The sequence below is a fragment of the Pseudonocardia nematodicida genome (genome assembly GCF_040105385.1).
In the GTDB taxonomy this organism is placed as follows: Bacteria; Actinomycetota; Actinomycetes; order Mycobacteriales; family Pseudonocardiaceae; genus Pseudonocardia; species Pseudonocardia nematodicida.
The window spans coordinates 57,672-115,342 of record NZ_JBEDNQ010000013.1; the positions used below are offsets into that span (position 1 = coordinate 57,672).

Here is a 57,671-nt window from a genome sequence, read left to right on the forward strand (position 1 = left end):
GCGGCGGCACACGAGCCCGGCGCCGACGGCCGGTGGGAGTCCACCGTGGACGATCCAGGCGGTGTGGACGCCGACGCCGGACGGTCCGGGCACCGGCCCGGCCCGGCACACCGGCCGCCCTACCCGACCCCGGGTGCGCCCGTCGTACACGGGCTTCCGCAGCCCCGTCCGACCGGCGCCGCCGCGGTGCAGCACAGTCCGACGCCGCACAGCCCGGCGCCGCACAGCGCCGGACAGCACAGCGCCGGACAGCACAGCGCCGGACAGCACAGCGCCGGACAGCACAGTCCGGTGCCGCAGCAGCACCACGCGACCGGGCCGGGCCCGGCACCGCGCGGCGCGGCACGGCACGGTCGGGCCGCGTCCGGTCCGGCGACGGATCCCACGCCCGCCGGTCCCCCGCCGCACTCCTACCCCGGCGCCATCGGCGCCCCGGCCGCGCCGTGGCTCCGCGCCACACAGCCCGGCGGCGTCCCGGAACAGGACCACGCCGGCACCAGCCCGGACGGCCCGGCGGACGGGCACGCCCCGCCGCACGCCACCGGACCCGATGCCGCCGTCGACGACGCCTCTGCCTGGCGACGGCTGCCCGCGTTGATGCTGATCGTCGGCCCGGCCACCGCACTGCTCAAGCTGGCGCCCGCACTCATCGCACTGCTGATCTTCGGCGCCGGCGGCGGCAACTCCACCCAGGTCTGGATCGCCGCCGCGATCGCGGTGATGGCCGTCGTCGCCGGGGTGGTCCGGTGGCGCACCACGCGGTACCGCATCACCCCGGAGCGGGTCGAGCTGCACACCGGGCTGCTGAACCGGCAGCGCCGCTCGGTACCACGCGACCGGATCCGCACGGTCGACCTCACCGCGCCGCTGCTGCACCGGCTGGTCGGGGTGAGCGTGGTCAAGGTCGGCTCCGGGCAGAGCGCGGGCTCGGAGTCCGGTCTGGACCTCGACGCCGTCACCACCGCGGAGGCCGAACGGCTGCGCCGCGAACTGCTCGCCCGCCCGGCCGTCCCGGAGGACTCCGGAAGCCCCGAGCCCGGTCCGGCGGCACCGGGCGAGGAGCTCGACCGGCTCGACTGGTCGTCGCTGCGCTACGCCCCGCTCACGGTCAGCTCGCTCGCCGCGATCGGTGCGCTCGCCGGGGCCGGCTGGAACCTGCTCAACGAGGCCTCGGTCGACCCGCGCACGCTGCCCGGCGCCGACGCCGTCGCCGGCGAGCTGTCCCGCGCACCGCTGTGGTGGTCGGTGCTGGTCGGGGCGTCGCTGCTGCTCACGGTCATGATCGCCGGCTCGGTGGTGCTGTTCGTCGAACGCTGGTGGGACTTCCGGCTGACCCGCGAGCCGGACGGCACGCTGCGGGTGCGGCGGGGCCTGCTGACGAAGCGCTCGCTGTCGGTGTCCGAGCAACGGCTGCGCGGTGTCACCGTCACCGAACCGCTGCTGGTCCGCGGGATCGGACGCGGGGCGCAGGCCGGCGCGCTGACCGTGGGACTGGCCGGTTCCGAGGGCGGGGGCGGGTCGCTCGGGCCACCGGTCCGGCGCCGCCACGCCCATACGGTCGCCGCGACCGCCGCGCGGGCCGGGTACCCGATCACGGCGGGCACGCTCGTCGCGCACCCGCCGGCGGCGCGCACCCGCCGGCTGGTCCGCGCCGTCGTCCCGGTGCTCGTGCTCCCGGTGGCCGCCGGCGTGCTCGCGTGGACCGGCGGGCCGGTCTGGCCGCTCGCGATCGCGCTGGTGCTGCTCGCCGCGGCCGTCCCGCTCGGGCTCGACCGGTACCGCGCGCTCGGGCACCGGCTCGACGAGCGCTACCTGGTGGCCCGGAGCGGCTCGCTGGTCCGGACGACGGCGGCGCTGCGCCGGGACGGCGTCATCGGCTGGCGGATCCGGCAGAGCCTGTTCCAGCGCCGGGCCGGCGTGGTCACCCTCGAGGCGACGACGGCGGCCGGCGACGGATCGGTCCAGGTCCTGGACCTGTCCCCGGACGACGCCGCCGCCCTGATGTCCGAGATCACCCCGGAGGCGGTCAGCGGCTTCCGCTCCTGACCGCCGGCTTCACACCCCCTGGCCTCGCTTCACACCCGTCGCAGCGGGTGTGAAGGCGGGCTGCGGGGTGTGAAGCAGCCGGCGGGGCCAGTGCGGACGCGATCGGGTGCCGCATCGGGTCGCATGGGGCGCCGGGACGGTCAGCGGCGCCGGCGGGTCCCGAACAGGCTGCGGGTGATCTCCCGGGTGACCGTGTTCGTGATCTGCTTGCCGGTCGGCGACTTCAGGAAGTCGCCGAACTTCGCGAACAGTCCGCCCTCCGCGGCCTCCCGGGCCGGCGGGGCGGCGGGTGGCGGGGCCGGAGCCGGCGTGCCGGGGGCCGGGGCGGGCGCCGCCTCGACGCCCGCCGCCTCGGCCATCCGCCGGGCCAGCTGCTCGTAGGCCGAGTCCCGGTCGACCATCTCGCCGTACTTCGCGTGCAGCGGCGACTGCCGCGCGGCCTCGGTGACCGCCTCGTCGCCGATCGCGGACATCAGCGACCGCGGCGCCCGCAGCCGGGTCCAGGCCACCGGCGTCGGCGCGCCCCGCTCGGACAGCACCGTGACGATCGCCTCGCCGGTGCCGAGCGAGGTCAGCGCGGTCTCCAGGTCGTAGACGTCGGACCGCGGGTAGGTCTTCACCGTCCGGTTGAGCGCCTTCTGGTCCTCCGGGGTGAAGGCGCGCAACGCGTGCTGCACCCGGGCCCCGAGCTGGGACAGCACCTCGTTCGGGACGTCGGTGGGCAGCTGGGTGCAGAAGAACACGCCGACGCCCTTGGACCGGATCAGCTTCACGGTCTGCTCGATGCGCTCCAGGAACGCCTTCGACGCGTCGGCGAACAGCAGGTGCGCCTCGTCGAAGAAGAACACCAGCTTCGGCTTGTCCAGGTCCCCGGCCTCGGGGAGCTCGTCGTAGAGCTCGGCGAGCAGCCACATCAGGAACGTCGAGAACAGCACCGGGCTCGACGCGCGCTCGGCGAGCTCCAGGAGCGTCACGACCCCCTTGCCGTCGATCTCGCGCATCAGGTCGGCCGGGTCGAACTCCGGCTCCCCGAAGAAGGTGTCCCCGCCCTGCGCCTCCAGGTTCACCAGCGCGCGCAGGATCACCCCGGCCGTCGACGCCGACACCCCGCCGATGCCCTTCAGCTCGGCCTTCCCCTCGTCCGAGAGGAGGTGCTGGATGACCGCGCGGAGGTCCTTCGTGTCCAGCAGCGGCAGCTGCTTCTGGTCGGCCCAGTGGAAGATCAGCCCGAGGGTGGACTCCTGGGTGGCGTTGAGCCCGAGCACCTTCGACAGCAGGATCGGCCCGAAGTCGGTGATCGTCGCCCGGACCGGGACCGCGACGCCGCCGTCGCCCAGCGACAGGAACTGCACCGGGTACGCCGTCGGGGTCCAGTCGTCGCCGGTGTCGCGCGCCCGCGCGTCGACCTTCTCGTTGCCCTCACCGGCTCTGACCATCCCGGACAGGTCGCCCTTGACGTCGGCCAGCAGTACCGGGACGCCGGCGTCGGAGAGCTGCCCGGCCATGGCCTGCAGGGTCTTGGTCTTGCCGGTGCCGGTCGCGCCGGCGACCAGGCCGTGCCGGTTCAGGGTCGCGAGCGGGATCCGGACCCGGGCCTCGGTATCACAGGCACCGTCGACGAGCACGGTGCCCAGCTCGAGCGCGGCCCCGTCGCATGTGTACCCGTCGGCGATCGCGCGGGCGGGAGTCTGTCCTGCGGTGTCGGGCGTCACGGGATCGCAGCGTAGGGCACTCATCCTCTCGTGACAGGCGAGGCGCGCGCCCCGTACCGGCTTGTCACATAGTCTGCACCGATGACCGATCGGCTGGTGTGGATCGACTGCGAGATGACCGGGCTCGACCTGGGCTCCGACGCGCTCATCGAGATCGCGGCGCTGGTCACCGACGGCGACCTCACCGTGCTGGGCGAGGGCGTCGACGTGGTGATCGCCTGCGAGGACGAGAAGCTGGACGCGATGCCCGAGGTGGTGCGGGACATGCATGCCCGCTCCGGCCTGACCGACGAGGTCCGGAAGGCGACGGTGACGGTGGCCGAGGCCGAACGGATGGTGCTGGACTACGTCCGGGCGCACGTCCCGGACGCCCGCACCGCCCCGCTGGCCGGCAACTCGATCGCGACCGACCGCGGGTTCCTGGCCCGGGACATGCCCGAGCTCGACGGCTACCTGCACTACCGGATGATCGACGTGAGCTCGGTCAAGGAGCTGGCCCGCCGCTGGTTCCCCCGGGTGTTCTACGCCAAGCCGGAGAAGGGCCTCGCGCACCGCGCGCTCGCCGACATCCAGGAGTCGATCCGCGAGCTGGCCTACTACCGGAAGGCGTTGTTCGTGGCCCCGCCCGGCCCGACCACCGAACAGGCGCAGGCCGCGGCGGCCGCGGTCGCCGATGTCGCCGGCCCGTCACCGCAGTCCGGAAAGGCCTGACTCCTACCCCCGCGCGTGGCCGCCGGGCGGCGGGAGGCTATGCTGTTCCAGCGCTTCCGGCCCCGGCCGGAGAGGTCGCATGGTGGGTGTAGCTCAGTTGGTAGAGCACCTGGTTGTGGTCCAGGGGGCCGCGGGTTCAAGTCCCGTCACTCACCCGGTTGCCACCCCTGGCGATCGATCCCGGACTGCGTCGTGTTAGCTTTCCGGGGTCGAATTCGCCTCGGGAAGGCGACGACACACCAGAACTGAATACGCGCCGTTAGCTCAATTGGCAGAGCAGCTGGCTCTTAACCAGCGGGTTCGGGGTTCGAGTCCCTGACGGCGCACGCAGCAATTCACGCGTGTCACACTGCGCCGTTAGCTCAATTGGCAGAGCAGCTGGCTCTTAACCAGCGGGTTCGGGGTTCGAGTCCCTGACGGCGCACGTACCGGCGAGGGCCGGCGGGGATCGTCCCGCCGGCCCTTTCGCCGTCTCGGACGGCGAACGGCTCAGACGGCGAACAGCTGCTCCGGGTCGGCGAACGCCTTGAACTCGAGCGCGTTGCCGGCCGGGTCGAGGAAGAACATCGTCCACTGCTCGCCCGGCTCGCCCTCGAAGCGCACGTAGGGCTCGATGACGAACTCGGTGCCGGCGTCGGTCAGCCGCGCGGCCAGCGCCCGGAACTCCGGCACGCTCAGGACGAGCCCGAAGTGCGGGACCGGAACCTCGTGGCCGTCGACCGGGTTGGTCCCGGCGACGCCGTCCCGCGTCGCCGACGACGGCTCACCGACCTGGTGGGTGACGACCTGGTGCCCGGCCATGTCCCAGTCGGTCCACCGCTCGGCGGAGCGGCCCCGGGCGAAGCCCAGCACGCTCCCGTAGAACTCGCGGGCGGCCTCGATGTCGTCGACCGGGATCGCCAGGTGGAACGGTGGCCGGACGGACGTGACGATCGGGGCCGGATCAGTACTCACGGGGTCGACACTATCCACCCGGCCCCGGAACCGGGGGTGAACCCGGTCCCACCGAGATGACCGGAACGCCCGAACCCGACACGATGGCCCCCATGCCGCGCCCCGACCACGCCGTGTTCCTCAAGCGGTCCTTCTCGAAGATGGACCAGCTGGCGACGCCGTTCCTCACCGGTCCGCGGCTGCGCAAGCAGCTCGCGGGTGTCGTCCCGTTCGGCACGGACGGCATCGTCGTCGAGCTGGGTGCCGGACCCGGTGCGCTCGCCGACGACATCCGGTCCCGGCTCGGCCCCGGCGCCCGCTACCTCGCCGTCGAGATCGACGAGGAGCTGGTCGCGCACCTGCGGACCCACAAGCCCTGGCTGGAGGTGGTCCAGGGCGACGTCAACGACCTCGAGAAGATCCTCGACGACGCCGGTATCGACCGGGTCGACGCCTTCGTCTCCACGCTGCCCTGGGCGGTGTTCCCGCAGGAGATGCGGCTGAAGGTGATGGGGGTGATCGCGCGCCGGCTGGTTCCCGGCGGCGTCATGAGCATGATCATCACCTGGATGGCGCTGCCGAACCGGGTCCGTGACCTGCGCGCGCTGCTCGACACCCACTTCGACGAGGTGGTCGAGACGGCCACCGAGTGGCGCAACCCGCCGCCGGCGCGGACGTTCCTGTGCCGGCGCCCGTTCCCGCGTTTCGACGTCCGGTGACCGCCGTCACCACCCCGCTCCCGCCTGTGCTCGCCGGTGCCGTCCCGCTGGCCCACGTCGAGCGCGAGGGCACCGTCGAGTCGGTGCACCTGGGCACACTGGCCACCTGCGACGCCGGCGGCCGCATCGCCGGCCGGGGCGACCCGCACGTCGGGTTCCTGCCGCGCTCGGCGCTCAAGCCGGTGCAGGCGGTCGCGATGCTGCGGGCCGGGCTCGACCTCGACGGCGAGCTGCTCGCGCTGGCCTGCGCGAGCCACTCCGGCGAGCCGGACCACGTCGCCGGCGTCGGCGCGATCCTGACCGGCGCCGGGCTGGGCGCCGACGCCCTGGGCAACACCCCGGACCTGCCGCTGGACGCCGACGCCGCGGCGGCCGCGCGCGCCGCGGGCACCGCACCGGCACCGCTGCTGCAGAACTGCTCGGGCAAGCACGCCGCGATGCTCGCGACCTGCGCCGCCGCGGGGTGGCCGGTCGCCGGCTACCTCGACCCGTCGCACCCGCTGCAGCAGCTGGTCCGCGAGACCGTCGCCGACCTGACCGGCGTCGTCCCGCACGTCACCACCGTGGACGGCTGCGGCGCCCCGCTGTTCGGCTCCACCCCGGCCGGTCTGGCCCGGGCGTTCTCCCGGATCGCGACCGCGCCGGCCGGCACCCCGGAGGGGCGGGTCGCGGCGGCGATGCGGACGCACCCGTGGTGGGTCGGTGGTACCGGGCGTGCGGTCACCCGGCTCGCGCTGGCCGTCCCCGGCCTGGTCGCCAAGGACGGCGCGGAGGGCGTCCTCGCCGCGGCGCTGCCGGACGGCCGGGCGTTCGCGATCACCGTGCTCGACGGGTCCCCGCGCCCGCTCCCGGTGCTCGCCGCGGACGTCCTGGAGGGTTTCGGCGCCGGGACGCCGGAACTCGCCGCCGCCGGCCGGGTCGACGTGCTCGGCCACGGACGCCCGGTCGGCTCGGTCCGTCCCATGACGGACTGAACGACCACGAACGGGTGAGCGGCCGGTACTCCTTGCGACCGGGGCTCACCCGTACGGGTAGCGTGCCCGGTATGCCCGTTCTCTCCGGTGCCGCCCGCTCCCCGCGCCGTGCCGCCGCCGGGATCGCCGCCGTGGCCGCGTTCGCACTGCTCACCGGATGCGCGGCCGAGCCCTCGCCCGCCGAACCGCCGGCCGGCGGGAACGCGGCACCCACCGGCAACCCGCAGTCCTCGGGGATTCCCGGTGAACCGCAGGTCATCGCGACCGGTCTCGAGGTGCCGTGGGCGGTGTCGTTCCTGCCGGACGGCGACGCGCTGGTCACCGAGCGGGGCACGGCCCGGATCCTGCAGGTCTCCCCGGACGGCGGGGTCACCCCGGTCGGCGTCGTCGACGGCGTCCGCGCGCGGGGCGAGGGCGGGCTGCTCGGCGTCGCCGTGTCACCGGACTTCGCGACCGACCGCACGGTCGTCGTGTACTACACCGCCGAGGACGAGAACCGGATCGTCGCCCTCACCGTGGCCGAGGACGGCACGATCGACGGCGCCGACCAGCGGGTCCTGGTCGACGGGATCCCGAGTGGACGGACCCACAACGGCGGCGGGCTGCGCTTCGGCCCGGACGGTCACCTCTGGGTGGGCACCGGCGACGCCGGCAACTCGGACAGCTCGCAGGACCCCGGCGACCTCGGCGGCAAGATCCTCCGGATCACCCTGGACGGCGAGGCCGCGCCCGACAACCCGGACGGCACCCCGGTCTACGCGCTCGGCATCCGCAACTCCCAGGGCATCGACTTCGGCCCGGACGGCACCGCGTACGCCAGCGAGTTCGGCGCGAACCTCGCCGACGAGCTCAACCGGATCGAAGCGGGGGCCAACTACGGCTGGCCCGAGCTCGAGGGCGCCGAGTCCGACCACGGCGAGCCGGTGGACGAGCGCTACACCGAGCCGCTGCTGTCCTGGGCGCCCGAGGAGGCGTCGCCGTCCGGCCTCGCGCAGGCCGGCGGGTCGCTGTGGATGAGCAGCCTGCGCGGCGAGCGGCTGTGGCGGATCCCGTTGAACGACGACGGCTCGGTCGGCGAGGCGGAGGAGCTGCTGACCGACCACGGCCGGATCCGCGGCGTCACCGCCACCCCGGACGGCTCCGCGGTCTGGGTCACCACCAGCAACCGCGAGACCGGCCGGAACCCGGACGCCGACGACGACCGGATCATCGTCCTGCCGCTGGAGTGACCGGCGGGGCGTTCCCGGACGACCCCGCGGCGCGGGCGAACCGGGCGGCCAGCACGTCGAGGTGCTCGATCAGCTCGGGCGGTTCGAGGACCTGGAAGTCGACGCCGAAGGCGCCCAGCCACACCCCCAGCGAGTCCAGCGTCCAGGCGCCGAGCACGAGCTCGCAGCGCCCGTCGCCCAGGTCGGTGACGGTGCCCGACGCCGGGGTGACCCACTCCCCGACCTGCTCGGCGGAGGCCTGCATCACCACCCGGGCCCGGTACGGGTAGGCGCCGGAGGAGATGCCGCGCTGGGCGTGCGCGGCCACCCCGCCCTCCGGCGGGTCCCGCGGCGGGAACCGCGGACCGGCCGGGAGCTTCAGGCGCATCCGGTCCACCCGGAACGTCCGCCAGTCGTCCCGGTCGGTGTCCCAGGCGACCAGGTACCAGCGGCGTCCGGTGTGGACGAGCCCGGCCGGTTCGACGATCCGGCGGGTCTCGCCGCCGTCGCCCGCCACGTAGTCGAACCGCACCCGCTCGCGGTCGCGGCACGCCGCGGCGAGCGCGGACAGGTCGTCGGCGTCCACGGTCGGGCCGCGCCCGGCGAGTGTCTCGGTGGCCGTGCCGAGCGCGGCGACCCGGCGCCGCAGCCGGTTCGGCAGCACCTGCTCCAGCTTGGCCAGCGCCCGGACCGAGGTCTCCTCGATCCCGGACACGCTGCCGCCCGCGGCGGTGCGCAGCCCGACCGCGACGGCGACGGCCTCGTCGTCGTCGAGCAGCAGTGGTGGCAGTGCCGCACCGGCGCCGAGCCGGTAGCCGCCGGCCGTACCGGGCGTGGAGTGCACCGGGTAGCCGAGGGTGCGCAGCTTGTCGACGTCCCGGCGGACCGTGCGGACGTCGACCTCGAGCCGCTCGGCGAGCGCCGGGCCGGTCCAGTCGCGCGGCACCTGCAGCAGGCCGAGCAGGCGCAGCAGCCGCGCCGAGGTCTCCATCACGTGGACAGTCTGCCCGCTGATGCGGACGACTCCGGTCCTCGATCGGTCCGGACCACCCGGTCGACTACGGTCGCGGCCGTGGAGACGAGCGAGCGGGTCGGCCGGTACGTGCGGATGGTGGCCGTCGAGGGGCAGGGTGCGGAGCTGGCGACGGCGCTGCTCCGGGTCGCCGACGGCATGGCCGTCCAGCCGGGCTGCCAGGCGTACGTGGTCAACACGGCGCCGGACGAGCAGGACACGGTCTGGGTGACCGAGGTCTGGTCGGACGCCGCCGCGTCCGAGGCCGCGCTGAGCCGCGACCTCGGCGAGGCCGGGCTCGGCGCGGTGCTCGAGCTGCTCGCCCAGCCGCCGGACTACATCGAGGTCACCCCGCTCGGCGGCCCGGGTCTGAGCTGAGAGTCACCGCCCCTGGTCGGTGTGCTCCTTGCGCGCCCGCAGCGAGCCCGGCTTGGCGGTGACCGACGGGTCGTTCCTCGTCTTGATCAGGCTCGCGACGGTGACGACCACCAGGATCACCAGGATGACGACCAGGCTGAGCATCGTCGGGATCTCGGGGATCGCCGGCGAGATGTCCACGTGGCCCCAGTGCAGCACGAGTTTCACCCCGATCCAGGCGAGGATGATCGCGAGCCCGGTGGAGAGGTAGACCAGCCGGTCCAGCAGACCCTTGACCAGGAAGAACAGCGCCCGCAGGCCGAGCAGGGCGAACGCGTTGGCGCAGAAGACGATGTAGGCCTCCTGCGTCACGCCGAACACCGCGGGGATCGAGTCGAGCGCGAACAGCAGGTCGATGCCGCCGATCGCGACCAGCACGATGAACAGCGGGGTCGCGACGCGCCGGCCGTTCTCCCGGGTGAACAGCTTGCCGCCGTCGTACTCCTCGGTGACCGGGAACAACCGCCGCGCGCTCTTGACGATGAGGTTGTCCTCGATGTCGGGTTCCTCGTCCTTGTGCCGGTAGAGCTGCACCGCCGTCCACAACAACAGCAGGCCGAACACCAGGAACATGAACGAGAAGTAGTTCAGCAACGTCGCGCCGACCACGATGAAGATGGCGCGCATGATCAGCGCGAGCACGATGCCGAAGGTCAGCACCTTGTGCTGGTGCTCCTCGGGGACCGCGAACGTCGTCATGATGATCACGAAGACGAACAGGTTGTCGACCGAGAGGCTCTTCTCGACGATGTAGCCGGTGAAGTACTGGGTACCGAAGTCCCAGCCGTGCACCATCGCGAAGACCACGCCGAACAGCAGCGCGATGACGATGTAGAAGACCGACCAGGCGGTCGCCTCGCCGAACCCGACCCGGTGCGGTCGCCACCATGCCAGCACGAGGTCGACCGCGAGCAAGGCGATGATCACGCCGATCGTGATGACCCATTCGAGGCCGCTGATCTCGAGCACCGCTGTTCCCCCTCTGTGCACGAACTCGCGCGTTGCGCAGTGCACCATAACGGGCCGCACGGGCGTTCCGCCCGGTCTGCGATCACCGGTCGCGCCGCGGCGGGCCCGGTCGCGCGGCCCGGCCGGCCGGCGCGGCCCGCGCTCAGGGCTCCGCCCGGGCCCAGCCGGTGCTGCGCTCCACCGCCCGTCGCCAGTTGTCGTGCTCGCGGGCGCGCCGCTTCGGGTCCATCGCCGGCTCCCAGGCCGCGGCCCGGTGCCAGTTGCGCCGCAGCACCTCCGGGTCCGGCCAGTACCCGACGGCCAGCCCCGCGGCGTAGGCCGCGCCCAGCGACACCGCCTCCGAGCCCAGCGGCCGCTCCACGGTCAGGTCGAGCACGTCGGCCACGCACTGCATGAGCAGGTGGTTCGCGGTCATCCCGCCGTCCACCCGCAGCCCGGTGACCGGCAGGCCCGAGTCGGCGTTCATCGCGTCCAGCACCTCGCGGGTCTGCCAGGCGGTCGCCTCCAGCACCGCACGCGCCAGGTGTCCACGGTGGATGTAGGAGGTCAGCCCGACGATCACCCCGCGGGCGTCCGGGTACCAGTGCGGGGCGTAGAGCCCGGAGAACGCCGGCACCACGTAGCAGCCGCCGTTGTCCGGGACGCTCATCGCGAGGGTCTCGATCCGGGCCGCGGTGGAGATCATCCCCAGCGCGTCGCGGAACCAGCGGACCAGCGACCCGGTGACCGCGATCGACCCCTCCAGGGCGTACACCGGGCGGTCGCCGAACAGGTAGCCGACGGTCGGGATCAGCCCGTGCTCCGACCCGGCGATCCGGGACCCGGTGTTCTTCAGCAGGAAGGCGCCGGTGCCGTAGGTGCACTTGGCCTCGCCCGGCGCGAAGCAGGTCTGGCCGACCAGCGCGGCCTGCTGGTCGCCGAGCGCCCCCGCCACCGGGACCCCCGGCAGCAGGCCGGTGCAGGTGCCGTAGACCTGCGCGTTCGGCACGATCCGGGGCAGCATCGCCTCCGGCACCCGCAGCGCCGCGCAGAGCCGCGGCGACCATTCGAGCGTGCGCAGGTCCATGAGCATGGTGCGGCTGGCGTTGGTGACGTCGGAGACGTGCACGCCGCCGTCCGGGCCCCCGGTGAGCTTCCAGATCAGCCAGGACTCCATCGTCCCGAACAGGACGTCGCCGCGTTCGGCGCCGGCCCGCGCCCCGGGGACGTGGTCGAGCAGCCACTGCAGCCGCGGGCCGGCGAAGTAGGTGGCCGGCCCGAGCCCGGAGACCCGGGAGTAGAGGCCGGCGTCGCCGGCCAGGTCGGCGACGATCGCGTCGGTGCGGGTGTCCTGCCAGGTGATGGCCCGGGCCAGCGGGATCCCGGTGTGCCGGTTCCAGATCACCGTGGTCTCGCGCTGGTTGGCGATGCCCAGCGCGGCGACGTTCTCCGGACCGAGCCCGGCCCGGCGCAGCGCGGCCGGCACCACCCGGGTCACCGCCCGCCAGATCTCGTCCGCGTCGTGCTCGGCCCGGCCCGGGCTCGGGAAGAACTGCCGGTGCTCGCGCTGGGCGACGGCCACCATCCGGCCGGAACGGGTGAACAGCAGGCAGCGGGTCGAGGTCGTCCCCTGGTCGATGGCGGCGACGACCCGCTCCGAGACCGGGATCGAGGCGGTCACGCCAGTCCCTCCACCCCGGCCGCGATCTCGGCGGCCGCCGCGGCCAGCTCGACCAGCGGATCGGGCCGGGCCCGGCCGTCGCCGGAGAACAGCTGCTCGACCGGCGCGCCGACGCCGAGCGCCGCCACGGTCAGCCCGCCGCCGCTGCGCACCGGCACCGCCAGCCCGCCGGCGCCGGGCTCCCACCAGCCGGGGTCGGCCGCCCAGCCGCGGCGGCGCGTCGCGGTCAGCTCCCGGGCCAGGTCACCCGGGTCGGTGACCGTCCTGCGGGTGTATCTCTCGAGGCGCTCCGGGGCCCGCACCGAGGCCGGCGCGAACGCCAGCAGGCACGCCCCCCACGCGGTGGCGTGCAGCGGCTGGACGGTGTTGGTGCGCAACCGCTGCGGGCTGCCGTCGGGCCGGAACACGTGGTGCACCAGGTCCACCCCGCGGCCGTCGTCGGCGGGGACGCCGAGGTAGACCGCGCAGCCGGTGCCCGCCGCCAGGGCGTCGGCCCAGTTCATCGCCCGGGCGCGCAGGTCGTGCCGGTCCCAGGGGGTGCCGAGCTGGTCGAGGGCGTCACCGAGCAGGTACCGGCCGCCGGTGGGTTCCTGCGCGACGAGGCCCTCCTCGCGCAGGGTCCGCAGGATCCCGTGCGCGGTGGGGCGGGGCAGGTCGAGCGCGGCGGCCAGCTCGGCCAGCGCGAGCGGACGACCGGCGCCGCCCAGCAGCCGGAGCAGGGCGGCCGCCCGCTCCACCGACTGGATCTGACGGGCCACGACACTGATCGTACGGCCGCCTGGGAGCGGATCTTGAAAACCGACCGACCACCGCCGTTCGACATCGCCGAACGGCTCGCGTTGCCGGGTCGACGGCCCCTCTCTAGCGTGCGCGGACACGGCGAGGCCGCCCGGCTCCGCCGAAGGGGGACAAGAAAAGGACGTTCGATGACGAGCTCCGAGAAAGCGGACGCGGCCGCGGCGACCGCCGCGACCGACAAGCCACCTTCATTGATGGGCGAGCTGAGCGCCGAGTTCGCCGGCACCATGATCCTGATCCTGTTCGGCGTCGGCGTGGTGGCCCAGGTGGTCACGAGTTCCGACGGGAGTCTGGGGGACCACGACTCGATCGCCTGGGCCTGGGGTCTGGGCGTCGCGATGGGCGTGTACGTCGCCGGGCGCATCTCCGGCGCGCACATCAATCCGGCGGTGACCATCGCGTTCGCCGTCTACCAGGGCTTCCCCTGGCGGAAGGTCGCGCCGTTCATCCTGGCCCAGACCCTCGGCGCGTTCGTCGCCGCGCTGATCATCCGGGTCACCTACTCCGACCTGATCCGGGCGGCCGACCCGAACCTCACCCAGACGCAGACGATCTTCTCCACGCTGCCCGGCAACGGCACCGCGCCGGTGAGCATCCCGGTCGCGTTCCTGGACCAGGTCGTCGGCACCGCGATCCTGGTCTTCGTGATCTTCGCGCTGGTCCACCCGCGGAACAAGGGCCCGCTGTCCAACCTCGCGCCGTTCATGATCGGCCTGCTGGTGGTCGGCATCGGCATGGCGTGGGGTGCGAACGCCGGCTACGCGATCAACCCGGCCCGTGACTTCGGCCCGCGCCTGGCGTCGTTCATCACCGGCTACGACACCGCGTGGGTGACCGGGGACGGCACGCAGTACTGGTGGCTGCCGATCGTGGCCCCGATCATCGGCGGCATCGTCGGTGGCGGGTTGTTCAAGCTGCTGATCGAGCGGTTCATCCCGGCCCTCGACGCCCCGCAGGAAGTCGGCCGCGAGGCCGTCCGAGACAGCTGAGGAGACCCCATGGCCGAGTTCGTCGGTGCCATCGACCAGGGCACGACCAGCACCCGTTTCATGATCTTCGACCACGGCGGCAGCGAGGTCGGCCGCCACCAGCTCGAGCACGAGCAGATCCTGCCCCGTGCCGGCTGGGTCGAGCACAACCCCGTCGAGATCGTCGAGCGCACCAACGCGGTGTGCCAGTCGGCGCTCAACTCGACCGGCCTGTCCGCGAGCGACCTGGCCGCCCTGGGGATCACCAACCAGCGCGAGACCACCGTCGTCTGGAACAAGCGCAACGGGCGTCCGTACTACAACGCGATCGTCTGGCAGGACACCCGCACCGACCGGATCGCCTCCGCCCTGGAGCGGGACGGGCGCGGCGACGTCATCCGCCGCAAGGCCGGCCTGCCACCCGCCACGTACTTCTCCGGCGGGAAGATCCAGTGGATCCTGGAGAACGTCGACGGGGTCCGGGAGGCCGCCGAGAACGGCGACGCGATCTTCGGCAACACCGACAGCTGGGTCATCTGGAACCTCACCGGCGGGCCGAACGGCGGAGTGCACGTCACCGACGTGACCAACGCCAGCCGGACCATGCTGATGAACCTGGAGACCCTGGACTGGGACGACGAGCTGCTGGGGTTCTTCGGCATCCCGCGCCAGATGCTGCCGGAGATCAAGCCCAGCTCGCTGGCCGAGGGCTACGGCACGACCCTCGCCAACGGTGCTTTCGGCGGCGAGGTCCGGATCACCGGGGACCTCGGTGACCAGCAGGCCGCGACCGTCGGGCAGGTGTGCTTCTCGCCCGGCGAGGCGAAGAACACCTACGGCACCGGCAACTTCATGCTGCTCAACACCGGTCACGAGCTCGTCCGCTCGGAGTCGGGGCTGCTGTCGACGGTCTGCTACAAGTTCGGCGACGAGCCGGTGGTCTACGCCCTGGAGGGCTCGATCGCGGTCACCGGCTCGGCGGTGCAGTGGCTGCGCGACCAGCTGGGGATCATCTCCGGCGCCGCGCAGTCCGAGGCGCTGGCCAAGCAGGTCGACGACAACGGCGGCGTCTACTTCGTCCCGGCGTTCTCCGGGCTGTTCGCGCCGTACTGGCGGTCCGACGCCCGGGGCGCGATCGTCGGGCTGTCCCGGTTCAACACCAACGCGCACCTGGCCCGGGCCACGCTGGAGGCGATCTGCTACCAGTCCCGGGACGTGTCCGAGGCGATGACCAAGGACTCCGGGGTCACCCTGGACGTGCTCAAGGTCGACGGCGGCGTCACCGCCAACGAGCTGTGCATGCAGATCCAGGCCGACGTGCTCGGAGTGCCGGTGTCCCGTCCGGTCGTCGCGGAGACGACCGCGCTGGGGGCCGCGTACGCGGCCGGGCTGGCCGTCGGGTTCTGGAAGAGCACCGACGAGCTGCGCGAGAACTGGAACGAGGACCGGCGCTGGACCCCGCAGTGGGACCCGGAGCACCGGGACGCGGGCTACGCGCAGTGGAAGAAGGCCGTGCAGCGGACCCTGGACTGGGTCGACGTCGGCTAGCAGGCCGCCGTGTCCGGCGTCGTCCGCACCCGGTGCGGGCGACGTCGGGCACACCGGCGCTGCTCCGGCCACTGAGCGGGTACTCCCTCTGCGGGACACCACGACACGAAGGAACACATCATGAAATCGGTGGCGCTCTCCCCGGAGGCCCGTACCGCTGCGCTGCGCGCGATGGGCGACGCGGAACTGGACGTGCTCGTCGTCGGCGGTGGTGTCGTCGGCGCCGGCGCCGCGCTGGACGCCGCGACCCGGGGCCTGTCGGTCGGGCTCGTCGACGCCCGCGACTTCGCCTCCGGCACCTCGAGCCGGTCGTCCAAACTGATCCACGGCGGCCTGCGCTACCTGGAGATGCTCGACTTCCGGCTGGTCGCCGAGGCGCTCGCCGAGCGCGGACTGCTCATCCAGCACCTGGCGCCGCACCTGGTCCGGCCGGTGCCGTTCCTCTACCCGCTGCAGCACCACGTGTGGGAGCGGCTCTACGCCGGTGCCGGCGTCGCGCTCTACGACACGCTCGGGTTCCTGTCCGGGCGCAGCCGGGGCGTACCGCACCACCGGCACCTGACCCGGCGCGGGGCGCGCAAGGTCGTACCGTCGCTGCGCAAGGACGCCCTCGTCGGCGCCCTGGAGTACTACGACGCGCAGGTCGACGACGCCCGGCACACCATGTTCATCGCGCGCACCGCGGCCGCCTACGGGGCGCACGTCGCGACCCGCGCCCGCGTCGTCGGGCTGATCAAGGATGCCGGCCGGGTGGTCGGGGCGACCGTGCAGGACCTCGAGTCCGGCGAGCGGATCGACGTGAAGGCCAAGCAGGTCATCAACGCCACCGGTGTCTGGACCGACGAGACCCAGGGGCTGGCCGGCGAGCGCGGCCTGTTCAAGGTCCGGGCCTCGAAGGGCATCCACCTGGTCGTGCCGCGGGACCGGATCCGCGGCGAGTCCGGGCTGATCCTGCGCACCGAGAAGTCGGTGCTGTTCGTCATCCCGTGGGGCCGGCACTGGATCATCGGCACCACCGACACCGACTGGGACCTGGACAAGGCGCACCCGGCGGCCAGCGCGGCCGACATCGACTACCTGCTCGCGCACGTCAACGCGGTACTGGAACAGCCACTGACCCACGACGACGTCGAGGGCGTCTACGCGGGCCTGCGCCCGCTGCTGTCCGGCGAGTCGGAGTCGACCTCGAAGCTGTCCCGGGAGCACGCGGTGGCGACGCCGGTGCCCGGCCTGGTCGTGGTGGCCGGCGGGAAGTACACGACGTACCGGGTGATGGCCAAGGACGCCGTCGACGCCGCGGCGCACGGGATGGACGCGAAGGTCCCGGCGTCGTGCACGGAGGACGTGCCGCTGCTCGGCGCCGAGGGCTACCAGGCGCTGTCGAACGCCGCCGGCCGGCTCGCCGCGTCCTCCGGGTTGCACAAGGCCCGGATCGAGCACCTGCTCGGCCGGTACGGCTCGTTGATCCAGGAGGTCCTCGACCTGGCCGCGGCCGACCCCACGCTGATCGAGCCGCTCGCCGGCGCGCCGGACTACCTGCGTGCCGAGGTCGTCTACGCCGCCTCGCACGAGGGCGCCCGGCACCTGGAGGACATCCTGGCCCGGCGGACCCGGATCTCGATCGAGACCTTCGATCGCGGGATCGGCGCCGCGAAGGAGGCCGCGACGCTGGTCGCGCCGGTGCTGGGCTGGAACGACGAGCAGGTCGAGCGCGAGGTGGACCACTACCGCAAGCGGGTGGAGGCCGAGCGGGAGAGCCAGAAGATGCCCGACGACGCCACCGCCGACGCCGCCCGGCTGGGCGCGCCGGACGTGGTGCCGGTCAGCGGCTGAGAGCGGGTGGGGGAACCCGAGCGGACCCCGGACGGCCGCTACATCGTCGTCCGGGGCCGCCGCTGGCGTGCGGCCGACCCGTCGCTGCCCGATGACGTGCGGGCGCAGCTGCAGCAGCACCTCGGGAAGGCCCGCGCCGAGGTCGGCGCCGGGCGCCGCACCGGCGACGACGACCGCGTCGCCGCCGCCCGGACCCGGGTGGACGCCGCGAAGCACGGTCTCGGGGAGCGCGGCACGCCGTGGTGGGAGCTGGAGATCGCCGACCGGGAGGCTCGCTGGGAGCGGGCGCTGCGCGAGCTCGCGGGCCCGGGCTGAGTCCACCGGGTTGAGTTCGCCGGGGCCGGTCGCCGGGTACGGCGGCTCCGCGGGTGCGTCCGATCGCCCGGCGCTTGCGGACCGGACCTGTCCGCATCGGATCCTAGCGTCGCTCTCATCGGATCGGGAGCAACCCGATCCACGAGGAGTCTCAGGAGCGCCCGCGCATGAACGCCACCACCGACCCCGCCACCACCGGCTCCCCGGCCGTGACCGGTGAGCGCGCCGAGCTGATCTCCGCGCTGGACAAGCACCGCGCCCTCCTGCTGCAGACCGCGGAGAGCCTCACCGAGTCCCAGGCCCGCACCGCGAGCACGGTCAGCGCGCTGACGATCGCGTCGCTGCTCAAGCACGTCGCCGACACCGAGGAGCAGTGGTTCCGGTTCGCGGTCGAGGGCGCGGTCGCGTTCGAGGGCGGGCACGGCTCGGAGGTCGACTGGAACGCGATCGCCGCCGAGGACGCCTGGGCCGACGTGGACTGGGAGGACACCCGGTTCGTGCTCGCCGAGCACGAGACGCTGCCGCACCTGCGGGCGCGGGTCGACCAGGTCGCCGCCCGCACCGAGGAGGTCCTGCGCACCGCCGACCTCGACAGCGCGCACGAGCTGCCGGCCGCACCGTGGTTCGAGCCCGGCGCGAGCTGGTCGGTACGGCGGGTCGCGATCCACATGCTCGCCGAGATCAGCCAGCACGCGGGCCACGCGGACATCGTCCGCGAGGCCATCGACGGCGCGAAGACGATGGGATGAGTGCGATGAGCACCGAGCACACGGCGAACACCGCGGACTCGATGAACCAGCTGCTGAGCTCGGCGGGCGCCGGGCTCGACGGCGAGCGGGCCGCCCTGCTGGAGACCCTGGCCAAGCACCGGATGCTGCTGCGGCACACGGTGTCGAACCTGTCCGATGAGGACGCCCGCCGGCGCCCCACGGCGAGCGCGCTGACGCTCGCCGGGATCCTCAAGCACGTCGAGGGCGTCGAGCGGGGCTGGACGGACTTCATCCGGACCGGCGTCGTGGAAGGCGCCGAGCACTGGACGGACCAGGCCGCGGCCGGCGACGAGCGCGACGACTTCGCCCTCGACGACGCCGACACCGTCGTGGCCCTGCTCGCCCGCTACACCGAGACCGCGGCCGCCACCGACGAGCTCGTGCGCACCGTCGATCTCGACGTGTCCCACGAGCTGCCGCCCGCGCCGTGGTTCCCCGCGAACGCCCGGTGGAGCGCACGGCAGGCGCTCGCGCACATCGTCGGCGAGACCGCCCAGCACAGCGGGCACGCCGACATCATCCGGGAGACGGTCGACGGCCAGAAGTCGATGGGCTGACCGACCTGGTTGATCCTCCGCACGCCGACGTCCGGCGCCGGGCTCGCGCCGGGGCGCCCGGCTCGGCGGGGGCCGTGACCGGTTCCGCCGGCTGCGGTGGACCGGCGCGGTACTACCGTCGCGGGCGTGGCTGACCTGGTGACCCTGCACGACATCGAGATCGCGGCGGAGCGGATCGCGGGCGGGGTGGTGCGTACCCCGACCGTGCCGTCGGCCGGGCTGTCCGCCCGGCTCGGCGCGCCGGTGCTGCTGAAGCTGGAGCAGCTGCAGCGGGCCGGGTCGTTCAAGCCGCGGGGTGTGCTGGCCAAGCTCGCGACGCTGTCCGCGGCGGAGCGCGACGCGGGCCTGGTCGCCGTCTCCGGCGGGAACCACGGGCTCGCGGTGGCCGACGTCGCCGGGGCGGCGGGCGTCGCCGCCGTCGTCGTGATGCCGGAGAACGCGCCCACCCGATCGGTCGCCGCCGCGCGGGCAGCGGGTGCCGACGTCCGTCTCACCCCGGACATCCCGGCCGCGTTCGCGCTGGCCTCCGAGCTGCAGGCGGCCGGGGCGACGCTGGTACACCCGTTCGACGACCCCGTCGTGCTGGCCGCGCAGGGCACCGTCGGCCTGGAGCTGGCCCGGGACGCGATCGGGCTGGGCACCCCGCCCACCGACGTGCTGGTCTCGATCGGCGGCGGTGCCCTCGTGTCCGGGGTCGCCGCCGCGGTGCGGGCGCTGCTCCCGGCCACCCGGGTCTGGGGTGTGGAGACCGTCGGCGCGGAGGCGATGTCGGCCGCGCTGCGCGCCGGTGGCCCGGCCCCGGTGACGATCACGTCCGCGATCACCACGCTGTCCGCGCCGTCGACGTCGCAGCTCACCTACGACCACGTCCGCGAGTTGGTGCACGAGGTGCTGCTCGTGCCGGACGCCGACGCCGTGCGTGGCTCGGTCACCCTCGCCGAGCACGCCGGGGTCTGGGCCGAGCCGGCCGCCGGATGCCTGGTCGCGGCCGCCCACACGGTCGTCGAGCGGCACCCGGACGCGCGCATCGCCCTGGTGATCTGCGGGTCGAACGCCGACGTCGCCGACGTGGCCGCCCGCGCCTGACGGACGCCGGGAGGTCGTCGCCGCAATCGCCCGCAGGTCACGGCCGCCGGCCGGTCCCGCTCGCAGCCCGGAGCCCGGAGCCGACCGTCCTCGGGGTCTGCGCCGTGTCGATGCGGGAGCCGGCGACCGCCCCCGGACCCGCGCCGCGGCGGGTGTCGGCCCGGCACCGTCCGATCCCGGTGCGGAACCGTCCCCTTCGCGCAGATGATCGGCCGTTGTGGAGCGCAGCGTGCACTCACTCGGCGGACGTTCCGCTCCGGAACGGGTGATCACCGGTGCGGGATGGGCCGGGGTGGTTCGCGCGTTGTGCCCGGTGTGCAGCGGACCGGGGTCGTGGTGATCGGCGCGGGACAGGCGGGGCTGTCCGCGGCGGCCGGGCTGCGCCGTGGCGGGCTCGAGCCGGGGCCCGGGTTCGTGGTGCTCGACGGCGAGAACGGTCCCGGCGGCGCCTGGCGGCACCGCTGGCCGACCCTGCGGATGCGCACGGTCAACGGCATCCACGACGTGGCCGGCGTCGACTCCGGCTTCGAGTCCTCCGACGCCGATCGGGACCGGCCCGCCCGCGAGGCCGTCCCGGACTACTTCGCCCGGATCGAGGACCGGTGGGACCTGCGGGTCGTACGCCCCGTCCGGGTCCGCACCGTCCGAACCACCGGAGCCCCCGGCGGGACCGGTCCCGGCAGCACGGGTCCCGGCGGCGGCGATCCCCGCCGGGCCGATCCCGGCCGGGCCGATCCCGGCGGGACCGAACCGGCCGGCGGCCTCGTCGTCGAGACCGGCCGGGGCGACTGGCACACCGACCAGCTGATCAACGCCACCGGCACCTGGACCCGCCCGTTCGTCCCCACCTACCCGGGCACGGCGTCGTTCCGGGGCTGGAGCCTGCACGCCGCCGACTACCCGGGCCCGGAGGCGATGGCCGGGCGGCGGGTGGTCATCGTCGGGGGTGGGATCACCGCGGTGCAGCTGCTGCTGGAGATCGCCCCGCACGCCGCTGCGACGACCTGGGTGACGCGGCGCGAGCCGGTCTGGCGGGAGGGTCCGTTCGACGCAGAGGCGGGGCGGGCGGCCGTCGCGCTGGTGGAGGAACGGGTGCGGGCCGGGCTGCCGCCGCGCTCGGTCGTCGGGGTGACGGGTCTGCCGCTGACCCCGGAGGTCCGCGCGGGCATCGAGACCGGGGTACTGCACCGGCAGCCGATGTTCTCCCGGCTCACCCCGGACGGTGTGGCCTGGGACGCCGGCGGCACCGAGCCCGCGGACGTCGTGGTGTGGGCGACCGGCTGGCGTCCGGCGGTCGGGCACCTCGCGCCGCTACGGCTGCGGGGGCCCGGTGGCGGGATCCGGCTCGGACCGCCGATGGACACCACCGCCGTCGCGGATCCGCGGGTGCACCTGGTCGGGTACGGGCCGTCGGCGAGCACCATTGGCGCCGACCGGGCCGGGCGGGCCGCAGCCCGCGCCGTCCTCGACGCGCTGCCCGGCGAGAGCGCCGCCTGAGCCACCGGCGCCGCCCGACGGTCGCCGCCCGACCGAGCGCCGCGGCCCGCCGGGGCCGGCCCGGTCCCGCCCCCGGGCGCCCGACCGGAGGCCGCGCCCCGACGGGCCGCCTCGGTCCTGCCCGCCGCCCGACGGGGACCGCTGCCCGACAGGGCCGCCCGCCGCCCCCGGCCCTGCCGGCGCCGCCGATCCGCGGCTCCCCGGCAGGCGGCGCCGCTACCTCGCCCCCTCACATGCTGTCGCCCCCCCCGCAGGCCGGCGCGACCTCCGCGACGGGTGGGGCAGCCCGCCACGGGTCGCGGCGGCCGGTGACGGGTCGCGGCGGTGACCGGCTATCCGGCCTGCTCCCGGCCCAGCAACCGGTACTCGCGGACCACCAGAACGATGATCGCGATGTCCAGCAGCGCCAGGACCGGCAGCACCACCGAGCGCGTGTGCCAGGCGTGCACCAGTTCGTAGACCACGAACAGGCCCAGGATCAGCACCGCCGGCGGGTACGCGGGCCGCCACTTCCGTAGCAGCGCCCACACCAGCCCGATCTTGATCAGGCCGTGCAGCCCCAGGTAGACCACCGCGAAGGTGCGGTCGCCGGCCGCGAACCGGTCCGCGCTCGCGACCAGGTGCCGGGCGAACGTCCCGTCCGGCGGCCCGACCAGGTCCCGCGCCAGGACCTGCGCGACCAGGTGGTGCAGCCACGGCCCGGACACCAGCATCAGCGCGATCGCCCCGAGCAGCTCGGCGGCACCGTCGACACCCTTCACCAGCATCGCGATCCGGAACAGCCGCTCGGTCCAGCGGCTGCCCTCCCGGGTGCGCGGCACCGCCGACCGGCTCATGTCCGCGGACACTAGCGGCCGCGCGCTGCGATGGCAGGGCGCAACGATCCGGGCGTAACCTTGTTAGCGATGCTCACCGAATCGCCGGCGGTCCGGGCCGAGCGCCCCGACCGCTACAAGTGGGTCGCGCTGTCGAACACGACCATGGGCGTGCTGATCGTGACGATCAACATGTCGATCCTGCTGATCGCGTTGCCGGACATCTTCCGCGGCATCGGGATCAACCCCCTCGCACCGCAGAACATCGACTACCTGCTCTGGCTGATCATGGGGTATCTCGTGGTCACCGCGGTGCTGGTGGTCAGCTTCGGCCGGCTCGGTGACATGTTCGGCCGCACCCGGATGTACAACCTGGGCTTCGCCGTGTTCACGGTGTTCTCGGTGCTGCTCGCGGCGACCTGGATGCAGGGCGACGCCGGCGCGCTGTGGCTGATCGGGATGCGGGTGCTCCAGGGCGTCGGCGGCGCGCTGCTGCTCGCCAACTCCACCGCGATCCTCACCGACGCCTTCCCGGTGGACCAGCGCGGCCTCGCCCTGGGCATCAACTCGGTCGCGGCGATCGCGGGCTCGTTCCTGGGCCTGGTGATCGGTGGCGTGCTGGCCCCGGTGAACTGGCACCTGGTGTTCCTGGTCTCGGTGCCGGTCGGGGTGCTGGGCACCGGGTGGGCGTACGCCAAGCTGCGCGACACCGGCGTCCGGCGCGCGGCCCGGATCGACTGGTGGGGCAACACGACGTTCGCGGTCGGGCTGATCGCCGTCCTGATGGGCATCACCTACGGCATCCAGCCCTACGGCGGCGACGTCATGGGCTGGACCAGCCCGCTGGTGCTCGGCCTGATCGGCGGCGGGATCGTGGTCCTCGGGCTGTTCACCTGGATCGAGCGACGGGTGCCCGAGCCGATGTTCCACGTCTCGCTGTTCACGATCCGGGCCTTCACCGCCGGCAACATCGCCAGCCTGCTGGCGGCGCTGGGCCGCGGCGGACTGCAGTTCATCCTGATCATCTGGCTGCAGGGCATCTGGCTGCCCGAGCACGGCTACCCGTTCGAGCAGACGCCGCTGTGGGCCGGGATCTACATGGTGCCGCTGACGATCGGTTTCCTGGTCGCCGGCCCGATCTCGGGAATCCTGTCCGACCGGTACGGGGCACGCGCGTTCGCGACGATCGGGATGGTCGTCGCGGCGGCGACGTTCCTGTCCCTGCTGCTGCTCCCGGTCGACTTCGACTACCGGGCCTTCGCCGCGGTGCTCGCCGTGAACGGTCTGGCCATGGGTCTGTTCGCCTCGCCGAACCGGGCCGCGATCATGAACTCGCTGCCGGCCCACCAGCGTGGTGCGGGCTCGGGGATGACCTCGACGTTCCAGAACGCCGCGACGGTGCTGTCGATCGGGGTGTTCTTCTCGCTGCTGATCACCGGCCTGGCCGCGACTCTGCCGGCGACGATGCACGACGGGCTGGTGACCCAGGGCGTCCCGGAGCTCGCCGCCGACCGGGTCGCGGCGCTCCCGCCGGTGGGGATCCTGTTCGCCGCGCTGCTGGGCTACAACCCGATCGCGACGCTGCTCGGCCCGCAGGTACTGGCCCAGCTGGGCCCGGCGCAGGCCGCCTACCTCACCGGGCGGCAGTTCTTCCCGCAGCTGATCTCCGGCCCGTTCGCCGGCGGGCTGACCTTCGCGCTGGGCTTCGCGGCCGCCGCCTGCCTGGTCGCCGCTGTCGCCAGCGCGCTGCGCGGCGGGAAGTACCACCACGTCGACGTACCCGAGCCGGCGACCGTCGTCGCGGCACCGACGGTGGCCGCCCCCGCCGCGCCGGCCCCGACGGCGGCCCTGCCCGGCCCCACACCGCCGACGGCGCCGTCCACGATCGCGCCGCCCGGCCGCGCCGCCGAGGGCTGAACCCGCAGGCCCACGGCCCGACTCATGACGCTTTGGTTCGGTCATACCGAACCAAAGCGCCATGAGTACGGCGCGGGAGGGGGCGTCGCCGCACACCGGCCGGGCCGGGTCGCGGCGGGCGGGGTGCGGGTCAGTCGGTGCGGACCTCGGTGCCGTCCTGGGACCAGCGGGTGTGGAAGGCGCCGTCGGCGTCGATCCGGCGGTAGGTGTGCGCGCCGAAGTAGTCGCGCAGCCCCTGGATCAGGTTGGCCGGTCCGCGCTCGCGCCGGTAGCCGTCGTAGTAGGACAGGCTCGACGAGAACGCCGGGATCGCCACCCCCTGCGCGGTGGCGGTGGCCACCACCCGGCGCCACGCGTCCTGCGCGTCGGCGACGGCGTCGGTGAAGTACGGGACCATCAGCAGGTTGTCCAGGTCCGGGTGCTGCTCGTAGGCCTCGGTGATCCGGTTCAGGAACTGGGCCCGGATGATGCAGCCGCCGCGCCAGATCCGGGCCATCGCACCCAGGTCGAGGTCCCACCCGTGCGCGATCGAGGCCGCGCGCATCTGAGCGAAGCCCTGCGCGTAGGCGACCACCTTGGACGCGTAGAGCGCCTGGCGGATGTCCTCGACCAGGTCACCCCGGTCCTCCCCCGCCCCGGGGGTCGGGCCGGCCAGGGTGCCCGAGGCGGCCGACCGCTCGTCGCGCAGCGCGGACAGCGTGCGTGCGAACACCGCCTCGGTGATCCCGGTCAGCGGGACGCCGAGGTCGAGCGCGTCGATCGCCGTCCAGCGGCCGGTGCCCTTCTGCTCGGCCTGGTCGACGATCACGTCGACCAGCGGCTTGCCGGTGGCCTCGTCGGTCTTGCCCAGCACGATGCCGGTGATCTCGATGAGGAACGACTCGAGGTCCCCGGCGTTCCACTGCTCGAAGATCTTCCCGATCTCCGGCGCGGACAGCCCGGCGACGTGCGTGAGCAGGTCGTAGGCCTCGGCGATCAGCTGGATGTCGGCGTACTCGATGCCGTTGTGCACCATCTTCACGTAGTGCCCGGAACCCCCCGGGCCGACGTGCGTGCAGCACGGGGTGCCGTCGACGTCGGCGGCGATGGCGGTGAGGACGTCGGAGATCTCCCGGTAGGCCTCGATCTCGCCGCCGGGCATGATGCTCGGCCCGTTGAGCGCGCCCTCCTCGCCGCCGGAGACGCCGATCCCCATGAACCGCAGGCCGCGCTCGGCGCAGTAGGCGGTGCGCCGGTCGGTGTCCGGGAAGTGCGAGTTGCCGGCGTCGATGATGATGTCGTTCTCGTCGAGCAGCGGGGCGAGCTCGTCGATGACCGCGTCCACCGGCTTGCCGGCCTTCACCATCACGACGATCTTGCGCGGCGTCTCCAGGGCGTCCACGAACTCCTGCAGCGACTCGGCGCCGGTGAAGGTGCCCTCGTGGCCGTAGTCGGACATGAACTCGGTGGTCTTCGCCGTGGTGCGGTTGTGCACGGCGACCGGGAATCCGCGACGCGCCATGTTGCGCGCGAGGTTCGCTCCCATCACCGCCAGCCCGGTGACCCCGATCCGGCTCTTCTCCGCCATCGTGTTCCTCCGTCTCGCCGTCGTCCGGTGCGCGGCCCCCATCCTGGCCCCTCGGGCGCCCGCGTGCGCGAACCGGCCGGTGTCCGGTCGATCACGAGCGGGCCGGTGACCCGGGTACGACCCCACGCAACGACAATCGGGGGATGCCCCGCGACGACGCATCCCCCGCCGGACGGTCCCGCGGCGGGCTGGTCGGCGGCATCGGGTTCACCGGCGGTGTGATCGGCGGGCTGATCGGCGGCGGCAGCGGGGTGCTGTTCGTGCCCGCCCTCGACCGGTTCACCACGATGTCGCGGGCCCGGATCCACGGCTCGTCGACGATCGCGAACATCGGGGTCTGCGTCGCCGGCGCGGCCGCCTACGGCTTCGGCGGCGGCACCCTCGACCTGCGGATCGCGGCCGGGCTGACCCTCGGCGGGATCGCCGGTGGGGTGATCGGGCCCCGGCTGCTCGCCCGCGCCAGCGAGTCGGTGCTGCGGGTACTGCTGATCGCGATCCTGCTGCTCACCGCGGCGAAGCTGGCCCTCGACGCGTTCGGCCCACCGCTGTTCTCCCAGGCCCTGGTACCGGCCGACCTCGTCGCGAACCCGTGGTTCCTGCACCCGACGACGACGGTGGTCGGCCTGGTCATCGGGGCCTGGGCCGGCGCGATGGGGCTCGGCGGCGGCCTGCTCGCGGTCCCGGCGATGGTGCTGCTGTTCGGAGTGGACCTGCAGGTCGCGGCGGGCACGTCGCTGCTGATGTTCATCCCGAACTCGATCGTCGGCACGGTCGTGCACCTGCGCCAGGGCACCGCGTCGGCGTGGTGGGGGTGGTTGCTGGCCGCGTCGTCCGCACCCGGCACGGTCGCCGGGGCGTTCCTGGCCCTGGCGCTGGACGCGCAGGTCCTCGGCCTGGTGTTCGGCGTCTTCGCGACGGCGATGGCGGTCCGCGAGATCGTCGGGCTGGTCCGGCTGCGGCGCCGGTCCCGGACCGGAACGGATCAGGACGGCGCCGACGGACCGGGCGGTGCGGGTGGGCCGGGCAGGCTCAGAACGCGGGCCAGGGGATCGCGGGGCCGAAGCCGTCCGGGCCGGGGAACCGCGGCTCCGCCAGCAGCCGGTCGACCCGGGAGCGCAGGGCGGCGACCTCGCGGCGGGTGACGTGCGCGCCGAGGACGTCGGCGAACTCCCCGGTCAGCCGGGCGCGCAGCTCCTTGAGCGCGGCCGTGAGCTCCTCCCCGAGCTCGTCGCCGACCCAGCCCCACAGCACGGTGCGCAGCTTCGGTTCGGTGTGCAGGGTCAGCCCGTGGTCCACGCCGAAGACCTGCTCGCCGTCTCCGGTACTGCGGCTGACGATCACGTGCCCGCCCTTGCGGTCGGCATTGTTGACCACGACGTCGAACAGCGCCATCGCCCGCAGCTGCGGGTGGTCGGCGTGCACGAGCACGATCGGGTCGCCGCCGCCGTCGCGGGCGCGCAGTACCGGCAGCCAGCCGTCCGGGATCTCTCCCGGCTCGCAGAGGTCGACGAGCGACTCGGCGGCGAGCTGGAGGGTCTCCTCGTCGAGCTCGCCGTCCAGCTTGTCGTGGGTGGGGTCGGTCAGCGCGCTCTCGTCGCCCGAGGACACCCAGGCCTGCACCATCCCCGGCCCGAACGGGCCGTTCTCGCGCAGCACCGTCGGCGGGACGACGCGCAGGCCGGACTGCTCGGAGATCAGGTAGGCGCCGACCTCGCGACCGGCCAGGGTGCCGTCCGGGAAGTCCCACAGCGGCCGCTCGCCGCGGACCGGCTTGTAGACGCACCGCAGCTCGACACCGTCGAGCTCGGCGGTGCCGAACAGCGTTGCGTTCGAGGCGTCCACCAGCCGCCCGGTGATCTCGATCCGGCCGTGGTCGAGGATCTCGGGGACGGCCGGGTCACGCAGGTCGGGGACCCCGCTCACTCGGCTTCGGCCACGGGGTTGCGGTCGTGGTAGCCGTTCAGCCGGACGCACACGTGCCCCTCCGGGTCCAGCGGCTCGGCACACAGCGGGCACGGCGCGCGGCCGGCGGAGACGACCTTCTCTGCCCGGTCGGCGAACGCCCGCGCCGCGTTCGGCGACAGGAACACCCGCAGCGCGTCCGGGCCCTCCTCGGTGTCGTCGAGCACGACCGACTCGTCGACCTCCTCCTCGGTCACCGCCAGGAGCTCGACGACGATCGAGCTGGAGTCCGCGTCCCACCCCAGACCCATGGTGCCGACCCGGAACTCCTCCTCCAGCGGGACCGCCAGGGGGTCGGTGTCCGTGGCGCCGGCGCCGTCGGACGCCGGGGTCCCCGGGATCTCGAACGGGGTCTCGGACGCGGGGGCCTCGGTCAGGTTCTCCTCGCCGAAGCGCTTGGCGACCTCGCCGAGCAGCGCGGTGATCCGCTCCGCCAGCACCGAGACCTGCTGTTTCTCCAGCAGCACGCTGATCGTCCGGGAACTCTCGATCGCCTGGAGGTAGAAGGCGCGATCGCCGGGCTCGCCGACGGTCCCGGCCACGAAGCGGTCCGGGCGGCGGAAGACGTGGATGACGCGTGCCATGACCTCTCACAGGGTAGGCGACGCCGGGTCGGCGGGCATCTGCAGCTCCGGGCACACTCCGAACCCGACCAGGGGCGATGCGCGCACCGTGCGAGCTTGATCACCCTACCTCACGCGTTCGTGGCGCCCCCGACGACGGCGTCCGATCCGGACATCGCGGGTGCGGCGTCCGGTGCGCCCTCGCCGGAGCCGTTCTCGGCCGGTGGCGGCGGGATCAGGTTCGCCACGTCCCCGGCCTGCTCGTTCATCCGGGCCACGAACGGCCGCAGCGCGGTGTAGGCGATCACGCTGACCGAGCAGGTGTCGACGACGATCCGCTGGAAGTTGTCCAGGTGGCAGGCCAGCGCGTCGGCCAGCACCGCCTTGATCACGTCACCGTGGCTGCAGGCGACCAGGATCGACCGGTCGCCGTGCTCGGCGGTCACCCGCTCGACGTGCCGGCGCACCGCGGCGACCGCCCGCGCCTGCATCGCGGCCAGCGACTCGCCGTCCGGGAAGGTCGCCGCCGAGGGGTGCGCCTGCACCACCTTCCAGAGGTCCTCCGAACCCAGCTCGGAGATCTTCCGGCCGGTCCAGGCGCCGTAGTCGACCTCGGCCAGGTCGTCCTCGACGACCGGCTCCAGCCCGCGGGCGGCGGCCAGCGGGGCGACGGTCTGCCGGCAGCGGTCCATCGGGGAGCTGACGATCCCCGCGAGCGGCAGCTCGGCCAGCCGGGACACGAGCTGCTCGGCCTGCTCGCGCCCGCGGTCGTCGAGCTCGACGCCCGGGGTGCGCCCGGCCAGCACGCCCGCCGTGTTCGCGGTCGAGCGCCCGTGCCGGAGCAGGATCAACGTCGTCACGCCCGCCGAGGCTACGTGACCTGCGGCGGGTGGGGGACGACGGACGCTCAGGTCGCCGAGATCGCCCCGATCGACAGCGCCGCCAGCAGCGCGACGCCCAACGCGATCCGGTAGGCCACGAACACGTAGACCGTGTTGTTCTGCACGAACCTCAGCAGCCAGGCGATGGCCGCGTAGCCGACCACGAAGGACACGACCACGGTGGTCAGCATCTGGATCCCGCTCGGACCGTCGCCGGAGAAGACGTCGGGCAGGGTGAACAGCCCGGCCCCGAACACCGCCGGGATGGCCAGCAGGAACGAGTACCGCACGATCGCCGGGCGGGTCAGGCCCAGCGCGAGCCCCGCGGTGATCGTGCCGCCGGACCGGGAGACCCCCGGGATCAGCGCCATCGCCTGGGCGAAGCCGAGCAGGATGCCGTCCTTGACGGTGATCCGCTCGATCGGCTTCACCTGCCTGCCGAAGCGCTCGGCCAGGCCGAGCAGGATCCCGAAGACGATCAGCATCGTGGCGACCAGCCACAGGTTCCGGGCGACCGTCTCGATCTGGGTCTTGAACAGGATGCCGAGCACCGCGATCGGGATGGATCCGATGATCACCAGCCAGGCCAGCCGGTAGTCGTCGGTGGCCCGGACCTCGGCGTCGCGGAACCCGCGCAGCCAGGTGGTGAACAGGTGCCAGATGTCCTTCGCGAAGTACACGATCACCGCGACCTCGGTCCCGATCTGGGAGACCGCGGTGAAGGCGGCCCCGGGGTCCCGGCCGAAGAACACCTCGGAGGCGATCCGCATGTGCCCCGAGGAGGAGACGGGCAGGAACTCGGTGAGCCCCTGGACGATCCCGAGGACGATGACCTCGATCCAGCTCATCGGGGACCCCGGACAGGGAGCGCCGGCGGCAGGGATGACGATTCGGTCACGGGCCGTCACCGTACTCGCGGCGACCCGGGTCACATCGCGCGCCCTCGACCGTGGAACCGACCCCGGATCTAGGCTCGCGGGCGTGCAACACAGACCGGTGGGCGCCAGCGGCCTGGAGGTGTCCCGGGTCGGCCTGGGCACGATGACCTGGGGAGAGGACACCTCCCCGGCCGACGCGGCGGAGCAGCTCGCGGCCTTCCTCGACGCCGGCGGGACGCTCGTCGAGACGGCCGACGACTACGGCGGCGGCACGGCCCAGCAGGTGCTCGGCGGGCTGCTGCGCCGAGCGGTCGGCCGGGACGCCATCGTGCTCGCCGGGCGGGGTGCCTCCCCGGCAGGCGGCGAGCACGCGTCGCGCGCGGCGCTGCTGCGGTCGCTGGACACCACCCTGGGCCGGCTCGGCGTCAGCCACCTCGACCTGTGGCAGGTCCCCGGCTGGGACCCGCGGGTCCCGCTGGACGAGACGCTGTCGGCGGTGCAGGTCGCGGTCTACTCGGGCCGGGTCCGCTACGCCGGCCTGGTCGCCCCGCGCGGCTGGCAGCTCGCGACGGTGGCCGGACGCGCGGCCGCCGGGCCCGATCCGGCGGTCTGCCGGCCGGTCTCGGCGCAGGTCGAGTACTCGCTGCTGGCCCGCGGGCCGGAGGCCGAGCTGCTCCCCGCGGCCGCGCACCACGGGCTCGGGGTGCTGGCCTGGGCACCGCTCGGCCGAGGGGTGCTGACCGGCAAGTACACCGACGGCACCCCGGCCGACTCCCGTGGCGCGAGCGCGCTGCTGGCGTCCTACGTCGAGGCCCGCCGCACCGAGCACTCGGCGCGGATCGTGCAGTCGGTGCTGACCGCCGCCGACGGGCTCGGCACCTCACCGCTCGCCGTCGCGCTGACCTGGGTGCGGGACCGGCCCGGTGTGGCGAGCGCCGTCGTCGGGGCCCGGGACGCGGCCCAGCTGCGCGCCTCACTGGGCGCCGAGGACCTCACCCTGCCGGCGGAGATCCGGACCGCCCTCGACGACGTCAGCGACCCGGTCTGATCCCGGCCGTCACGCCCTGGCATCCCCCCGTTCACCGACCTATCGTGGTGGCCACCGTGAGGGTCGGCGAGCGGGAGGCACGATGACGGCGACGGCAGCGGGCGGGCCGGAGGACGGCGAGGGGAATCCCAGGGGCGGGCACCGGTTCGCCGGTACCCGCGACGGCGAGGGATGGGCCGACGAGCGCTACGAGTACCGCCCGGTCCGGATCGACTCCGACGTGTCCCGGCTGACGGCGTCCGTCCGGCTCGCCATCCAGGCCGAGTTCTCCGGCTGGGAGCTCTCCCGGATGCGGCTCTACCCCGGCGGCGTCCGCAAGGTGGTGCTGCGGCGCCGGCTGACCCACGGTGGCATGCTGCCCGAGCCGACGTTCTGAGCCGACGTCCTGACGTTGACGTCCTGAGGCGGCTCCGGTGACCGTCGCCGCACGCAACGATCACCCATCGCAGTGAACCCCCCTGTCGTTAACAGCACGCAGCGTGAGGTTCACCGTATTGAGTGAACCCGGGTTCACTCGACAGGATGACGCAGGCGCATCCGTCGCTCCCCCTCGTGGATGCCGCTCCCCCCATGCATCACGCAGCGGGCCAGGCCGAGGACGTCCCGGGCGCTCGTTCCCCACCCCGGAGTCGTCTGCACATGTCCGTCCGCCGTCCGCGGCCCGCCACCGGCGGTGTCGCAGCTGCCGGTTCCGCCCGCGGCGCCGCCGCCGGCTCCAGGGGCGGTTCGACGCCTGCCGACCAGCGGCGCACGCGCAGCCAGGTCGTCGCCGACTCGCCGTCGCTGATGACGATCGTGCTGGTCGCCGCCATCGGCGTGCTCGCGTACACGATCTTCCTGTTCGACTTCTCGAACCGCGGTGACTGGCCGGCCTACCTCCTGGTGCTCGTCGCCGAGTCCTTCATCGTGCTGCAGGCACTGCTGTCGCTGTGGACGATCCTGTCCAGCGGCCACGACCCGCGCGACTACACGTTCAACGAGGCCCAGCGCAGGCTCTACGGCGGCGACGCCGAGTCCACCCGGGCGATCGGCGTCGGCCGTCGCACCGAGCCGATGCAGCTGCACGGCGCACCGATCGGGGTGGACGTCTTCGTCACCACCTACGGCGAGGCGCTCGACGACATCCGCAAGACCGTCACCGCCGCCGTCGCGATGGACGGCGAGCACACCGTCTACGTGCTCGACGACGGCAAGTCCGCCGCCGTCCGCGACCTGGCGGCCGAGCTCGGCGCGGAGTACGTCGCCCGGGAGGGCAACGCGCACGCCAAGGCCGGCAACATCAACCACGCGCTGTCGGTGACCAGCGGGGAGCTGTTCGTCATCCTCGACGCCGACTTCGTCGCCCGGCCGGACTTCCTCTACGAGACGGTCCCGTTCTTCGCCGACGCGGCCGTCGCGTTCGTCCAGACCCCGCAGGCCTACGGCAACCTCAAGGGCCTGATCTCGCGCGGCGCGGGCTACATGCAGACGGTCTTCTACAAGTTCACCCAGCCCGGCAAGAACCGGTTCAACGCCGCGTTCTGCGTCGGGACCAACGTGGTGTTCCGGCGCACCGCGATCGCCGAGATCGGCGGGATCTGGCAGGAGTCGAAGTCCGAGGACGTCTGGACCTCGATGAAGCTGCACGAGCGCGGCTGGCGCTCGGTCTACATCGGTCTGGAACTGGCCGTCGGGCACACCCCGGAGACGATCGAGACCTACACCAAACAGCAGCTGCGCTGGGCCACCGGCGGTTTCGAGATCCTGCTGCGCGCCAACCCGATGGGCCGCGGCCGCAACCTCACCCTGGACCAGCGGCTGCAGTACTTCGGGACGGCGACGTTCTACCTGGTCGGGATCGCGCCCGGGCTGCTGCTCCTGGTGCCGCCGATGCAGATCTACTTCGGGATCACCCCGATCTCGCCGGACGTCCCGGTGCTCACCTGGGTGCTGTACTACGCCGGCTTCTACTTCATGCAGATCGCGGTCGCGCTGTTCACCATCGGCTCGTTCCGGTGGGAGACGCTGCTGCTGGCGTCGGCGTCGTTCCCGATCTACGTCAAGGCGCTGGTGAACGCGCTGCTGAACAAGGACCAGGCGTGGAGCGTCACCGGGCAGAAGGGCGTCCGGAACTCGCCGTTCGCCTTCATCGCGCCGCAGGTGCTGGCGCTGGTGTTCCTCGCCGCGACGTCGGTGGTCGGGCTGTGGCAGGCCTACCAGACGCGGTCGTTCAACCTGGCCCTGTTCTGGAACATGCTCAACACCGCGGTGCTGGGTGCGTTCGTCGCCACCGCGTTCCGCGAGTCGGCCGACAACCGGGTCGAGGCGCGGGAGGTGGCGCGGCTGCGCCGCACCGGGCGCGAGCCGGTCGGCGAACACGACCGCAAGGTGACGACGCCGGTGCTGCCGCAGGCCCGGACCCGCATCCGCAGCGCGGTCCCGGTCGCGCCACTGCGGGCGACGCAGCCGGAGGAGGCATCGCAGCCGGCCACGGCACGGGACAAGGCGGCGACGCCGGCCGGAGCCCGGACCCGGGTCGTGCCCGGGGACGCCGCGGCCGACGTCGCCGGGCCGGAGGCCGGGGCCCGGGAGAACCGGGCCGCGACCCGCGTGGTGCCCGTGCCGGTGTCCCGCGACGGTCACGCCGGCCCCCCGTCCGGGCCGATCGCCGGGCGACGCCCCGGACCCTCCACCGGGCCCCGAGCCGGACTCCCCGACGGGCGACGCCCCGGTCCGGCCACCGGGCTCCCCGGCGGGCGCCGGTCCGGTCCGGCCACGGGTCCGCGGTCGTCGGCGGTCGCCGCGCGCGGAGCGTCCCCGGAGGGGGGATCCGCCGGGCCGGCCGGAGCGTCCCCGGAGTGGGGGTCCGCCGTGCCGGCCGGATCGCACCCCGGCCCGGCCACCGGACCCAGGACCGCCCGCGGCTCCCGCGGCGGCGCCGACGGCGGCCGGGGCGCCGGACCGCACTCCGGACCGCAGGACACCGGCGCGGCTCCCCCGCACGCCGGGTACGGGAACGGGTCCCGGAACGGCGACGGGGTCCACTCCGGACCGCAGAACGGCCGGGGCCGGGGATCGCACCCGGGGCTCCGGGACGACCCCCGCCCCGCACAGCGGAACGCTCGCACCGACGACTCGCCCGTCCCCCGCTCCGGCGCGAGCGCGGGGCGTCGCCCCGCCGCCGACCCCGGCCGGCCCCCGTCCCGTGTCCCCCGTCCCCGGGAGGACACGCCGTCCGGCGGCTCCCGGCAGACCACCGGACCGGCCCGCGAGCGCGCCCGCCGCCGGCCGCGCGGATCCGGCGTCCACACCGGACAGGAGGGCCTGGACGGGCCCGGCGCCGCCGCGTCCCACCGCCGCGGCTCCCCCGACACGTCCGGGTCGGGCGCGCCGGAGCGTCCCGCCGACAGCCGGATCGCCCGCGCCGACGCCATCGTCGGCGGACTCGTCCCGCAGCCGAGGGAGAACGGGAGCGATCCGCTGCCCGTCGTGCACCGGCCCGCCCGCCACGACCGGAGTCACCGATGAGCCCCGCGCGACGGCTGCGGCTGGGACTGGGCATCGCCGCCGTCCTCCTGCTGGTGGCCTACCTGACGATCACGCTGAACGCCCGCAACGGGCAGGTCGAGAGCCGCTCGGCCGCACTCGGGGCGGAGAACTACCCCGTCGGGACCGACTACTCGGGCACCGTCACCGAGCAGCTGGTCCAGGTCGGGGACGAGGTCTCGGCCGGCCAGCCGATGTTCGAGGTGCAGAGCGCGACGCTGGCCCGGGACCTCGAGCAGGGCCTGCTCGACCCGGCCCGGGTGCCGTACCCGATCAAGGACGGCAGCATCCTGGTCATCACCGCCACCGACGACGGCCGGGTCGACTCGGTGGGGTACGCGGTCGGGTCGTTCGCCGCCGCCAACTCGGAGCTGGCGACGGTGCAGCGGGCCGGGTCGCTGTTCGTGGAGTCCGAGTTCGTCCTGACCGCGCCGGACTACGCCCGGCTGCCTCCGAACGCGACCGTCGGCGTGGTCCTGCCGAACAACGAGACGATCACCGCCCAGGCCGGGCGGGTGCAGGTGAGCACCGAGAACGGCGAGGCGCGGACCGTCGTGCAGGCCTTCAGCCCGGAGCTCGCCGACGCCACCGTGGACGGGCTGTTCGCCGTCGGCACACCGGTGCAGGCGACGCTGTACCTGCGCAACGACGGCGTCGTCACCAGCGCGACCGAGTGGCTCACCTCAATCACCGGGTTCGCGCCGTGAGCGGCCGGCACTCCTCGGGCGGTCCCCCCGCACACGACGGCGGAGCCCGCGGCCACGCCGCCCCCGGCCCCCGGCCCCGGCACGGCGAGGTGCCGGGGCCCGACGGACCCGGCCGGCACCCGTCGGACGGCGACCGGCCGCCGTCGGCCGCCGACGCCACCCCCGGCGGCCCGGCCCCGATCCCCGGCCCGCGGGCCGCGGCGGCCGGTCACCCCGGGCCGGTTCCCCGGCCGCCGGCGCCCCGGCCGCCCTACGGCGACGATCTCCCACCGGCCCGCCGGACACCCCCGGACGACGGTCGGCCGTCGTCCCGGCGGGGAGATCCGGGCGACCCGGCTCCGCACCGTCCCCGGACGCGGCCGGCGGAGGGTCTCGCGCCCGGCTCCGGGGCACGGCCCGGCCACCGTCCCGCTCCGGGCTCCGCCACCGGCCGGGTCCCGGTTCCGCGGTCGCGGGCCGGCCGGGGTACCCGCCCCGCCGTCGCCCCACCGGGCCGTCCGGCGTCGTCCGCCGCACGTCGCGGCACGCCCCGGGCGGTGCCACCGCGCCGAGGGTCACTGCTGCGCCGGCTCGTCGCGTTGCTCGCGGTCCCCGTCGTCGCCGGCTGCACGATGGTCGTCCACGCCGTTCCCGGGCCGGGTCCCGACGACCCGGCCGGACCCGCCGCCACCGCGGCGAGCGACCCGGCGATCGCGGCGAGCGTCGCGGGCCTGCCGCACCGCTCCATCGGGACCGCGCCGGCGATGCGGCTCGCCGAGGACCAGGTCCCGCCGACCAACCGCTGGTTCTCCGGGCTGGTGTTCCCCGAGGAGCCGCAGCCGGTGTTCCCGCTGCCGTTGTCGGTCGCGGTCCGGCCGGACGGGTTCTCGCTGGGAGTCCCCGAGGTCCGCGCCGAGGGTGCGACGATCTTCGGGGCGCACACGCCGGGACCGGACGTCGCGCTCGGCACCTCCGACCTCGCCGTCGTCGCCTACGACGATCTCACCGTCACCGTCGCGCTGCTCGGCCCCGAGGGCGCCGAGCAGGGCCGCCTGCTGATCACCCGCGGCTCGCCGTTCGTCCGGTGGACGGCGACGACCGAGCAGCGCGTCACCGTCGGGCCGCAGCCGCTCGACGCCGACGGCCTGGTGGAGATCCGCGGCGACCGCTACGGCGTCGTCACCGACGGCACCCTCGACGGGTCGGAGTTGACACTCCCGGCCGGCGCGTCGGCGACCTTCTACGCCGTCCCGCCGGACGGCGACGCCGCCGAGTTCGCCGATGCCGCCCGCGTCGGGGTCGGCGGGGGTGCGGTCACCGAGCAGGTCGACGGCGACACGGTCCGGACGACACTGACCTACCGCACCGAGGGCGGCGACACGATCGCCGGGGGGATGCCGTTCACCGGCGACCCCGGCTGCGCCCCGGTCGGCGAGTTCGCGACCGTGTACGGGCCGATGCCGGTCTGCCGTACGTCCACAGTGGCCACGACGACGGCGGCGCTCACCCCGTCCGGAGCCCTCGATCTGTCCGGTGTGGACGCCGACGGCCGGGCGGAGCTGTCCGCGCTCGTCGAACGCGACGTCGCCGAGCTGCGCCTGGACGCCGCGGACACCTACTTCGGCGGCAAGCAGCTGGTACGGGCGGCGACGCTGATGCGGCTGGCGTCCGATCTGGACATGGAGCCGACCGCGCAGCGGGTGCGCGACCAGCTCGTCCCGCTGCTGGAGCGGTGGGCCGACCCGGCCGGCTGCGAGGGACGCGTCACGCACTGCTTCGTCTACGACCCCGCGATCCGCGGGATGGTCGGCCTGGAGAACTCGTTCGGGTCCGAGGAGTTCAACGACCACCAGTTCCACTACGGCTACTTCCTGTACGCGGCGGCCATGCTGGGCCGCGACGACCCGGAGCTGGTCGAGCGGATCGGGCCGGTGATCGACCTGCTGGCCGCCGACGTCGGCAGCCCGGAGCGGACCCCCGAGTTCCCCGAGCACCGGGCGTTCGACGCCTACGCCGGGCACTCGTGGGCGTCCGGGTTCAGCCCGTTCGGCGACGGCAACAACCAGGAGTCCAGTTCGGAGTCGGTGTCCGCCTACAACGGACTCGCCATGTGGGCGGACCTGCGCGGGAACGTCGCCCAGCGGGACATGGCGGTGGCGATGCTGTCGCGGGAGGCCGCGTCGGCGATGCGGTACTGGGTGGAGCCGGATCTGGCGCCGTTCCCCGGGTTCTCCCACCAGGTGCTGGGGATCAACTGGGGCGGCAAGCGGGACTGGTCGACCTGGTTCTCGGCGGAGCCGTCGGCGATCCTCGCGATCCAGCTGATCCCCATGTCGCCGGTCGCGGAGTACCTGCGCGGGGACCCCGGGCGGATCCGGGCGAACGTCGCCGAGGCGACGCCGGGCGGGTTCGACGTGCCCTACGCCGACTCGATCATCATGTACCTGGCGCTGGCCGACCGGGAGGCCGCGCTCGCCGAGGCGCGGGCGTTGCCGGAGGGACGGATCGACGACGGGAACACCAGGTCGTACATGATGGCCTGGATCCTGTCGCGGTCCTGAGCGGGCCGTGATGGTGCGCCGGGCCGTGGACGGCGCGTGGGATAGGGGTTCGATCACCGACCACTGCTGCCGGTTCCGTCCCGGCGTCGTGGTGGGCGTCTGCGCCGTTCTCCCCGTCGCCGTGCTGCTGTAGGTGGGGCGGGTGTGGGTCGGCGGCGGTTGCCTCGACTCCGTCGATGCCGAGCTCGTCGGCTTGACGGGTGAGCCCGAGCGGGTCGAAGTCGTCGCGTTCCGCGGGACCTGGACCTTTCACCACACGGTCTCCGGGCATTGCTCTTTCCGGGTGACCTTTCCGTCATGGGCTCGCTGACCAGCCGAAACTGTCAGAGGGCTTCGCGATACTCGGACACATGTTCGACGTCATGCCCTCGGCTGATCCGACCGACACTGGTCCGGCCGACACCTCCTCGCCCGGTACCGCCTCGCCCGGTACCGCCTCGCTCGGCGCGGGATCCGCCGCGTCCCCCTCGACCACGGAAGGCCTCGGCCGGGACTCGGTGCCCCCACCCGATCCCGACCCTCCACGGTGGTCGGAGCATCCGCCCGATGCCGCACTGCTCGCGATCCTGGAGTGCCCGCCGGATGCGGGGACGTCGTCGTTCGAGCGGGTGGAGCGGATCAAGGCCTTCGAGATGGTGATCGCGCGGTTGCAGGTGATGCAGTCCGAGGAGATCGACGGGTTCGCCGGTGAGGCCGAGCGGGAGGTGGCCGAGTTCCTGGCGAACTACGACCCGGCCCGCGACGGTGGGTTGGGGCCGATGGACACCCTGGAGGGTGCGGTGGACTCGGCCACCGCGGAGATCCGGTTCGCGTTGCACCTGACCCGTACCGGTGCCGGTATCCGGGTGTTCCATGCGCGGCGGCTGTTCGACCCGCGGATGGCGCCGACCGCGAAGCTGGCCCGGGCCGGGCGGTTGACCTGGCCGAAGATCATGAAGGTGCTCGACGGCGCCGACAATCTCACCGAGAAGCAGACCGCCCGGTTACAGGCCGCGGTGTTGCCCAAGGCTCCGACGCAGACGACGGGGCAGTTGGGTGCGGCGATCGCCCGGTTCCTGCTGCGTCTGGGTGATGAGGTGCCGCGCACGCGCCGGGAGCGCAAGGCCCGGACCCGGGCGGTGGTCGTGCAGCCCGAGCCGGATGGGATGGCGGTGATGCGGGTGTTCCTGCCCGCCGCGGCCGCCACCGGGATCTATGCGGTGCTCGACCAGCACGCCCGCGGCTGCGGGGCCTCGGACCCGCGCACCATGGATGAGCGGCGCACCGATGCGCTGGTGGATCTGGTGCTGCACGGCACCGGCTATGCCAGCGAAGGCACCGCCGCCCTCGCGACGGCGGTCGCCGCTGCGGCGGCCGAGGCGCGGGCCACGGCCGGCGAGGCTGCGATGCCTGCCGCGCCCGCCGGACCGGCTGGCGAGACGGGTCCGGTGGGGGTGAACCCGTTCGGCATCCCCCAGCCCCGCACCGCCTCCGGCAGCACCGCCTCTCGCAGCGCCGCCTCCGGCAGCACCGCCTCTCGCAGCGCCGCCTCCGGCACCGGCGACTCCGGCAGCGTCGACTCCGGTCGCGGCGGGTCCGGCGGCCGTGCCTCGGCGCGTAGCGCCTCCGGGTCTGGCGCGAGCGGCGGCGGTCCGGCCGCGGCCCCATCCGGACCCGACGACGCTCGGACCGCGCCGGTGCCGATCCCCGGGATCGCACCCGCCCCACCCGGCGGCACCCCCGCCGCCCGCAACTCCATCCAGATCCGCATTAACGTCACGATCTCGGCCGACACCCTGATCGGCGCCGACGACGAACCCGCCGAACTCGCCGGCTACGGCCCCATCCCCGCCTCCGACGCCCGCGCACTGGCCTTCGACCCGGCCGGCATCTGGACCCGCCTGTTCACCAACCCGATCACCGGCCAGGTCCAGCACCGCGACCCCACCAAATATCGGCCCGACGCCAAGACCGACGCGTTCGTCCGCGCCCGGTTCCCCACCTGCGCCACGCCGGGCTGCCGGGTGCCCTCACACCGCTGCGACCTCGACCACGTCGTCCCGCACCGCGCCGACGGCACCGGCGGGCTGACCGTGGCGGAGAACCTGTGCCCGCACTGCCGCGGTGATCACCTGCTCAAGCACTGCCGCGGCTGGAGCACCGCCCTGCACACCGACGGCACGGTGGAGTGGACCACCCCGTCGGGGCACGTCTACCGGACCGACCCGTCCCCGGTGGGTCCGGTGCGGGCCACCAACAAGGTCGCCAAGCACGGGCCCTCGACCCTCGCCCTGATGCGCGACCCCGACCTCGCCGCCCGGGTGCTGGCCGAGAAGACCGCGGAGCCGCCGTTCTAGAGAGGATCACCGGCGGAAGCCGAGCTCGGGAGAAGGTCACCGGCGCATGCCGGGCCTCGACAACGCACCAATCCGAGGGTGCGGGCCGTGTCGCGCCCGGCAATCACGGGGATCACCCGCCGTAGGGCACGGTGAGGATCTCCATGTTGTGGCCCGACGGGTCGTCGAAGTAGACGCCCCGACCGCCGTCGTTCCTGTTGATCTCTCCCGCACGGGACCGCCCCGGATCGGCCCAGAACTCCTGGCCGCGCTCGGTGATGCGGCCGAACGCGGCGTCGAACTCGGCGTCCGACACCAGGAACGCGTAGTGCTGCGCGTGGATGTCCACGCTCCGGTCGGCGTCCATGTAGTCGAGGCTGACGCCGTTGCCGACCTCGACGACCTGGAACGGTCCGAACGGCGTCGGATCCGGCAGCCCGAGGATCTCGGCCAGGTAGGCGGCCCCGGCCCGCTTGTCCCGGGAGAAGACGATGGTGTGATTCAGATCGGCCATGGCTTCAGGATGCGACCTGAACCGGGGTCGAGCTCAAGAGCGGCGGACGATCCCGGCCGAGCGCCGGGCGCCGGGACGGCGTCGGCTCAGCCGGTCACCGGTCGTCGTGCCACTGGATCTCCGGCGGACGGCCGGCGTCCTGCGGGCTCGGGACGCCGCGGAAGCCGTACGGGGCCGGGTCCCGTCCTGGCTGCACGAACCAGCACTCCCCCGGTTCCCCCCGTTCGAGGACCGTCCCGATCGCGGCGGCGACGTCGTCCGCGGTGAGCAGCGGGAAGTCCCCGAACCGGTCCCGCACGCCGGCGATCAACGCGGTGTCGACGAAACCGGGGCAGACCGCGGTGACGGTGATCCCGTCGGCGGCCAGGGTCGGTGCCGCGGCCCGGACGTACCCGACGACGGCGTGCTTCGTCGCGGTGTACAGCGCGTCTCCCGGCATCGGGACCAGACCCGCCAGCGACGCCGTCGCGACGACCCGCCCGCCACCCGTACGGCGCAGCGCCGGCACCGCCGCCGACAGGCCGAACACCACGTGGTCGAGGTTCACCCCGACGATCCGGCGGTAGCCGTCCACGTCGAGGCCCTCGATCCCGGACTGGCCGGCGGTCGTCCCGGCGTTGAGCAGCACCACGTCCAGCCGCCCGAACCGTTCCTCGGCCGCCGCGACGGCTGCCGGGAGCGCCTCCGGGTCGGTGACGTCCGCGGGGAACGCCGCCCCACCGGTGCGGGCGGCGACGGCCGTGGCACCGGCCTCGTCCCGGTCCACCACCAGGACCGACGCACCCGCCGCCGCCAGCCGGCCCACCGCCGCCGCACCGATGCCCGACGAGCCGCCGGTGACGAGGGCGACCCTGCCCGAGAGATCCATACCGGTCACCCTGCCAGCAGAGCCGGTACCGGTCACGGCGCACACCGCGGCCGGCGTGCGAGGGCCACTCAGACCGTGCGCAGGAAGCGGTCCAGGACGCGTGTCCCGAAGGTCAGAGCGTCGACCGGGACCCGCTCGTCGATCCCGTGGAACAGCGAGGCGAAGTCCAGCTCCGGCGGCAGCCGCAGCGGCGCGAACCCGTAGCACTTCATCCCCAGCGTGGAGAACGCCTTCGCGTCCGTCCCGCCGGACAGCATGTACGGCACGATCTCCGCGGTCGGGTCCTCGGTCCGCAGCGCCGCCTGCATCGCCTCGGTCAGCGCCCCCTCGAACGGCGTCTCCACCGGCGGCAGCTCGGTGACCCACTCCCGCTCGACGTCCGGACCGAGCAGCTCGTCGACCTCGCGCAGGAACTGCTCCTCACGGCCCGGCAGGATCCGGCAGTCGACGACCGCCTCGGCCGTCGACGGGATGACGTTGGCCTTGTACCCGGCGTTCAGCATCGTCGGGTTGGCCGTGTCGCGGACCGTCGCGCCGATGATCCGGGAGAGCGGCCCGAGCTTCGCCAGCGCGCCCTCGAGATCGTCCTCCGGGTACTCGACGCCGGTCAGCTCGGTCATCCGGTCCAGGAACGCCCGGACCGTGTCGGTCACGATCAGCGGGAACGTGTGGTTGCCCAGCCGGGTGACGGCCTCGGCGAGGGTGGTGACCGCGTTGTCGTCGTGCAGGAACGAGCCGTGCCCGGGCTTGCCCTTGGCCCGCAGCCGCATCCAGGCGATGCCCTTCTCCGCCGACTCGATCAGGTACGCGCGCTGGTCGTCGCCGAGGGTCAGCGAGAACCCGCCGACCTCACCGACGGCCTCGGTGCAGCCGGAGAAGAGGTCCGGCCGGTGCTCCACCAGCCACTGCGCACCCCACTTCCCGCCGGCCTCCTCGTCGGCGACGAACGCCCACACGATGTCCCGCGGCGGGACGACGCCCTCACGCTTGAAGCGGCGGGCGACCGCCAGCATCATCGCGTCCATGTCCTTCATGTCCACGGCGCCGCGGCCCCAGACGTAGCCGTCCTGCACGGCCCCGGAGAACGGGTGCACCGACCACTCGCTCGCGTCCGCCGGGACGACGTCGAGGTGACCGTGCATCAGCAGCGCACCGCGGGACGGGTCGGCGCCGGTCAGCCGGGCGATCACGTTCATCCGCTTCGGCATGCCGGACTCGACGATCTCGACCTCGTAGCCGACCTCGCGCAGCTTGTCCGCGACGTAGTCGGCGGCCTCGGCCTCACCGGCGAGGGTCTCGGGGTCGGCGGTGTTGGTCGTGTCGATCCGGATCAGCTCGGAGCACAGCTGGACGACCTCGGCCTCCGCGCTCGTCGGGTCATCGCTCAGGGAAGCGGTCATGGGCGTGTTCCTACCACCGCGCGGTGACGCCCACCCCGCTGCGGCGCACCCGTCGACCTGGGCTATGCTTCCTCCCGTTGCGATCGAGAGATCGCGGCGTCCGAGTGGCGGAATGGCAGACGCGCTAGCTTGAGGTGCTAGTCCCCGTATTAGGGGGTGGGGGTTCAAGTCCCCCCTCGGACACACACCACGATCCCCCGAGGCCGGCGGCCCCGGGGGATCACTCGTACCGGGGGTCTTCAGTACCCCGGTGCCCGCTCACCGTCGGTCTTCTCCTCGTCACCGATCCGCACGTGCACCCGGGTGACGCCGGGGTCGAGCACGGTGACCCGCAGCTCCCCGTCCCCGGCCGACGCCGGCACGAAGTCCGCTGTGAACGTGTCCCACTCGCACGGGCCGGTGAGACCCTCACACCGCACGTCGAGAGTCCGCTCCTCGTCGACCGCGACGAGCCCGTCCGGAGTGGACAGCCGAACCCGTACCCGCACCGGATCGTCCACCGAGATCGACGACTCCGGCGCCACGAGCAGGTCGTGGCGGGCGCCGGGATGCTGCACCCCGAATCGGTGGACACCGGTGACGGGCGGGTCGTCGGACACCGCGGCGGTGTCCTCCACGGTCTCGTACAGCGTCGTCTCCGCGACGCCCGAGTCGATCAGGAACGCGAGCCCGCCGAACGCGAGGCAGAAGGCCAGGATCCCGACGGGCAGGAACGCCTCCCGCGGCCGGTAGGGACCGCTGCGGGTGCCGTCGACGAGCTGCGCCCACAGCCCGCATCCGGCGAACAGCAGCCCGCAGCCCGCCGCGGAGAGGAACAGGATCCAGCTCGTCGACACGAAACGATGTGATCACCGCACAGGGGTGCCCGTCATACCCAGACCTGGGGATCGCGGCCGGCTGCCCACCGCCAGCAGCGCACCGGCCGCGGCGGCCCCGGCGAGCAGCACGAACACCGCCGGGTACCCACCGAGCGGCCCGGCCAGCGCGCTGCCCGCCCACGGCGACACCGCCACCGCCACCATCGCGGGCGCGGCCAGCAACCCGTTCAACCGGCCGTAGTAGCGCGACGGCCACCGGTCCGAGACCGCGGTGGCCTGCAGCAACGTCATGATCCCGCGCGCCGCGCCGGTCAGCATCGCGGCCGCGACCAGGGCCCAGACCGGTCCGGGCAGGAGCCCGAGGAGCAGGGTCGTCGACGCCAGCCCGCCCAGCACGGCGACCGTGCGGGTCCGCGGCGCGAGGCGCCCGACGGCCCGGGTGTAGAGCGCCCGGCCCAGGACCTGGCCGATGCCGCCGAGCGCCAGTGCCCAGGCCGCCACCTGGACGTCGAGACCCCGCTCGATCAGCAACGGCACCTGGTTCACCGCGACGGCGAACGCGCAGAACGTCCCGAGGAACACCGCGGCCACGGTGAGCACGAACGCCGGGCTCCGGGCGATCGCGCCCGGATCGCTGCGCGGCGGCGGTGGGGGCGCTTCCGGCCACGGGCCGCGCAGGCCGAACAGGTGTGCCGGCACCGTCACCACCGCCAGGACGCCGGCCAGCACCAGGTACGTGCCGCGCCACCCGTACGGCTCCAGCAGGGCGGCCGTCAGCGGCGCGAAGACCGTGCTGGCCAGGCCGCCGACCAGCGTGAGGCCGGTCAGCGCTCGCACCCGGTCGTCGCCCCACCAGCGGGTCAGCGCCGCGAACGCCGGCGGGTAGAGCGTCGCGGACTGGGCCAGGCCGGCGACCAGCCACGCCGCCAGGAACCACGGCCAGGTGCCGGCCACGGCGATCCCGGCCACGGCCGGGACGGCCAGCAGCGACCCGGCCGTCATCACCCAGCGCGGCCCGTGCCGGTCCAGCACCCGGCCGATCCCGATCCCGGCGAGCGCGGAGACACCCAGGCCGGCGGAGAACGCCGCGGTGACCGCGCTGATCGACCAGCCGGTGTCGGCGGCGATCGACGGCGCGAGCACCGGGAAGGCGTAGTACAGGACACCCCAGCTGGTGATCTCGGTCAGGCACAGCACCACCAGCACCCGGCGGCGGAAGGACGGACCACCGGCCCCGGGTGCGGCGCTCCGCGCACCACCGCCGGACGTCATCGGCCCAGTCTCATCCCGGCCCGCACCGATCCGGCGCACCGGGTGCGCCGCAGCCGGCCCCGGGCACGCACGGCGCGCGGCGGGCGCCCTCCGCGACGACGCCGGCCCCGACGGTCCCGCCACTAGACTGCCCCGGTCCCGTCCGGTGATCCCCCCGGGCGCACCCGACCGCGACGGAAGGACGGCACGACAGCGGTGCGACTCAACCCCACGACCGCGAGCGGCGTCGACTCCCCGATCGGCGAGGCGCTGGCACTGCTGGACCTGCGTACCGACGACCGTCCGCTGCTGGATCTCTCGCAGGCCGCCCCGCCGTTCCCGCCGGCCCCGGAGGTCGTCGAACGCGTCGTGGACACCGCCCGCGACCCGGCCCGCGGCGGCTACACCCCCGTGCCGGGCATCCCGCCGCTGCGCCGCGCGATCGCCGAGGACCTGCGCCGCGACCACGGCGGGGACGTCGACGCGTCCGACGTCCTCGTCACCGCAGGCTGCAACCAGGCGTTCAGCCTGGTCGCCTCCGCGCTCGCCGGGCCGGGCGACGAGGTGATCACCCCGCTGCCCTACTACTTCAACCATGTGATGTGGCTGGAGATGCACGGCATCGCGCCGGTGCACCTCGAGCCGGACGCGCAACTGGTCCCCCGCGCCGCCGACGCCGAACGGCTGATCACCGAACGGACCCGCGCCATCGTGCTGATCACCCCCGGCAACCCGGGCGGCCTGGCGATCCCGCCCGCGGAGATCACCGCGTTCGCCGAGCTGGCCCGGCGGCACGACGTCGCCCTGATCGTCGACGAGACCTACCGCTCGTTCCGCGACGACCCCGCGACGCCGCCGCACGCGCTGTTCACCGACCCCGCGTGGCGGGACACGGTGGTCAGCCTGCACTCGTTCTCCAAGGATCTCGCGATCCCCGGCTACCGGGTCGGCGCGGTCGTCGCCTCGCCGGCGCTGGGCCGCGAGGTGCTGAAGCTGATGGACTGCGTCGCCATCTGCGCGCCCCGGGTCGGGCAGGAGGCGGCGCTCGCCGGGCTGACCCTGACCGGTGCGTGGCGGGCCGAGCGGGTCACCGAGATCGCGCAGCGCCGGGCCGCGGTCGGCGCGGCGCTCGCGGACTCGCCGGGCGGGTTCGAGCTCGTCTCGCTCGGCGGCTTCTTCGCCTGGGTGCGGCACCCGCACACCGACCGGCCCACCACCGACGTCGTCCGGGACCTGCTGCTGCAGCACGACACGCTGGTCATCCCGGGCACCGCGTTCCTGCCCGACGACCGCCGGATGCTGCGAATCAGCGTCGGGCCGGTCGACGAGGCCGCCGCCGCCACGCTCGCCGCCCGGCTCACCGCCGCCGGGCGCTGACCCGGCCGGCGAACACCGACGGGCGGCGGGCACGCCGGCGGGTGCGCCCCGGTCGAGCGCCACGTCCCGGCGGCGGCAGTGTGACGCCCGGTCCGCCCCGGGCCCGTGCTCCGCACCGCCGGCCCCGGGGCCGAGGTCGCCATGATCACCGCGACCGGACCGCTCACCGCCGGACGGCTACTGTCCGCCGTCCTCCCCCGACGCCGGCATGCGACATGAATCACCCCCGGGTCACGTAATGCGATCACGTTCTGCATGATCGGTAGCAACAGGCGCGGTAAGCGTTGCTCTATACGAGTGAGGGATCTGGGTGCTCGGTCCGTCCGCGGACACCGTCACAGCAGCCCCCAACGCCGGCCCACCCTCACGCACCGTGACCAAGCCGTTGCTCGTCGCACTGTCGCACGCGGTCGAGGACTTCGCGCTGGCCCCGTCCCGGGAGCGCCCGATCGCCGTGCTGGGCCTGTTCCAGCGTGCCGGGTACGTCGTTCCGCAGCTGCCGGTCTGGGCGCGGATCGCCGACACCGCCGGGGCCGGCTGCGTCGTCGCCCTCGCCGGCCCGACGCCGGCCGGCCTCCCGCCGGGCATGGAGGTCGTCCCGCTCGCGGACGGCGAACCGGCGGCCCGCGAGTGGAGCGTCACCGTGCTCACCCCGCGGTCCGGGGCCACCCTCGTGGCGCACGACCTGGAGGTCGTCGACGGCTCCGCACGGTCCCTGGAGCGCGGGCGGCTGTTCACGGCGCGCTGGTCGTTCCGGCAGGCCGACGCGCGAGCCGAGCTGCTGCGGCTGCGCCGCGAGCTGGGCGCCCGGCTCCGCCCGGGCCCGGCCGGCGCGATCGACGACGTGCTGTCCCGGGCCGTGCCGCTGCAGGAGAACGGCACCGGGGCCGACCTCCGCTTCGCCGCCGCCGCGGACCGCCTGGTCCGCCGGCTGTCCCAGGAGCGCCGGCGGGCGGACGCCGCGGAGAACCGGCTCGCCGAGCTCGAGCCGGGGCCCGAGCGGGACCCGCACAGCGGGCTGCCGACCCGGGCGTTCCTGGACCGCTGGCTGCACGGCTCGGTCACCGGGACGTTGCCGCTGGGCCTGGTCCTGCTCCGCGTGCACGACGTCAGCGCGGTGCACCGGCAGCACGGCTACCGGACCGAGACCTCGGTGCTGCGTGCGGTCGCCCGCCGGATCGCCGCGCACACCGGTGCCGCGGGGCGCGCGGTCCGGGTCGGGCGCGAGGAGTTCCTGCTCGTCCTGCCCGGGCACGACGTCAAGGCCCTGGCCACCGTGGCCCGCCGGCTCTGCGAGTCGGTCTCCGGGCTCTCGTCGGTGTTCCCGTACGTGCCGACGCCGTGCCATGCGGTGATCACCCGCACCCGGCGCCGGCCGCTGCCGCTCGACGACCTGTGGGCGGTCCTCGACGGCGCGTCCGGCACCGGGGTGACGCTGCTCCGGAGCTGAGGCGGCCGCGGAGCCGGGTCCCGCTCAGGAGTCCGTGGCGATGACCTCGGCGGTCCGGCAGGCCAGCGCGACCAGCGCGAGCGTCGGGCCGACCGCACCCGCGGACGGGAACACCGCGCTGGAGGCGATGTGCACGTTCGGCGTGCCGTGCACGCGACAGTCGGCGTCCACGACGCCGGTGTGCGGCGAGGCCGACATCCGCAGCAGGCCCATCTGGTGCGTGCCGTCGGTCATGTCCATGTCGTAGATCCGCTCGACGTCGGACAGGTCGACGTGCGCCAGCCCGGTCCGCTCGAGCTCCTTGCCGATCAGCGTCAGCGAGGTCGCGATCGACTCCCGGTCGCTCGGGGACACCCGGTAGTCCACCCGCAGCCGGTGCTGACCGAGCGCGTCGCGCTCCCGGTCCAGGGTGACCCGGTTCTCCGGGTCCGGGGCCTGCTCGGCGTCGAACCGCAGCCGGCAGTGCTCGCTGTCGAGCGGCATGAACGACGGCAGCCGCCGCTCACCGGTGACCCGGGGACGGGCCCAGCCGCCGGCGAAGCGGGCCACCCGCAGCGGGTCGCCCGCCACGTTGCGCACGTGCCGGCCGATCCCGGTGGTCCGGGAGTACTGGGCGTGCGTACCCGCGGCCTTGAACCCGGTGCGGAGCTTGCCCATCCCCCAGTAGGTCAGCGCGAACGTCGACAGCAGGGCGTCGCCGTGCGCAGGGTCCTTCGGGTCGGCGAACCACAGCGCGGCCTTGAGGTTGCCCAGGCGGTGGTCGGCCTGCGCCCGGGCCGAGAGCGACAGCATGCGGCGGGCGTAGACGCCGTCGTCGGTCGGGAGGTAGCCCAGCCCCAGCTCACGGCCGGCGCGGGTCAGCCGCAGCCGGCCGACCTCGCCGACCGGGTGGGTCATGTAGTGCCGGCCGACCTGGCCGTGCTCGTCGCCGATGCCGGCGCCGAGCCCGGTGCCGCCGTAGCCGTCGGAGGCCAGCAGGATCCGGGTGGACTCCAGCCCACCCGCGGCGACGACGAAGTGCTTCGCCCGGACCCGCACCTCCAGGCCCGGCCGGGGGACGACCACGGCCTCGGTCGCGGCCCCGGACACCGGGTCGCGCTCCAGGCGGGTCACCGTGGCGTGCAGGAACAGCCGGATCCGTCCGGCGTGTGCCATGGTGCGCACGGCCGGCGCGAACGACGTCGGCGGGCTCCACCGCCACAGGTCGTCCCAGCGGAGCACGTCGCTGCTCACGCCGGACGGGGTGATCGGGAGCCCGGACCCGCCGGCGGAGTACTCGCACGCACCGGCGTCGAGATGCCGCTGCGCGACCGGGTACCAGCGCCGCAGCTCGTCGTGGGTGATCGGCCAGCCGGTCTCGGGCAGCCAGTCGCGCTCGGCGAAGTCGATGTCGTCCAGCGGCGCGCAGCGCCCGCCCCAGACGATGGAGGTGCCGCCGAGCCGCTTCTGCCGGACGGCGTCGACCGGGTCGTGCGCCCCCTGCCCGGCGACGCCGCGGTAGGTGTCGCGGGCGGTGCGGTCGACGCCCGGGCCGCCCCCCTCCAGCACGACGACGCGCAGGCCGCGGTCGGCCAGCTCGGCGGCGGCCGCCGCGCCCGCGGGCCCGCTACCGATCACGCAGACCTCGGCCTCGAACCACGAACCGGGGAGTGCCCGACGGGTGTCGATGAGCATGGCGGCGCGGATCCTCTCGATCGTCTGCCGGGGGGTGAGGCCCTCGGGCCGTCCCGGCGGTCGGTTACCGTCGTGTCCGGTTCATTGCCTATGTGACCGGCTGTCCGGAGCATCGGACACGGTGATCGTGCCGGACCCGTCCGGCCCCGTGATCACCGACCCGAAAGGATGATTATGGGACTCGCCGCGATGACGACGACCGCGCGGGGTATGGCTGCGACGGTCAAGGTGCTCGGACGGGGTGAACTCGGCCGGTTCACCGGCGGTGACCGTTCCGAGGTGGGGCGCTTCGAGAACGAGCTGGCCACCGCCATCGGTTCCCGGCACGCGCTCGCGGTGAACAGCGGCACCAGCGCGCTGGTCGCGGCCCTGGTCGGCGCCGGTGTGGGCCCGGGCGACGAGGTGCTGGTGCCCGCCTACACCTGGGTGTCGACGGCGGCCGCCGCGCTGGCGGTCGGCGCGGTCCCCGTGCTGGTCGAGATCGACGAGTCGCTGACCATGGACCCGGCCGACCTCAAGGACCGGATCAGCCCGCGCAGCAAGGCCGTGCTGCCGGTGCACATGGGCAACCACGTCGCCGACATGGACGCGATCATGGAGGTGGCGGCCGCGCACGACCTCGTCGTGGTCGAGGACGCCTGCCAGGCGATCGGCGTCACCTACCGCGGCCGCCGGGTCGGGTCGATCGGCCACGCCGCCGCCTTCAGCTTCAACCAGCACAAGAACATCCGCTCCGGTGAGGGCGGCGCGCTGATGACCAACGACACCGCGCTGTTCGAGCGGGCGTCGATGTACCACGACGTGGGCAGCTACGAGCGGCCCGGATTCGCGGGCTCGGACGCCGACCTGATCGTCGGGGTGAACCTGCGGATGCCCGAGCTGTCCGCGGCCGTCCTGCGCCCGCAGCTGGCCGCGCTCGACGCGCAGATCGCCCGCCGGAACAAGCACCGCGGGATCGTCCTGGAGGCGCTCGCCGGGCGGCTCGGCCGCGGCGTCGCGCCGGTGCTGCACCACGATCCGGCGCACGCCGCCGGGCTGGCGCTGACCTTCGAGTCCGAGGCCGACGCGGTCGCGTTCGGCGAGCACCGCGGGGTGCACCGGCTGATCGACACCGGCCGGCACGTCTACACCAACTGGCGCTCGCTGCGGGCCCGCAACCCGATCCACCCGGCGCTGGACCCGTACGCCGCGGTGGACGCCGAGATCGACCACGGCCCGACGGCCTGCCCGCGGACGCTGGAGATCCTGGCCCGGACCTGCGCGGTCGACCTGGCGCCGGAGCTGCCGTCGCCGGCGTTCCGGCTGCTGGCGAAGAAGATGGCGGGCTGACCGGCCGGGTGACCGACGTCCTCGATCCCGGGCCGCTCGACGCCTCGGACCCGCTCGCCGGGTTCCGGGACCGGTTCGCGCCGGCCCCGGGCGTCGTCGCCTACCTGGACGGGAACTCGCTCGGCCGCCCGCCCGCGGAGACGGCCGAGCGGCTCGCCGCCTTCGTCCGCGACGAGTGGGCGGGCCGGCTCATCCGCGGGTGGGACGAGGGCTGGTGGACCTCGCCCACCGACGTCGGCGACCGGCTCGGCGCGCTCGCGCTGGGCGCGGCGCCGGGGCAGACGGTCGTCGCCGACTCGACGACGGTGCTGCTCCACAAGCTGGCCCACGCGGCGGTGCGGCTGCTCCCCGGGCGCGACGAGATCGTCACCGACGCCGGGAACTTCCCCACCGACCGCGACGTCCTCGACGCGGTCGCCGCCGAGCGCGGGCTGACCGTGCGGCGGGTGACCACCGACCCGGCCGGCGGGATCACGCCCGAGCACGTCGCCGGGGCCGTCTCGGAGCGGACCGCGCTGGTGAGCTTCAGCCACGTCGGCTACCGGTCGGGCTGGGTCGCCGACGCGGCCGCGATCACCCGGGTCGTCCACGACGCCGGCGCGCTCGTGCTGTGGGACCTCTCGCACTCGGCGGGGTCGGTCCCGCTCGAGCTGGACGCCTGGGGCGTCGACCTGGCGGCGGGCTGCAGCTACAAGTACCTGAACGGCGGGCCGGGCGCGCCGGCGTTCGGCTACGTCCGCGAGGGGCTGCTGGCGGAGTTCGCGCAGCCGGTCCGTGGCTGGGTGGGCCGGGCCGAGCCGTTCGACATGGCCGCGGACTTCGTCCCCGCCGCCGGGATCCGGCGGCTGCTGTCCGGGACGCCGCCGGTGCTGGCGACGGTGCCGCTGCAGGTGTCGCTGGAGATGCTGGCCGAGGCGGGCATCGACGCGGTCCGGCGCAAGTCGCTGCGGCTCACCGGCTACGCCCTGGACCTGGCCGACGCCTGGCTGGTCCCCCGCGGTGTCACCGTGGCCTCGCCGCGCGACCCGGCCCGCCGCGGTGGGCACGTCACGCTGACCCGGCCGGGGTTCGCCGGGCTGCTGGCGCCGCTGCACGCGGCCGGGGTGATCCCCGACTACCGGGCCCCGGACGGGCTGCGGATCGGTCTCGCGCCGCTGTCGACGTCGTTCGCCGAGGTGCACGCGGGGCTGTCGGTGCTGCGGGAGCTCGTCGAACTCTGAGCGTGCGCGACCGGAGCGGCCCGGGCCGTGCGCGACCGGCGCTGCCGGGTCGCAAAGTGCGGACCGCCGTCGTTCAGCCCACCGTCGCTCAGCCCGCCGGGGCCCGGCCCGCCGGGGCCGGCACCACCTGGACGTGGCCGTCGCGCTCGCGGGTGCCGCCGACCGTCACCGGGACCTCGTGGGCGAACCCGGGGCCGCGGGTGACGAAGGTGTGGAACTCACCGTTCTCGCCGCACGGGTCCACCCCCTCCGGCAGGGCGGCCAGGAGGTCGTGGTCGAACGGGCGACCGGCCAGCTCGGCCGGGACCCGGGCCGGGTCGACGGCGACGACGACCGCCCGCAGCCCACCGTCGATCATCTCCCGGGCGAGCTCCGCGGTGCCGGCCGTGCCGTCGGACCGCCACAGCGGGAACTCCCCGGCGACGCCGGTCCCGTCGAGCACCGACTCCCGGAACGCCCGGACGTCGGCCAGCGCCAGGTCCCCGCAGACCAGGCGGGTCACCCCGGCGTCCCGGGCGCCGGCCAGCGCCGTGCGGACCGCCTCCCGGTAACGGACGTCCGGGCAGCGCGGCGGCAGGACGACGCGGTGCAGCGGCAGGCCGAGCGCGGCCGCCTGCGCGGCGAGCAGGACCTCGGGAACCCCGTGGATCGGCACCTCGGCGGCGCCGTCCACCGCGCCCTCCGGGACCGAGACCGTGCACAGCAGGCCGGTCACCCGCAGGCCCGACGCCCGCGCCGCGGCCAGCGCCGTCGCCGCGTCCTTGCCCCCGGACCAGCTCACCCAGACATCGGTCACCGCCCGACCGTATCCATCCCGATGCTGCCGATCCGGAAGGGTCGGCCCGCTCGTCCCCCGCCGCGGCCCGGTGGGCGGACGGCGGCCCCGGCGCCGTCACCGCCCGCGCCGCACCGCGGCTACCGTTGCCGACGTGTCCGCACGCCCCGACGACTCCACGGTGACGGCCTGGGCGCTGTCCGCCGGAAGTGGCGACCGGGCCGCGCTGGCGTCGTTCGTGCGGGCCACCCAGCCCGACGTGCACCGCTTCCTCGTGCACCTGAACGGCCCGGCCGACGCCGAGGACCTCGCCCAGGAGACCTACCTGCGGGCGCTGCGCTCGCTGCCGTCGTTCGCCGGGCGGTCCAGCGGGCGGACCTGGCTGCTGTCGATCGCGCGGCGGGTCGCCGCCGACGCCGTCCGCACCGCGGTGCGCCGCCCGCGGGTGCGTGACCTGGGCGAGGCCACCCAGGACGTGCTGGAACGCGCGCTGCCGCGGACCGGCGTGCACGAGGCGGTGCTGCTCCGCGCGCTGATCGAGGACCTGGCGCCGGACCGCCGGGAGGCGTTCGTGCTGACCCAGGTCCTGGACCTCGGCTACGCCGAGGCCGCCCAGGTCTGCGGGTGCCCGGTCGGCACCATCCGGTCGCGCGTCGCCCGTGCCCGCGAGGACCTCGTGACGGCCCTCGGCCCCGGAACGGCAGCCGGCCCCGCCGCGCACATCGCGCCGGGCTGACCCGCTCCGCGCGCGGCGCCCGGGCCGCGGATCGTGACCGACCTCGCAGCCGGGAACGGCCGGGAACCGCGGCGCCCCCGCCGACGACCACTCCTGCGCACCACACCGCCGTCGCTCCCCGCTCGGCTGCTCCACCAGGAGGACCCGTGATCTCGTCCCTGCCCCTGGCGATCGCGCTGACCGCGCTGTTCGCCGCCACCGGTGTCTACGCGCTGCTGCGCTGGTCCGAGGCGGTCGCGGCGGCACACCCGCCGCTGCGACGCACCTCCGAGCTCGCCCACCTGCTGATGAGCGCGGCCATGGTCGTCATGACCTGGACCTGGTTCGGGACGACGGCCGAGTGGGTGCAGATCCTGCTCTTCGGCGGGTTCGCGGTGTGGTTCGCGGTGATCGCCGTGCAGCGGCGACGCCGGCCCGCGACCGGGTGCCCGGGCGCGCCGGCCCACGCGCTGATGGCCGCGGCGATGGCGTGGATGGTCGCCGCGATGCCGCTGATCATGCCGATGCCGATGGAGGCGTCGGCGTCCGCGGGTGGTCACTCCGGGCACGCCGGTCACGGCGCCGGCCACGAGGGGATGACGCACGCCGCCGGGCAGGCCGGCTGGGCCGTGGCGGTGACGGTCCTGCTCTGCGTCGCACTGCTCGGGGCCGCCGGGTTCTGGGCGGCGCGGGCGCTGGCCTCCGGGGCCCGGACCGGCGACGACGCGACCGCCGCCGTCCCCGCCGCACGCTCCGCCCTCGACGACACCGGCGAGACCCCGTCCGCGGGCGCCGGCGACACCCCGGCCGCGTGCGCCGGAGCCGGCCCGGACTCCGCGTCCGGAGCCGCCGGAGCCGAGCGGGCGTCGGCCGGGACGGGCGCCGTGGCCGTCGCCGAGCGGGACCGGAGCGCGACCGGCACGGCCGCCGTCGCACCGTCGGGGTTCGGGCCCCGTACCGACGCCGGCTGTCACGCGCTGATGTCGGCCGGCATGGTGCTGATGCTCGTCGCGATGGTGGCGGGCTGGTGAGCGCCGACCTGCAGCTGCGGCCCGGCGCCCCCGTCCCGCCGCCGTCCGGTGCCGGCCGGTGGCGCGGCCTGCGCCCGCTGGTGCTGCGCCTGCACTTCTACGCCGGCCTGCTCGTCGGACCGTTCCTGCTGGTCGCGGCGATCACCGGGCTGCTCTACACGGCCACCCCGCAGCTCGAGCGGTGGGTGCACGCCGACGCGCTGACGGTCCCGGTCTCCGGGCCCGAGCGGCCGCTCGGCGAGCAGGTCGCCGCCGCGGTGGCGACCCAGCCCGGGCTGGAGGTCACCGAGGTCCGGCCGTCCCCGGAACCGGGCGCGACGACCCGGGTGTCGTTCGACGCCGACCTGCCGCCGAGCTACGCGCGCACCGTGTTCGTGGACCCGTACACCGCAGGGGTCGCGGCCACCGAGGACACCTACGCCGAGTGGCTCCCGGTCCGCGGCCTGATCGACAACCTGCACCGGTCGCTGCTGCTCGGCCCGCCGGGCCAGGTCTACGCCGAGCTGGCCGCGTCCTGGCTGGCGGTGCTGGCGCTGTCCGGGCTGGTCGTCCAGGTCACCCGGAGGGTCCGTTCCCGCCGGGAGCGGGTGCTGCCGCGCGCCACGGGCTCGCCCCGGGCCCGGCTGCGGTCCTGGCACGGCGCGGTCGGGCTGTGGGCCTCGGCGGGGTTCCTGTTCCTGGCCGCGACCGGGCTGACCTGGTCGCAGTTCGCCGGGTCGAACGTGAGCGCGATGCGCCAGGCGTTCGACTGGACGACGCCGTCGGTGAGCAGCACCCTGCCCGCCGCGGCCCAGGCGACCGCGGTGCCGGTCGCCGAGGTGCCGCCCGCGGAGCTGCCGGACACCGCGCAGCGGGTGCTGGAGACGGCCCGCGCCGACGGTCTCGGGGGTCCGGTCGAGATCGTGCCCGGCGGGGCCGGGGAGGCGTGGACCGTCGGGCAGGTGGTGCGGTCGTGGCCGTCGCAGCAGGACTCGGTGGCGGTCGCCCCGGCGACCGGGGAGATCACCGATCGGCTCGCGTTCGCGGACTGGCCGGTCGCGGCCAAGCTCGCACGGTGGGGCATCGACGCGCACATGGGCCTGCTGTTCGGGGTGGCCAACCAGATAGCGCTGGCCGCGCTGGCGGTCGCGCTCGTCGTCCTGGTGGTGTGGGGCTACCGGATGTGGTGGCTGCGCCGGCCGACCCTGCCCGGCAGCAGGCTCCCCGGGCCGCCGGGATCGCGGGAGCGCCCGTCGACGGCGTCGGTCGCGCTGGTCGGCGGCGTCGCGGTGCTCAGCGGGCTGTTCCTGCCGGTGCTGGGGGCCTCTCTCGTGCTGTTCCTGCTGCTCGACGCCGCGCTGGGCGCCTGGCGCAGCTCACGACACGACGACTCACGACACGACGACGTCGAGGCGCTCCAGTCCCCGTAGCCCGTTGTTGACCATCGGCCGGGACTCCACGACCTCGAAGCGGGCGACCCGGTCGGCGAGCCGCTCCAGCAGCGCGGTCATCTCCAGCCGCGCCAGGTGCATGCCCACGCAGACGTGCTCACCGCGGCCGAACGCGAGGTGGTCCGACGGGCGGCGGGTGATGTCGAAACGCGTCGGGTCCGGGTACTGGCGGTGGTCGCGGTTGGCCGAGCCGTAGAGCAGCGCCACCCGCGACCCCGCCGGGAGCACGACCCCGCCGATCTCGTGCTCCTCGGTCAGCACCCGGGAGAACTGCGGGACCGGCGACTCGATCCGCAGCGACTCGTTGATCGCGTGCGGGATCCAGGATCGGTCGGCCCGCAGCAGGTCCCACTGGTCGGGGTGCTCGGCGAAGAGCCGGATGGTGTTCGAGATGGCCAGGATCGTGGTGTCCAGGCTCGGGGTGACGTAGTCGAGCATCATCACCGGGCACTTCTCCGGCGGGATCTCACCCCGCTCGGCGGCCTCGTAGAGGTGCGCCGCCCAGCCCTGCGGCCGCAGGTTGCCCGGCACCGCCTCGTCGGTGGCGAAGGCGGTGAACTCCTGCACGGCGGGCATCGCGGCGGTGAACCGCTCGTTCGCGGGTCCCTGGACGTTCCAGATCGCGGCCGCCCACTCCAGCATCTTGTCCCGGCCCCGGTCGGGGAGCCCGACCAGCTCGGACACCACCGCCATCGGCAGGTGCTCGGCGAGCTCGGTCGCGGCGTCGAACCGGCCCCGGCCGACCAGCTCGGTGACGATCCGGTCCGCCTCCGCCTCGATCCGCGGGGCGATCTCGCGCATCCGGTCCTGGCGCAGCGGGCGCGCGAGGACCGAGCGCATCATCGTGTGGTCCGGCGGATCACTGCACAGCGTGATGCCCTCGAGCTGGGCGTTGACCTCCGGGTCGACGAACACCCCGCGGGCCGAGGAGAAGACCCGCCAGTTCATCAGCGCGGTCCGGACCTCGTCGTACCGGGGCAGCGCGTAGAGGTCCTGGCGCGCGAGCCGGACGACCGGGCCGAGCTCGCGGAGCTCGTCGTAGATCGGGTACGGGTCGATCCGCGCCTGCTCGGAGAACAGGTCGGCGTCGCTGACCGGGACGGCTGGGGCTGCGGGCAACGTCACTGTCCTCCGGCGCCGGGGGGGTGTCTGCCCGCCGATGTCTACCAGTCCCGCCACCCGCTCGCCCGGGTTCGCGGTGGGCTCTCAGGTCTGCCGGGGGGCGTCGACCGCGTCCCGCAGCCCCGCCAGCCAGGCGAGGTGGCTCACCAGCGCGGCCCGGCCGGTACCGGACAGCCGCAGCCAGGTCCGCGGCCGCCGCCCGACCGAGCCCTTGCGGATCTCCAGGTAGCCGGCGTCCTCGAGGGT

At 74.3% G+C, this 57,671-nt stretch carries 50 protein-coding genes and 4 tRNA genes (2 of these 54 cut by a window edge); 33 read left to right on the forward strand and 21 right to left on the reverse strand.

Features of this window, described 5'->3' with window-relative positions:
- Nucleotides 1–2,046, forward strand: partial view of a PH domain-containing protein gene (locus tag WIS52_RS26835; protein WP_349301175.1) — the 3' portion only. 24 nt of this gene lie to the left of the window's left edge; 2,046 of the gene's 2,070 nt are visible here — the last part of the coding sequence; the start codon falls outside the window, past its left edge; it ends in the stop codon at nt 2,044–2,046.
- 140 nt (nt 2,047–2,186) lie between these two features.
- On the opposite strand, the gene WIS52_RS26840 is transcribed toward WIS52_RS26835, so the two are convergent.
- Nucleotides 2,187–3,758, reverse strand: coding sequence for a helicase HerA-like domain-containing protein (locus WIS52_RS26840; protein ID WP_349301176.1), 1,572 nt, complete (start codon nt 3,756–3,758; stop codon nt 2,187–2,189).
- Nucleotides 3,759–3,839: 81 nt separating this feature from the next.
- Here WIS52_RS26840 and orn point away from each other — a divergent pair, with 81 nt between their 5' ends.
- From orn to WIS52_RS26860, 4 genes are all read left to right on the forward strand, one after another.
- The gene (gene orn / locus WIS52_RS26845; RefSeq protein WP_349301177.1) at nt 3,840–4,469 is read left to right on the forward strand and encodes an oligoribonuclease; all 630 of its coding nucleotides are present in this window, start codon (nt 3,840–3,842) and stop codon (nt 4,467–4,469) included.
- A gap of 82 nt (nt 4,470–4,551) precedes the next feature.
- Nucleotides 4,552–4,624: transfer RNA gene (locus WIS52_RS26850), tRNA-His, on the forward strand.
- Between the two features lie 98 nt (nt 4,625–4,722).
- Nucleotides 4,723–4,795, forward strand: a tRNA-Lys gene (locus WIS52_RS26855).
- Between the two features lie 25 nt (nt 4,796–4,820).
- Nucleotides 4,821–4,893, forward strand: a tRNA-Lys gene (locus WIS52_RS26860).
- 65 nt (nt 4,894–4,958) lie between these two features.
- Here the strand turns inward: WIS52_RS26860 and WIS52_RS26865 are convergent.
- A complete protein-coding gene (locus tag WIS52_RS26865; protein WP_349301178.1) occupies nt 4,959–5,423 on the reverse strand; it encodes a VOC family protein in 465 nt (154 codons plus the stop codon).
- A gap of 92 nt (nt 5,424–5,515) precedes the next feature.
- On the opposite strand from WIS52_RS26865, the gene WIS52_RS26870 reads away from it, so the two are divergent.
- The 3 genes from WIS52_RS26870 to WIS52_RS26880 all read left to right on the forward strand — a co-directional run bounded on the left by WIS52_RS26870 (nt 5,516) and on the right by WIS52_RS26880 (nt 8,324).
- Nucleotides 5,516–6,121, forward strand: coding sequence for a class I SAM-dependent methyltransferase (locus WIS52_RS26870; RefSeq protein WP_349301179.1), 606 nt, complete (start codon nt 5,516–5,518; stop codon nt 6,119–6,121).
- On the forward strand, nt 6,118–7,095 hold the full coding sequence (locus WIS52_RS26875; protein WP_349301180.1) for an asparaginase: 978 nt from the start codon (nt 6,118–6,120) through the stop codon (nt 7,093–7,095). The genes WIS52_RS26870 and WIS52_RS26875 overlap by 4 nt, the downstream gene beginning before the upstream one ends.
- A 71-nt stretch (nt 7,096–7,166) precedes the next feature.
- Nucleotides 7,167–8,324: a PQQ-dependent sugar dehydrogenase gene (locus WIS52_RS26880; protein WP_349301181.1), complete on the forward strand. Its 1,158-nt coding sequence runs from the start codon at nt 7,167–7,169 to the stop codon at nt 8,322–8,324.
- Here the strand turns inward: WIS52_RS26880 and WIS52_RS26885 are convergent.
- Nucleotides 8,302–9,297 carry a helix-turn-helix transcriptional regulator gene (locus WIS52_RS26885; RefSeq protein WP_349301182.1) on the reverse strand — a complete coding sequence of 332 codons (996 nt, stop codon included), beginning with the start codon at nt 9,295–9,297 and terminating at the stop codon, nt 8,302–8,304. The genes WIS52_RS26880 and WIS52_RS26885 overlap by 23 nt on opposite strands.
- A gap of 78 nt (nt 9,298–9,375) precedes the next feature.
- On the opposite strand from WIS52_RS26885, the gene WIS52_RS26890 reads away from it, so the two are divergent.
- Nucleotides 9,376–9,693: a putative quinol monooxygenase gene (locus WIS52_RS26890; protein WP_349301183.1), complete on the forward strand. Its 318-nt coding sequence runs from the start codon at nt 9,376–9,378 to the stop codon at nt 9,691–9,693.
- A 3-nt stretch (nt 9,694–9,696) separates the two neighbouring features.
- Here the strand turns inward: WIS52_RS26890 and WIS52_RS26895 are convergent, their stop codons facing one another.
- From WIS52_RS26895 to WIS52_RS26905, 3 genes are all read right to left on the reverse strand, one after another.
- On the reverse strand, nt 9,697–10,701 hold the full coding sequence (locus WIS52_RS26895; RefSeq protein ID WP_349301184.1) for a TerC family protein: 1,005 nt from the start codon (nt 10,699–10,701) through the stop codon (nt 9,697–9,699).
- A gap of 142 nt (nt 10,702–10,843) precedes the next feature.
- Nucleotides 10,844–12,361: a glycerol kinase GlpK gene (glpK, locus tag WIS52_RS26900; RefSeq protein WP_349301185.1), complete on the reverse strand. Its 1,518-nt coding sequence runs from the start codon at nt 12,359–12,361 to the stop codon at nt 10,844–10,846.
- On the reverse strand, nt 12,358–13,119 hold the full coding sequence (locus WIS52_RS26905) for an IclR family transcriptional regulator (RefSeq protein WP_349301186.1): 762 nt from the start codon (nt 13,117–13,119) through the stop codon (nt 12,358–12,360). The genes glpK (WIS52_RS26900) and WIS52_RS26905 overlap by 4 nt, the downstream gene beginning before the upstream one ends.
- A 168-nt stretch (nt 13,120–13,287) precedes the next feature.
- On the opposite strand from WIS52_RS26905, the gene WIS52_RS26910 reads away from it, so the two are divergent.
- The 8 genes from WIS52_RS26910 (at nt 13,288) to WIS52_RS26945 (ending at nt 21,733) form a co-directional block, all read left to right on the forward strand.
- On the forward strand, nt 13,288–14,148 hold the full coding sequence (locus WIS52_RS26910) for an MIP/aquaporin family protein (RefSeq protein ID WP_379612109.1): 861 nt from the start codon (nt 13,288–13,290) through the stop codon (nt 14,146–14,148).
- A 9-nt stretch (nt 14,149–14,157) separates the two neighbouring features.
- Nucleotides 14,158–15,675 (forward strand): glycerol kinase GlpK, encoded by a 1,518-nt coding sequence (gene glpK, locus WIS52_RS26915; protein WP_349301187.1) that lies wholly within the window; start codon nt 14,158–14,160, stop codon nt 15,673–15,675.
- Nucleotides 15,676–15,795: 120 nt separating this feature from the next.
- Nucleotides 15,796–17,508, forward strand: a complete 1,713-nt coding sequence (locus WIS52_RS26920) for a glycerol-3-phosphate dehydrogenase/oxidase (protein ID WP_379612112.1) — start codon at nt 15,796–15,798, stop codon at nt 17,506–17,508.
- Between the two features lie 6 nt (nt 17,509–17,514).
- A complete protein-coding gene (locus tag WIS52_RS26925; RefSeq protein WP_349301188.1) occupies nt 17,515–17,823 on the forward strand; it encodes a hypothetical protein in 309 nt (102 codons plus the stop codon).
- A gap of 167 nt (nt 17,824–17,990) precedes the next feature.
- Complete coding sequence (locus WIS52_RS26930) at nt 17,991–18,572, forward strand: DinB family protein (protein WP_349301189.1); 582 nt, start codon at nt 17,991–17,993, stop codon at nt 18,570–18,572.
- Between the two features lie 5 nt (nt 18,573–18,577).
- Complete coding sequence (locus WIS52_RS26935) at nt 18,578–19,150, forward strand: DinB family protein (protein WP_349301190.1); 573 nt, start codon at nt 18,578–18,580, stop codon at nt 19,148–19,150.
- Nucleotides 19,151–19,276: 126 nt separating this feature from the next.
- Nucleotides 19,277–20,236: a pyridoxal-phosphate dependent enzyme gene (locus WIS52_RS26940; protein ID WP_349301191.1), complete on the forward strand. Its 960-nt coding sequence runs from the start codon at nt 19,277–19,279 to the stop codon at nt 20,234–20,236.
- Nucleotides 20,237–20,518: 282 nt separating this feature from the next.
- Nucleotides 20,519–21,733, forward strand: coding sequence for a flavin-containing monooxygenase (locus WIS52_RS26945; RefSeq protein ID WP_379612116.1), 1,215 nt, complete (start codon nt 20,519–20,521; stop codon nt 21,731–21,733).
- Nucleotides 21,734–22,065: 332 nt separating this feature from the next.
- Here the strand turns inward: WIS52_RS26945 and WIS52_RS26950 are convergent, their stop codons facing one another.
- Complete coding sequence (locus tag WIS52_RS26950) at nt 22,066–22,569, reverse strand: DUF2127 domain-containing protein (RefSeq protein WP_349301193.1); 504 nt, start codon at nt 22,567–22,569, stop codon at nt 22,066–22,068.
- A gap of 69 nt (nt 22,570–22,638) precedes the next feature.
- Here WIS52_RS26950 and WIS52_RS26955 point away from each other — a divergent pair, with 69 nt between their 5' ends.
- Complete coding sequence (locus tag WIS52_RS26955) at nt 22,639–24,465, forward strand: MFS transporter (RefSeq protein WP_349301194.1); 1,827 nt, start codon at nt 22,639–22,641, stop codon at nt 24,463–24,465.
- Nucleotides 24,466–24,595: 130 nt separating this feature from the next.
- On the opposite strand, the gene gndA is transcribed toward WIS52_RS26955, so the two are convergent.
- A complete protein-coding gene (gene gndA / locus WIS52_RS26960) occupies nt 24,596–26,032 on the reverse strand; it encodes an NADP-dependent phosphogluconate dehydrogenase (protein WP_349301195.1) in 1,437 nt (478 codons plus the stop codon).
- Between the two features lie 143 nt (nt 26,033–26,175).
- On the opposite strand from gndA, the gene WIS52_RS26965 reads away from it, so the two are divergent.
- On the forward strand, nt 26,176–27,174 hold the full coding sequence (locus WIS52_RS26965) for a sulfite exporter TauE/SafE family protein (protein WP_349301196.1): 999 nt from the start codon (nt 26,176–26,178) through the stop codon (nt 27,172–27,174).
- Here the strand turns inward: WIS52_RS26965 and WIS52_RS26970 are convergent.
- The 4 genes from WIS52_RS26970 to WIS52_RS26985 form a co-directional block, all read right to left on the reverse strand.
- Nucleotides 27,062–27,955 (reverse strand): SCO1664 family protein, encoded by an 894-nt coding sequence (locus WIS52_RS26970; protein WP_349301197.1) that lies wholly within the window; start codon nt 27,953–27,955, stop codon nt 27,062–27,064. The two genes, WIS52_RS26965 and WIS52_RS26970, sit on opposite strands and share 113 nt — an antisense overlap.
- Nucleotides 27,952–28,578, reverse strand: coding sequence for a DUF3090 domain-containing protein (locus WIS52_RS26975; protein ID WP_349301198.1), 627 nt, complete (start codon nt 28,576–28,578; stop codon nt 27,952–27,954). The genes WIS52_RS26970 and WIS52_RS26975 overlap by 4 nt, the downstream gene beginning before the upstream one ends.
- A gap of 110 nt (nt 28,579–28,688) precedes the next feature.
- Entirely contained in the window at nt 28,689–29,417 is a 729-nt protein-coding gene (locus WIS52_RS26980; RefSeq protein WP_349301199.1) for a histidine phosphatase family protein, read from the reverse strand.
- Between the two features lie 47 nt (nt 29,418–29,464).
- Nucleotides 29,465–30,286: an undecaprenyl-diphosphate phosphatase gene (locus tag WIS52_RS26985; protein ID WP_349301200.1), complete on the reverse strand. Its 822-nt coding sequence runs from the start codon at nt 30,284–30,286 to the stop codon at nt 29,465–29,467.
- Nucleotides 30,287–30,419: 133 nt separating this feature from the next.
- On the opposite strand from WIS52_RS26985, the gene WIS52_RS26990 reads away from it, so the two are divergent.
- The 6 genes from WIS52_RS26990 (at nt 30,420) to WIS52_RS27015 (ending at nt 40,472) form a co-directional block, all read left to right on the forward strand.
- On the forward strand, nt 30,420–31,364 hold the full coding sequence (locus WIS52_RS26990) for an aldo/keto reductase (protein ID WP_349301201.1): 945 nt from the start codon (nt 30,420–30,422) through the stop codon (nt 31,362–31,364).
- An 82-nt stretch (nt 31,365–31,446) separates the two neighbouring features.
- Nucleotides 31,447–31,740, forward strand: coding sequence for a DUF5703 family protein (locus WIS52_RS26995; protein WP_349301202.1), 294 nt, complete (start codon nt 31,447–31,449; stop codon nt 31,738–31,740).
- 263 nt (nt 31,741–32,003) lie between these two features.
- Entirely contained in the window at nt 32,004–34,871 is a 2,868-nt protein-coding gene (locus WIS52_RS27000) for a glycosyltransferase family 2 protein (protein ID WP_349301203.1), read from the forward strand.
- A complete protein-coding gene (locus tag WIS52_RS27005; RefSeq protein ID WP_349301204.1) occupies nt 34,868–35,596 on the forward strand; it encodes a hypothetical protein in 729 nt (242 codons plus the stop codon). Before WIS52_RS27000 ends, WIS52_RS27005 begins: the two co-directional genes overlap by 4 nt.
- 536 nt (nt 35,597–36,132) lie before the next feature.
- Nucleotides 36,133–38,136 (forward strand): glycosyl hydrolase, encoded by a 2,004-nt coding sequence (locus WIS52_RS27010; protein ID WP_349301205.1) that lies wholly within the window; start codon nt 36,133–36,135, stop codon nt 38,134–38,136.
- 362 nt (nt 38,137–38,498) lie between these two features.
- Complete coding sequence (locus WIS52_RS27015; protein WP_349301206.1) at nt 38,499–40,472, forward strand: HNH endonuclease signature motif containing protein; 1,974 nt, start codon at nt 38,499–38,501, stop codon at nt 40,470–40,472.
- 112 nt (nt 40,473–40,584) lie between these two features.
- On the opposite strand, the gene WIS52_RS27020 is transcribed toward WIS52_RS27015, so the two are convergent.
- The 3 genes from WIS52_RS27020 to WIS52_RS27030 all read right to left on the reverse strand — a co-directional run bounded on the left by WIS52_RS27020 (nt 40,585) and on the right by WIS52_RS27030 (nt 43,233).
- Complete coding sequence (locus WIS52_RS27020; protein ID WP_349301207.1) at nt 40,585–40,965, reverse strand: VOC family protein; 381 nt, start codon at nt 40,963–40,965, stop codon at nt 40,585–40,587.
- Between the two features lie 94 nt (nt 40,966–41,059).
- The gene (locus WIS52_RS27025) at nt 41,060–41,833 is read right to left on the reverse strand and encodes an SDR family oxidoreductase (RefSeq protein ID WP_349301208.1); all 774 of its coding nucleotides are present in this window, start codon (nt 41,831–41,833) and stop codon (nt 41,060–41,062) included.
- 68 nt (nt 41,834–41,901) lie between these two features.
- Complete coding sequence (locus WIS52_RS27030; protein WP_349301209.1) at nt 41,902–43,233, reverse strand: M20/M25/M40 family metallo-hydrolase; 1,332 nt, start codon at nt 43,231–43,233, stop codon at nt 41,902–41,904.
- A gap of 98 nt (nt 43,234–43,331) precedes the next feature.
- On the opposite strand from WIS52_RS27030, the gene WIS52_RS27035 reads away from it, so the two are divergent.
- Nucleotides 43,332–43,416: transfer RNA gene (locus WIS52_RS27035), tRNA-Leu, on the forward strand.
- Between the two features lie 56 nt (nt 43,417–43,472).
- Here WIS52_RS27035 and WIS52_RS27040 read toward each other — a convergent pair.
- Complete coding sequence (locus tag WIS52_RS27040) at nt 43,473–44,069, reverse strand: hypothetical protein (RefSeq protein WP_349301210.1); 597 nt, start codon at nt 44,067–44,069, stop codon at nt 43,473–43,475.
- 12 nt (nt 44,070–44,081) lie between these two features.
- Entirely contained in the window at nt 44,082–45,323 is a 1,242-nt protein-coding gene (locus tag WIS52_RS27045; protein ID WP_349301211.1) for an MFS transporter, read from the reverse strand.
- 195 nt (nt 45,324–45,518) lie between these two features.
- Here WIS52_RS27045 and WIS52_RS27050 point away from each other — a divergent pair, with 195 nt between their 5' ends.
- Nucleotides 45,519–46,679, forward strand: coding sequence for an aminotransferase (locus tag WIS52_RS27050; RefSeq protein WP_349301212.1), 1,161 nt, complete (start codon nt 45,519–45,521; stop codon nt 46,677–46,679).
- A 310-nt stretch (nt 46,680–46,989) separates the two neighbouring features.
- Nucleotides 46,990–48,129, forward strand: coding sequence for a sensor domain-containing diguanylate cyclase (locus WIS52_RS27055; RefSeq protein WP_349301213.1), 1,140 nt, complete (start codon nt 46,990–46,992; stop codon nt 48,127–48,129).
- A gap of 24 nt (nt 48,130–48,153) precedes the next feature.
- Here the strand turns inward: WIS52_RS27055 and WIS52_RS27060 are convergent, their stop codons facing one another.
- Nucleotides 48,154–49,803, reverse strand: coding sequence for an FAD-dependent oxidoreductase (locus WIS52_RS27060; RefSeq protein WP_349301214.1), 1,650 nt, complete (start codon nt 49,801–49,803; stop codon nt 48,154–48,156).
- A 174-nt stretch (nt 49,804–49,977) separates the two neighbouring features.
- Here WIS52_RS27060 and WIS52_RS27065 point away from each other — a divergent pair, with 174 nt between their 5' ends.
- Together WIS52_RS27065 and WIS52_RS27070 are read left to right on the forward strand one after the other, a co-directional pair.
- Nucleotides 49,978–51,132, forward strand: a complete 1,155-nt coding sequence (locus tag WIS52_RS27065) for a DegT/DnrJ/EryC1/StrS family aminotransferase (protein ID WP_349301215.1) — start codon at nt 49,978–49,980, stop codon at nt 51,130–51,132.
- An 8-nt stretch (nt 51,133–51,140) separates the two neighbouring features.
- A complete protein-coding gene (locus tag WIS52_RS27070) occupies nt 51,141–52,352 on the forward strand; it encodes a kynureninase (protein ID WP_349301216.1) in 1,212 nt (403 codons plus the stop codon).
- Between the two features lie 88 nt (nt 52,353–52,440).
- Here WIS52_RS27070 and WIS52_RS27075 read toward each other — a convergent pair whose 3' ends face one another.
- Nucleotides 52,441–53,148, reverse strand: coding sequence for a Dph6-related ATP pyrophosphatase (locus WIS52_RS27075; protein WP_349301217.1), 708 nt, complete (start codon nt 53,146–53,148; stop codon nt 52,441–52,443).
- A gap of 133 nt (nt 53,149–53,281) precedes the next feature.
- Here WIS52_RS27075 and WIS52_RS27080 point away from each other — a divergent pair, with 133 nt between their 5' ends.
- From WIS52_RS27080 to WIS52_RS27090, 3 genes are all read left to right on the forward strand, one after another.
- A complete protein-coding gene (locus WIS52_RS27080; protein WP_349301218.1) occupies nt 53,282–53,863 on the forward strand; it encodes a sigma-70 family RNA polymerase sigma factor in 582 nt (193 codons plus the stop codon).
- A gap of 146 nt (nt 53,864–54,009) precedes the next feature.
- Nucleotides 54,010–54,873 (forward strand): DUF5134 domain-containing protein, encoded by an 864-nt coding sequence (locus WIS52_RS27085; RefSeq protein WP_349301219.1) that lies wholly within the window; start codon nt 54,010–54,012, stop codon nt 54,871–54,873.
- A complete protein-coding gene (locus WIS52_RS27090) occupies nt 54,870–56,282 on the forward strand; it encodes a PepSY-associated TM helix domain-containing protein (RefSeq protein WP_349301220.1) in 1,413 nt (470 codons plus the stop codon). Before WIS52_RS27085 ends, WIS52_RS27090 begins: the two co-directional genes overlap by 4 nt.
- Here the strand turns inward: WIS52_RS27090 and WIS52_RS27095 are convergent.
- Together WIS52_RS27095 and WIS52_RS27100 are read right to left on the reverse strand one after the other, a co-directional pair.
- Nucleotides 56,244–57,428 (reverse strand): cytochrome P450, encoded by a 1,185-nt coding sequence (locus WIS52_RS27095; RefSeq protein WP_349301221.1) that lies wholly within the window; start codon nt 57,426–57,428, stop codon nt 56,244–56,246. The genes WIS52_RS27090 and WIS52_RS27095 overlap by 39 nt on opposite strands.
- Before the next feature lie 81 nt (nt 57,429–57,509).
- Nucleotides 57,510–57,671, reverse strand: partial view of a winged helix-turn-helix domain-containing protein gene (locus WIS52_RS27100; RefSeq protein WP_349301222.1) — the final stretch only. Its footprint extends 162 nt past the window's final position; 162 of the gene's 324 nt are visible here — the last part of the coding sequence; its start codon lies beyond the right edge, outside the window; its stop codon occupies nt 57,510–57,512.

Coding starts and splice junctions, on each gene's coding strand:
- WIS52_RS27045 (WP_349301211.1), bottom strand. CDS start 45,323: ATGACGTCCGGCGGTGGTGCGCGGAGCGCCGCACCCGGGGCCGGTGGT.
- WIS52_RS27060 (WP_349301214.1), bottom strand. CDS start 49,803: ATGCTCATCGACACCCGTCGGGCACTCCCCGGTTCGTGGTTCGAGGCC.
- WIS52_RS26955 (WP_349301194.1), top strand. CDS start 22,639: ATGCTCACCGAATCGCCGGCGGTCCGGGCCGAGCGCCCCGACCGCTAC.
- WIS52_RS26870 (WP_349301179.1), top strand. CDS start 5,516: ATGCCGCGCCCCGACCACGCCGTGTTCCTCAAGCGGTCCTTCTCGAAG.
- WIS52_RS27015 (WP_349301206.1), top strand. CDS start 38,499: ATGCCCTCGGCTGATCCGACCGACACTGGTCCGGCCGACACCTCCTCG.
- WIS52_RS26985 (WP_349301200.1), bottom strand. CDS start 30,286: ATGAGCTGGATCGAGGTCATCGTCCTCGGGATCGTCCAGGGGCTCACC.
- WIS52_RS27030 (WP_349301209.1), bottom strand. CDS start 43,233: ATGACCGCTTCCCTGAGCGATGACCCGACGAGCGCGGAGGCCGAGGTC.
- WIS52_RS26995 (WP_349301202.1), top strand. CDS start 31,447: ATGACGGCGACGGCAGCGGGCGGGCCGGAGGACGGCGAGGGGAATCCC.
- WIS52_RS27065 (WP_349301215.1), top strand. CDS start 49,978: ATGGGACTCGCCGCGATGACGACGACCGCGCGGGGTATGGCTGCGACG.
- WIS52_RS27000 (WP_349301203.1), top strand. CDS start 32,004: ATGTCCGTCCGCCGTCCGCGGCCCGCCACCGGCGGTGTCGCAGCTGCC.
- WIS52_RS26930 (WP_349301189.1), top strand. CDS start 17,991: ATGAACGCCACCACCGACCCCGCCACCACCGGCTCCCCGGCCGTGACC.
- gndA (WP_349301195.1), bottom strand. CDS start 26,032: ATGGCGGAGAAGAGCCGGATCGGGGTCACCGGGCTGGCGGTGATGGGA.
- WIS52_RS26950 (WP_349301193.1), bottom strand. CDS start 22,569: ATGAGCCGGTCGGCGGTGCCGCGCACCCGGGAGGGCAGCCGCTGGACC.
- WIS52_RS26920 (WP_379612112.1), top strand. CDS start 15,796: ATGAAATCGGTGGCGCTCTCCCCGGAGGCCCGTACCGCTGCGCTGCGC.
- WIS52_RS26965 (WP_349301196.1), top strand. CDS start 26,176: ATGCCCCGCGACGACGCATCCCCCGCCGGACGGTCCCGCGGCGGGCTG.
- orn (WP_349301177.1), top strand. CDS start 3,840: ATGACCGATCGGCTGGTGTGGATCGACTGCGAGATGACCGGGCTCGAC.
- WIS52_RS27020 (WP_349301207.1), bottom strand. CDS start 40,965: ATGGCCGATCTGAATCACACCATCGTCTTCTCCCGGGACAAGCGGGCC.
- glpK (WP_349301187.1), top strand. CDS start 14,158: ATGGCCGAGTTCGTCGGTGCCATCGACCAGGGCACGACCAGCACCCGT.
- WIS52_RS26945 (WP_379612116.1), top strand. CDS start 20,519: ATGGGCCGGGGTGGTTCGCGCGTTGTGCCCGGTGTGCAGCGGACCGGG.
- WIS52_RS26975 (WP_349301198.1), bottom strand. CDS start 28,578: ATGGCACGCGTCATCCACGTCTTCCGCCGCCCGGACCGCTTCGTGGCC.
- WIS52_RS26935 (WP_349301190.1), top strand. CDS start 18,578: ATGAGCACCGAGCACACGGCGAACACCGCGGACTCGATGAACCAGCTG.
- WIS52_RS26910 (WP_379612109.1), top strand. CDS start 13,288: ATGACGAGCTCCGAGAAAGCGGACGCGGCCGCGGCGACCGCCGCGACC.
- WIS52_RS27025 (WP_349301208.1), bottom strand. CDS start 41,833: ATGGATCTCTCGGGCAGGGTCGCCCTCGTCACCGGCGGCTCGTCGGGC.
- WIS52_RS26880 (WP_349301181.1), top strand. CDS start 7,167: ATGCCCGTTCTCTCCGGTGCCGCCCGCTCCCCGCGCCGTGCCGCCGCC.
- WIS52_RS27005 (WP_349301204.1), top strand. CDS start 34,868: ATGAGCCCCGCGCGACGGCTGCGGCTGGGACTGGGCATCGCCGCCGTC.